At 64.8% G+C, this 56484-nt stretch carries 52 protein-coding genes and 1 tRNA gene (2 of these 53 cut by a window edge); 26 read left to right on the top strand and 27 right to left on the bottom strand.

The window, feature by feature from the left end:
- Window positions 1-877 carry the 3' portion of a serine hydrolase domain-containing protein gene (locus ACUCV0_RS03385; protein ID WP_482212005.1) on the top strand. It extends 314 nt beyond the left edge of the window, so only the last 877 of its 1191 coding nucleotides appear in the window; the start codon falls outside the window, past its left edge; its stop codon occupies window positions 875-877.
- On the opposite strand, the gene ACUCV0_RS03380 is transcribed toward ACUCV0_RS03385, so the two are convergent.
- The 6 genes from ACUCV0_RS03380 to ACUCV0_RS03355 all read right to left on the bottom strand — a co-directional run bounded on the left by ACUCV0_RS03380 (window position 868) and on the right by ACUCV0_RS03355 (window position 8086).
- Complete coding sequence (locus ACUCV0_RS03380) at window positions 868-1704, bottom strand: hypothetical protein (RefSeq protein ID WP_482212004.1); 837 nt, start codon at window positions 1702-1704, stop codon at window positions 868-870. The genes ACUCV0_RS03385 and ACUCV0_RS03380 overlap by 10 nt on opposite strands.
- Before the next feature lie 3 nt (window positions 1705-1707).
- Window positions 1708-2610, bottom strand: a complete 903-nt coding sequence (locus tag ACUCV0_RS03375) for a response regulator (protein ID WP_434776288.1) — start codon at window positions 2608-2610, stop codon at window positions 1708-1710.
- A gap of 548 nt (window positions 2611-3158) precedes the next feature.
- Window positions 3159-3767, bottom strand: coding sequence for a hypothetical protein (locus ACUCV0_RS03370; protein ID WP_482212003.1), 609 nt, complete (start codon window positions 3765-3767; stop codon window positions 3159-3161).
- Window positions 3768-4110: 343 nt separating this feature from the next.
- Window positions 4111-6750, bottom strand: a complete 2640-nt coding sequence (gene pepN, locus ACUCV0_RS03365) for an aminopeptidase N (protein ID WP_482212002.1) — start codon at window positions 6748-6750, stop codon at window positions 4111-4113.
- Window positions 6751-6762: 12 nt separating this feature from the next.
- The gene (locus ACUCV0_RS03360; protein ID WP_177344776.1) at window positions 6763-7596 is read right to left on the bottom strand and encodes a DUF2797 domain-containing protein; all 834 of its coding nucleotides are present in this window, start codon (window positions 7594-7596) and stop codon (window positions 6763-6765) included.
- A gap of 226 nt (window positions 7597-7822) precedes the next feature.
- Window positions 7823-8086, bottom strand: coding sequence for a YeaC family protein (locus tag ACUCV0_RS03355; protein ID WP_059314391.1), 264 nt, complete (start codon window positions 8084-8086; stop codon window positions 7823-7825).
- A 297-nt stretch (window positions 8087-8383) separates the two neighbouring features.
- Between ACUCV0_RS03355 and pdeM the strand changes: the two genes are divergently transcribed.
- Window positions 8384-9043: a ligase-associated DNA damage response endonuclease PdeM gene (gene pdeM, locus ACUCV0_RS03350; protein WP_482212001.1), complete on the top strand. Its 660-nt coding sequence runs from the start codon at window positions 8384-8386 to the stop codon at window positions 9041-9043.
- Window positions 9044-9061: 18 nt separating this feature from the next.
- Here pdeM and ACUCV0_RS03345 read toward each other — a convergent pair whose 3' ends face one another.
- Both ACUCV0_RS03345 and ACUCV0_RS03340 read right to left on the bottom strand, forming a co-directional pair.
- On the bottom strand, window positions 9062-9286 hold the full coding sequence (locus tag ACUCV0_RS03345; RefSeq protein ID WP_454252818.1) for a hypothetical protein: 225 nt from the start codon (window positions 9284-9286) through the stop codon (window positions 9062-9064).
- A gap of 67 nt (window positions 9287-9353) precedes the next feature.
- Window positions 9354-10235 carry a polyprenyl synthetase family protein gene (locus tag ACUCV0_RS03340; RefSeq protein WP_482212000.1) on the bottom strand — a complete coding sequence of 294 codons (882 nt, stop codon included), beginning with the start codon at window positions 10233-10235 and terminating at the stop codon, window positions 9354-9356.
- A 135-nt stretch (window positions 10236-10370) separates the two neighbouring features.
- Here ACUCV0_RS03340 and fni point away from each other — a divergent pair, with 135 nt between their 5' ends.
- The 6 genes from fni (at window position 10371) to ACUCV0_RS03310 (ending at window position 17005) form a co-directional block, all read left to right on the top strand.
- Window positions 10371-11420, top strand: coding sequence for a type 2 isopentenyl-diphosphate Delta-isomerase (fni, locus tag ACUCV0_RS03335; RefSeq protein ID WP_482211999.1), 1050 nt, complete (start codon window positions 10371-10373; stop codon window positions 11418-11420).
- Window positions 11420-12715, top strand: coding sequence for a nucleotide disphospho-sugar-binding domain-containing protein (locus tag ACUCV0_RS03330; RefSeq protein ID WP_482211998.1), 1296 nt, complete (start codon window positions 11420-11422; stop codon window positions 12713-12715). The genes fni and ACUCV0_RS03330 overlap by 1 nt, the downstream gene beginning before the upstream one ends.
- On the top strand, window positions 12705-13871 hold the full coding sequence (gene crtY, locus ACUCV0_RS03325; RefSeq protein WP_482211997.1) for a lycopene beta-cyclase CrtY: 1167 nt from the start codon (window positions 12705-12707) through the stop codon (window positions 13869-13871). The genes ACUCV0_RS03330 and crtY overlap by 11 nt, the downstream gene beginning before the upstream one ends.
- Window positions 13868-15364, top strand: a complete 1497-nt coding sequence (locus tag ACUCV0_RS03320) for a phytoene desaturase (protein WP_271654451.1) — start codon at window positions 13868-13870, stop codon at window positions 15362-15364. Before crtY ends, ACUCV0_RS03320 begins: the two co-directional genes overlap by 4 nt.
- Window positions 15365-15366: 2 nt before the next feature.
- Window positions 15367-16302 (top strand): phytoene/squalene synthase family protein, encoded by a 936-nt coding sequence (locus ACUCV0_RS03315; RefSeq protein WP_482211996.1) that lies wholly within the window; start codon window positions 15367-15369, stop codon window positions 16300-16302.
- Between the two features lie 172 nt (window positions 16303-16474).
- Window positions 16475-17005, top strand: a complete 531-nt coding sequence (locus ACUCV0_RS03310; RefSeq protein ID WP_271654449.1) for a gluconate 2-dehydrogenase subunit 3 family protein — start codon at window positions 16475-16477, stop codon at window positions 17003-17005.
- A gap of 37 nt (window positions 17006-17042) precedes the next feature.
- On the opposite strand, the gene ACUCV0_RS03305 is transcribed toward ACUCV0_RS03310, so the two are convergent.
- The 5 genes from ACUCV0_RS03305 to ACUCV0_RS03285 form a co-directional block, all read right to left on the bottom strand.
- Window positions 17043-17570: a sterol desaturase family protein gene (locus tag ACUCV0_RS03305; RefSeq protein ID WP_482211995.1), complete on the bottom strand. Its 528-nt coding sequence runs from the start codon at window positions 17568-17570 to the stop codon at window positions 17043-17045.
- 181 nt (window positions 17571-17751) lie between these two features.
- Complete coding sequence (gene yegS, locus ACUCV0_RS03300; RefSeq protein ID WP_059314383.1) at window positions 17752-18696, bottom strand: lipid kinase YegS; 945 nt, start codon at window positions 18694-18696, stop codon at window positions 17752-17754.
- Window positions 18697-18822: 126 nt separating this feature from the next.
- Window positions 18823-20019, bottom strand: coding sequence for a molybdopterin molybdotransferase MoeA (locus tag ACUCV0_RS03295; RefSeq protein ID WP_059314382.1), 1197 nt, complete (start codon window positions 20017-20019; stop codon window positions 18823-18825).
- Window positions 20016-20555, bottom strand: coding sequence for a molybdenum cofactor biosynthesis protein B (moaB, locus tag ACUCV0_RS03290; RefSeq protein ID WP_059314381.1), 540 nt, complete (start codon window positions 20553-20555; stop codon window positions 20016-20018). Before moaB ends, ACUCV0_RS03295 begins: the two co-directional genes overlap by 4 nt.
- A gap of 239 nt (window positions 20556-20794) precedes the next feature.
- Complete coding sequence (locus ACUCV0_RS03285) at window positions 20795-21286, bottom strand: hypothetical protein (RefSeq protein WP_271654448.1); 492 nt, start codon at window positions 21284-21286, stop codon at window positions 20795-20797.
- Between the two features lie 218 nt (window positions 21287-21504).
- On the opposite strand from ACUCV0_RS03285, the gene mobA reads away from it, so the two are divergent.
- From mobA to ACUCV0_RS03270, 3 genes are all read left to right on the top strand, one after another.
- On the top strand, window positions 21505-22080 hold the full coding sequence (gene mobA, locus ACUCV0_RS03280; RefSeq protein WP_482211994.1) for a molybdenum cofactor guanylyltransferase MobA: 576 nt from the start codon (window positions 21505-21507) through the stop codon (window positions 22078-22080).
- A gap of 109 nt (window positions 22081-22189) precedes the next feature.
- A complete protein-coding gene (locus ACUCV0_RS03275; RefSeq protein WP_059314378.1) occupies window positions 22190-22411 on the top strand; it encodes a YgdI/YgdR family lipoprotein in 222 nt (73 codons plus the stop codon).
- Between the two features lie 76 nt (window positions 22412-22487).
- Window positions 22488-22564, top strand: a tRNA-Pro gene (locus tag ACUCV0_RS03270).
- Between the two features lie 197 nt (window positions 22565-22761).
- Here ACUCV0_RS03270 and ACUCV0_RS03265 read toward each other — a convergent pair.
- A complete protein-coding gene (locus ACUCV0_RS03265) occupies window positions 22762-23220 on the bottom strand; it encodes a hypothetical protein (protein WP_482211993.1) in 459 nt (152 codons plus the stop codon).
- A 380-nt stretch (window positions 23221-23600) separates the two neighbouring features.
- On the opposite strand from ACUCV0_RS03265, the gene ACUCV0_RS03260 reads away from it, so the two are divergent.
- Window positions 23601-26249 carry an AAA family ATPase gene (locus ACUCV0_RS03260; RefSeq protein ID WP_482211992.1) on the top strand — a complete coding sequence of 883 codons (2649 nt, stop codon included), beginning with the start codon at window positions 23601-23603 and terminating at the stop codon, window positions 26247-26249.
- Between the two features lie 938 nt (window positions 26250-27187).
- Here the strand turns inward: ACUCV0_RS03260 and ACUCV0_RS03255 are convergent.
- The gene (locus ACUCV0_RS03255; protein WP_482211991.1) at window positions 27188-27676 is read right to left on the bottom strand and encodes a hypothetical protein; all 489 of its coding nucleotides are present in this window, start codon (window positions 27674-27676) and stop codon (window positions 27188-27190) included.
- A 216-nt stretch (window positions 27677-27892) separates the two neighbouring features.
- Window positions 27893-28279: a response regulator gene (locus tag ACUCV0_RS03250; RefSeq protein WP_059314364.1), complete on the bottom strand. Its 387-nt coding sequence runs from the start codon at window positions 28277-28279 to the stop codon at window positions 27893-27895.
- A 241-nt stretch (window positions 28280-28520) separates the two neighbouring features.
- On the opposite strand from ACUCV0_RS03250, the gene ACUCV0_RS03245 reads away from it, so the two are divergent.
- The 4 genes from ACUCV0_RS03245 (at window position 28521) to ACUCV0_RS03230 (ending at window position 34501) form a co-directional block, all read left to right on the top strand.
- Entirely contained in the window at window positions 28521-30125 is a 1605-nt protein-coding gene (locus ACUCV0_RS03245) for a hybrid sensor histidine kinase/response regulator (protein ID WP_059314363.1), read from the top strand.
- Window positions 30126-30386: 261 nt separating this feature from the next.
- Window positions 30387-31880: an ATPase domain-containing protein gene (locus ACUCV0_RS03240; protein ID WP_482211990.1), complete on the top strand. Its 1494-nt coding sequence runs from the start codon at window positions 30387-30389 to the stop codon at window positions 31878-31880.
- The gene (locus tag ACUCV0_RS03235) at window positions 31877-33979 is read left to right on the top strand and encodes an ATP-binding protein (RefSeq protein ID WP_482211989.1); all 2103 of its coding nucleotides are present in this window, start codon (window positions 31877-31879) and stop codon (window positions 33977-33979) included. The genes ACUCV0_RS03240 and ACUCV0_RS03235 overlap by 4 nt, the downstream gene beginning before the upstream one ends.
- A gap of 36 nt (window positions 33980-34015) precedes the next feature.
- On the top strand, window positions 34016-34501 hold the full coding sequence (locus tag ACUCV0_RS03230; RefSeq protein ID WP_482211988.1) for an N-acetyltransferase family protein: 486 nt from the start codon (window positions 34016-34018) through the stop codon (window positions 34499-34501).
- 484 nt (window positions 34502-34985) lie between these two features.
- Here ACUCV0_RS03230 and codA read toward each other — a convergent pair whose 3' ends face one another.
- Together codA and codB are read right to left on the bottom strand one after the other, a co-directional pair.
- Entirely contained in the window at window positions 34986-36227 is a 1242-nt protein-coding gene (codA, locus tag ACUCV0_RS03225; protein ID WP_313649796.1) for a cytosine deaminase, read from the bottom strand.
- Window positions 36228-36237: 10 nt separating this feature from the next.
- Entirely contained in the window at window positions 36238-37500 is a 1263-nt protein-coding gene (gene codB / locus ACUCV0_RS03220; protein WP_482212250.1) for a cytosine permease, read from the bottom strand.
- Window positions 37501-37698: 198 nt separating this feature from the next.
- Between codB and ACUCV0_RS03215 the strand changes: the two genes are divergently transcribed.
- The 8 genes from ACUCV0_RS03215 (at window position 37699) to ACUCV0_RS03180 (ending at window position 46693) form a co-directional block, all read left to right on the top strand.
- A complete protein-coding gene (locus ACUCV0_RS03215; protein WP_482211987.1) occupies window positions 37699-38616 on the top strand; it encodes a 3-hydroxyacyl-CoA dehydrogenase family protein in 918 nt (305 codons plus the stop codon).
- Entirely contained in the window at window positions 38613-40055 is a 1443-nt protein-coding gene (locus ACUCV0_RS03210; RefSeq protein WP_482211986.1) for a sigma-54 interaction domain-containing protein, read from the top strand. The genes ACUCV0_RS03215 and ACUCV0_RS03210 overlap by 4 nt, the downstream gene beginning before the upstream one ends.
- A 358-nt stretch (window positions 40056-40413) precedes the next feature.
- Window positions 40414-41808: a GntP family permease gene (locus tag ACUCV0_RS03205; protein ID WP_482211985.1), complete on the top strand. Its 1395-nt coding sequence runs from the start codon at window positions 40414-40416 to the stop codon at window positions 41806-41808.
- An 11-nt stretch (window positions 41809-41819) separates the two neighbouring features.
- Window positions 41820-42572: a 3-hydroxybutyrate dehydrogenase gene (locus ACUCV0_RS03200; RefSeq protein ID WP_482211984.1), complete on the top strand. Its 753-nt coding sequence runs from the start codon at window positions 41820-41822 to the stop codon at window positions 42570-42572.
- Window positions 42573-42591: 19 nt separating this feature from the next.
- Complete coding sequence (locus ACUCV0_RS03195; protein WP_482211983.1) at window positions 42592-43293, top strand: CoA transferase subunit A; 702 nt, start codon at window positions 42592-42594, stop codon at window positions 43291-43293.
- Window position 43294: 1 nt separating this feature from the next.
- Window positions 43295-43921: a CoA transferase subunit B gene (locus tag ACUCV0_RS03190; protein WP_434776266.1), complete on the top strand. Its 627-nt coding sequence runs from the start codon at window positions 43295-43297 to the stop codon at window positions 43919-43921.
- Window positions 43922-43934: 13 nt separating this feature from the next.
- Window positions 43935-45116, top strand: a complete 1182-nt coding sequence (locus ACUCV0_RS03185) for an acetyl-CoA C-acetyltransferase (protein ID WP_434776265.1) — start codon at window positions 43935-43937, stop codon at window positions 45114-45116.
- A 155-nt stretch (window positions 45117-45271) separates the two neighbouring features.
- A complete protein-coding gene (locus tag ACUCV0_RS03180; protein WP_482211982.1) occupies window positions 45272-46693 on the top strand; it encodes a short-chain fatty acid transporter in 1422 nt (473 codons plus the stop codon).
- Between the two features lie 56 nt (window positions 46694-46749).
- Here ACUCV0_RS03180 and ACUCV0_RS03175 read toward each other — a convergent pair whose 3' ends face one another.
- The 6 genes from ACUCV0_RS03175 to ACUCV0_RS03150 all read right to left on the bottom strand — a co-directional run bounded on the left by ACUCV0_RS03175 (window position 46750) and on the right by ACUCV0_RS03150 (window position 51358).
- Window positions 46750-46974 carry a hypothetical protein gene (locus ACUCV0_RS03175; protein ID WP_059314350.1) on the bottom strand — a complete coding sequence of 75 codons (225 nt, stop codon included), beginning with the start codon at window positions 46972-46974 and terminating at the stop codon, window positions 46750-46752.
- A gap of 130 nt (window positions 46975-47104) precedes the next feature.
- The gene (locus ACUCV0_RS03170; protein WP_059314349.1) at window positions 47105-47857 is read right to left on the bottom strand and encodes a TerC family protein; all 753 of its coding nucleotides are present in this window, start codon (window positions 47855-47857) and stop codon (window positions 47105-47107) included.
- A 111-nt stretch (window positions 47858-47968) separates the two neighbouring features.
- Window positions 47969-48784: a quaternary amine ABC transporter ATP-binding protein gene (locus ACUCV0_RS03165; protein ID WP_323148655.1), complete on the bottom strand. Its 816-nt coding sequence runs from the start codon at window positions 48782-48784 to the stop codon at window positions 47969-47971.
- Window positions 48781-49632 carry an ABC transporter permease gene (locus tag ACUCV0_RS03160; protein WP_482211981.1) on the bottom strand — a complete coding sequence of 284 codons (852 nt, stop codon included), beginning with the start codon at window positions 49630-49632 and terminating at the stop codon, window positions 48781-48783. The genes ACUCV0_RS03165 and ACUCV0_RS03160 overlap by 4 nt, the downstream gene beginning before the upstream one ends.
- A 1-nt stretch (window position 49633) precedes the next feature.
- A complete protein-coding gene (locus ACUCV0_RS03155) occupies window positions 49634-50593 on the bottom strand; it encodes an ABC transporter substrate-binding protein (protein WP_482211980.1) in 960 nt (319 codons plus the stop codon).
- Between the two features lie 87 nt (window positions 50594-50680).
- Entirely contained in the window at window positions 50681-51358 is a 678-nt protein-coding gene (locus ACUCV0_RS03150; protein ID WP_482211979.1) for a class I SAM-dependent methyltransferase, read from the bottom strand.
- A 158-nt stretch (window positions 51359-51516) separates the two neighbouring features.
- Here ACUCV0_RS03150 and ACUCV0_RS03145 point away from each other — a divergent pair, with 158 nt between their 5' ends.
- Window positions 51517-52353, top strand: a complete 837-nt coding sequence (locus ACUCV0_RS03145) for an MBL fold metallo-hydrolase (protein ID WP_482211978.1) — start codon at window positions 51517-51519, stop codon at window positions 52351-52353.
- 693 nt (window positions 52354-53046) lie between these two features.
- Here ACUCV0_RS03145 and ACUCV0_RS03140 read toward each other — a convergent pair.
- The 3 genes from ACUCV0_RS03140 to hpxO all read right to left on the bottom strand — a co-directional run bounded on the left by ACUCV0_RS03140 (window position 53047) and on the right by hpxO (window position 56122).
- On the bottom strand, window positions 53047-53829 hold the full coding sequence (locus ACUCV0_RS03140; protein WP_482211977.1) for a phosphate/phosphite/phosphonate ABC transporter substrate-binding protein: 783 nt from the start codon (window positions 53827-53829) through the stop codon (window positions 53047-53049).
- 46 nt (window positions 53830-53875) lie between these two features.
- Entirely contained in the window at window positions 53876-54889 is a 1014-nt protein-coding gene (locus ACUCV0_RS03135; protein WP_059314342.1) for an ABC transporter substrate-binding protein, read from the bottom strand.
- 75 nt (window positions 54890-54964) lie between these two features.
- Entirely contained in the window at window positions 54965-56122 is a 1158-nt protein-coding gene (gene hpxO, locus ACUCV0_RS03130; RefSeq protein ID WP_482211976.1) for an FAD-dependent urate hydroxylase HpxO, read from the bottom strand.
- Between the two features lie 292 nt (window positions 56123-56414).
- Here hpxO and ACUCV0_RS03125 point away from each other — a divergent pair, with 292 nt between their 5' ends.
- Window positions 56415-56484: the 5' portion of a Yip1 family protein gene (locus ACUCV0_RS03125; protein WP_007159047.1), read on the top strand. 524 nt of this gene lie beyond the right edge of the window; only the first 70 of its 594 coding nucleotides appear in the window; the start codon lies at window positions 56415-56417; its stop codon lies off the right edge, out of view.

The following is a 56484-nucleotide window of genomic DNA, read 5'->3' as shown; positions in this document are numbered from 1 at the left end:
GGCTCCCGTCAGTCGCTACCTGCCCTACTTCACCACGCGCCTGGCCGACGGCACGCCGGCCGTGCCCACCCTGGCGCAGCTGCTCAGCCATACCTCCGGGCTGCACTACGGCTTTGGCGAAGAGCGGGATGGTCCCTATCACCAAGCCGGAGTATCCGACGGCCTCGATGGCGCTACCCTGACCCTGGAAGAGAATCTAAGGCGCCTGGCGGGCGTGCCGCTGGACTTCGGCCCCGGCAGCCACTGGCGCTACTCCCTTGGCCTGGACGTGATGGGTGGTGTGATCGCCGCCGCGACAGGGCTGCCGCTGCCCGCCGTGGTCCAGCGCGAGGTATCGGCACCGCTCGCGCTGCAAAATCTGACCTTCCACGTCACCGACCCCGCGCGTCTGGCGACCGCCTATCGCAACGGCTATCCGCGCCCCGAACCCATGAGCGAGCCCTATCTGCTGCCGCTACCCAAGGGCGGCATCCTCTATTCCCCGGCGCGCGCCCTTTCGGCGAACGCCTTCGCCTCGGGCGGTGGCGGCATGCAAGGGAGCGCAGGCGACTATCTAGCCTTCCTGGAGGCACTCCGCCAGGGCAGGCTGCTGCAACCAGCCAGTCAACGGCTGTTCATGGAAGATCAGATCCCAGGGCTGCAACGCGAAGACGCCCCTGGCTGGGGGTTCAGCCTGGGCGCGGCGGTGCTGCGCAATGCCCGGCTGGCGAAGACACCGCAGACGCCTGGCACCCTGCAGTGGGGTGGCGTCTACGGCAACGCCTGGTTCATCGACCCGGCGCGCGAATTGAGCGTGGTGATCCTGACCAATACGGCGATCGCCGGCATGAGCGGGCCCTTCCCCGACGCCATCCGCGATGCCCTCTATCAGGACTGACTGACGGCTAGCCTGGCCTGTAACGCGCGCAACTGCTCCTGCAGTGCGGCATGCTCGCGCTGCAGGGCCTGGTAGTTGTCGGTGACCGCATCGGTGTCGATGAATACCTGCTCGATGAACTCCTTCTCCACCAGGGTCCGCGACAACTTCGCCCGTTCTTCTTCGAGGCTTTCACGCAGGGTTTCCAGCTCCTCCTGCAATCGTCCATCCCCCTCCGGCGTAGCGGCCGGGGCCGCCAGCTGCTGCCGCTGGCGCAGCAGCTCTTCGCCGAGCCGCTGCACCTTCGTTTTGAGCTGATCGCGCTCGCGGCGCATTTCCAGCAGGGCTCCCTGGACCCGATCGTGGTCGAGACTCAGGCGCTGCAACTTCGCCTCCGCACCGCGCATTTCGCGATTCTGCACGTGCAGGTTGCTGATCAGCTTGTGCGCTCGATCCAGCTTGGACTTGAGATCATCCAGCCTGAACTCCAGATTCTCGCGGTGGGACAGCAGGTCGTCGATATAGGGCTGGTTGGTCTTCTTCCAGTCCGGGTAGTCATCGCCCTCGACCCCGTCGAGGCGGCCCACCAGGTCCAGGCTGTCGCTCATGGCCTGGCCCAGGGGTTCGACATCCGCTTGCCGCGCATCGTCAATCAGGCTGGCCGCGGTCTCGGCCTGGCTACCGAGTGTCAGGGACTCACCGGGCTCGGCGGCCTCCTCGTCCTCGGCCACCGCTACGGGGGGTGGAAAGAGCCGTTGCCAGAGCAGCGTCATGACCAGGGCGATGAGCAATACGTTGGACAGGGTGACCAGCAGGAAACCCCATTCGACGAAGCGCGAGTCGTCCATTCCCTAGCTCAGCAGGAAGGCGATGAAACCGTCGCCGAGTTCGGGAAAGGACAGGCTGAAATCGGCTCGACCGTTGTTTTGGCGCCATAGGCTGTAGAGCTTCTCGAAAGGCTTCTGCACCAGGTGGCTGGTACTGAGCACCAGCGGTGCGCCACCCTTGCCGGCGGAGATCATGCCGTTGAGGTCCGCCAGAAAGGCGGTAGCGTTCTCGTAGATCTCCCGACTCAGGGTCCCGCTGGCGATGGCGGCATGGATGGCGGCGGGAGCAAGGCCCGCGAGGGACCCGCCGAGAATACAGGCCGCATTGAGATCCAGCAGACACACCGCTTCCAGCGCCTTGCTCTGCGGATGGCCATAGATGCCGATCACATAGGGCAAGGCCAGGCGGTCGACCGGAATCGGGGCCATGGGCTCGATCTGGCAAACGATGGACGACCGGCCGAGCAATTGGCGAATACTTTGTGGATCAGGCTTGAAGCGGGTCGGCATCGGCAGGCTCTCGCGACCGGAGGATCCGATGGCCTGTTCGGCACTGGCGCCATCCTGGAGCACCGTGAGCACCGCCTGCTGCAAGGTGTCCTGGGTAAAGGGCTTGGTGACGACGAAGGCCGCGCCATTGCGGTAGGCCTCCTGGATGTTGCGCGCCGAGGACTCGGTGGTGACAAAGCCCACATGGATATCGGCCCCCACCCGCTGGCGGATCGCCTGGAGCAATTCTAGGCCACTCATGCCGGGCATGTGCCAGTCGGTGAGCACCAGATTCGGCGTCCAGTTCTTCAGCAGGACCAGAGCCTCACTACCGGTGGACGCGACCCGCAACTCGATATCCTTGTAGCCCGTACTGACCAGAATGCGCTTGATGATGGTCTGGACCGCTCGACTGTCGTCTACTACGAGGAACTTCATGCTTCATCCCTGAGTTGTGGGCACCCGGCTATCCCTTCTTGGACATACGCCTCGGCTGCAGACTTGAATCACGCGCCCGATCTCATTTGGCCAGTAACAGCCGAACGGCGGGATTCCTGCGATAGCTTGGCATCGGCGCAGGAAAGGCGATCCCCAATGACGGGAAATGGCAATTCCAGCATCGCGCAATACAGCCTTAGAAGCTCTATCTCGCGGGTTTCAACCTTATTATCCGCTTCGACCAGACAGAGCAACCCCTCCAGGACCAGGGTGCGTGCCGCTACGCTGAGCGGGCCTGCTTACGCACCAGCATCACCGCCTGCAACGTCTCACGCTCATGACGTAGAGAGCCTTTACCGCCTCTACCAGATTGGGATCAGGTCGTGGCGGCGCGTCAGCTGGACATCGATCTGGATAAAGGCGCTGCGGCAGGCGTTACGCACCGTGGACAGGGCGCTGTAGAGACAAGCCATGAAGACCGCCGCTCAGCGCGACGGATGCGCTGATTGGGAAGATGGCTGGTGAAGCACCGCCCGGGAAATCACCGGTCAAGGTGCGGATGGCGCGCCCGCGTCGGTCGGATTGCGTGGAGGCGCGTCCGCCTTGCGGCTGTGCTTTACCTCGGCCATCAGGGCATCCCGCTCCTGGCGAATCTGGGCGAGGGTGGTCTGGGTCCGGATCAGCTCCTCTTGCAGGCGCTGGGCCTGGGCCTCGGAGGCGCGCAGCTCGCGATTCTGCGCCCGCAGGCCGGTCACCACCTTGTGCGCGCGGGTGAGCCTCATGACCATGTTGTCCACCTTGAGCTCCAGGGCTTCGCGGTGCGACAGCAATTCCTCGACATAGGGGTCGTCGCTCTTCTTCCACTCGGGATAGTTGGCGTCGTAGACCTCTTCCGGACCTTCGTCGAAGAGATCGACGTTACGGTTCGCAACCGGGGCGGTGCTGGCAGGCAGCTGTGGTGGCGGGGTGTCGGCAGGCAGGTTTTCTACCGCCTCGGGAACAGGCGGCGGCTGTTCCTCGCTGGCGGCCTCGCTCTTGGCCGCGGCGTCGCCGGCAACGTAGCGCTGCCACAGGAGAAACACTACCAGAGCGATCAGCAGGATGTTGCACAGGGTTATGAGGACGAAGCCCCAATCCATCAGCTGTGCATGATTCATCTACCGCTTCCCTCTCTGACGGTGGGTGGGCCTGGTGGCCCATCGAGACCTATCACCTGCCCTGTCGGCGGCTACACCTCGTCCTGCAGCTGATTTGAATACAGCCGTCAGCCGAAAACATCTCTATCAGCCAGGCGGCGCCTGCGCGGGGACGAGGTGCACGCGTCCGCCTGGTGGATCGGGGGACAGACGATCTCTGGACTCTAGCCGCAAGGAAGATGACGGGCAAAAAAAAGCCCGACGGCTGGGCGTCGGGCTTTGGGGCGGCGAGCAGGTTGGGCGTCGCGTCGCTCAGCCCACCCTATGGATTTCGCAGCCCGAGCGGGCGCGCTGCCGAACCGATCTACGCCAGGCTCTTGCTCACCACCTCATAGACATCGCTGGACAGCTCGCCGCTGGCCAGGATGCGCTCCAGTTCGGCGCGCATCAGGGCCTGACGCGCGGGACCGTACTTCTTCCAGCGGGTCAGGGGCGTGAGCAGGCGCGAGGCGATCTGCGGATTGAGCCGGTTGAGGGTGATGATCTGATCGGCCAGGAAGCGGTAGCCGCTGCCATCCTCGGCGTGGAAGTTGACCAGGTTGGCGTTGGCGAAGGCCCCGATCAGCGCCCGCACCTTGTTGGGGTTCTTCAGGGTGAAAACCGGGTTCTCCATCAGCGCCTGGACGCGGGCCAGGCCGCCCGGCAGCGGACTGGAAGCCTGGACGCTGAGCCAGGTGTCCATGACCAGCGGATCAGCCTTGAACTCCTCGTGGAAGCGCGCCAGCACCTCCGCCTTCTCCTGCTCGAAGCCGGAATTGACCAGGGCACTCAGCGCGGCCAGGCGCTCGGTCATGTTGTCGGCGTGCTCGAACTGCTCCAGGGCGGCATCGCGGGCTTCAGGCTCTTCCAGCAGCATCAGATAGCCCAGGGCGGCGTTCTGCAGGCTACGACGCGCGATGTGGTCGGCGCTGGCCTGGTAGGGCGTGGCGCGCGATTCCTCACGAGCGCTGCGGTAGCGCTGCCAGAGCACCTTGCGCAGGGCCTCGGCGATGGCACGGCGGGCCTGGCGACGAGCGCCGTGGATGGCCCCCGGATCGGCCTGCTCGGACAGCTCCACCAGGTAGGCCTCGGACGGCAGCGACAGCATCTCGGCGACCATGGCCGGATCGAGGGACTCGTCCGCCGCCACGGTGCGCAGGGCCTCCACCAGACGGGTGTCCAGCGGCTGGCCGGCGATCATCTCCTGCAGCACCTGCACCGCCAGTTGCTGGCCAGCATCCCAGCGATTGAAGCCGTCGCTGTCATGCTGCATGAGGAAGGTCAGCTGCTCGCGGCTGTAGGGGAAGCTGAGCTTGACCGGCGCGGAGAAGCCACGCAGCAGCGAAGGCAGCGGCTGCTCGGGCACGTCGACGAAGGTGAAGGTCTGCTCGGCCTGGGTGACCGACAACACCCGGTCGGTGCCCTGGGCGGCGGCTTCGCCTTCCAGGCGCAGGGGCAGCTCGCGACCCTGACCATCCAGCAGGCCCAGCTGGACCGGGATGACGAAGGGCTCCTTGGTCGGCTGGCCCGGAGTGGGCGGACAGCTCTGGCGGAAAGTCAGGCGATAGGTCTTGGCCGCCGCATCGTACTGCTCGCTGACCGCCAGGCGCGGCGTGCCGGACTGGCTGTACCAGCGCTTGAACTGGCTGAAGTCGGCGCCATTGGCGTCTTCCAGCGCCTTGACGAAATCATCGCAGGTCACCGCCTGGCCATCGTGACGCTCGAAGTAGAGATCGGTGCCCTTGCGGAAGCCATCGGGGCCCAACAGGGTGTGCAGCATCCGCACCACCTCGGCGCCCTTCTCGTACACCGTCAGGGTGTAGAAGTTGGAGATCTCGATGAAGTGATCCGGACGCACCGGGTGGGCCATGGGACCGGCGTCCTCGGCGAACTGGTTGGTGCGCAGGAAGGCCACGTCCTCGATGCGCTTGACCGTCGGCGAATTCATGTCGGAGCTGAAGCCGGCATCACGGAACACGGTGAAGCCTTCCTTGAGCGACAGCTGGAACCAGTCGCGGCAGGTCACACGGTTGCCCGACCAGTTATGGAAGTACTCGTGGGCGACGATGGCCTCGACGCGCTGGTGAGCGGCGTCGGTGGCGGTGCGCGGGCTGGCCAGCACGGCGCTGGAGTTGAAGATGTTGAGCCCCTTGTTTTCCATGGCGCCCATGTTGAAGTCGTTCACCGCCACGATCATGAAGATGTCCAGATCGTATTCGCGGCCATAGGCCTCTTCGTCCCAGCGCATGGATTTCTTCAGGCTGTCCATGGCGTGCTGCAGCTTGCCGATGTTTTCCGGCTCGACATAGATACGCAGGGCCACGTCGCGGCCGCTGCCGGTGCGGTAGCTGTCTTCCACGCACCAGAGGTCACCGGCCACGAGGGCGAACAGATAGGCCGGCTTGGGGAAAGGATCTTCCCAGGTGGCCCAGTGCCGACCACCCTCGGTGTCACCGCTGGCCACGGGGTTGCCATTGGAGAGCAGGATCGGGTACTTGGCCTTGTCGGCCTCCACCGTGGTGGTGAAGACGCTCATCACGTCCGGGCGATCCAGGTAGTAGGTGATCTTGCGGAAGCCCTCGGCCTCGCACTGGGTGCAGAACATCTTGCCGGAGACGTACAGCCCTTCCAGGGCGGTGTTGCTTTCCGGATGGATGCGCACCGAGGTCTTGAGCACGAAGGCCTCGCCCTGCGGCTGCAGGGTCAGGCTGCCCGCCTCGACCTGGTAATCGCCTGCGGCCAAGGCCTGATCGTCCAGCGCGACCGCCAGCAATTCCAGCTCCTCGCCGTGCAGCACCAGCGGCGGCAAGCCGGCGCCACGCGCCGGATTACGCTGCAGGCGCAGCTCGGCGTGCACCAGGGTCTGGTCGTCGTGCAGCTCGAAGCGCAGGCGGGTTTCCTCGATGAGGTACTCGGGCGCCTGGTAGTCCTTGAGGTAGATGGTCTGGGGCTGGTCGGTGCGCATGGGTTTACATCCTTACTCGGAAACGGACACGGCCAGCTGATAGGCCGTGTACTTGCGAATGTTGATCACGCCGGTGTCGAACATCAGGTATTGACCCTTGATGCCCAGCAGCGTGCCTTCCACCACAGGCGTCTTTTCCAGGTCATGACTGACCACCTTGGTGGGATAGACCGTGACCGGATAATGGATCTCGATGGGCGCCATGTCGACCACCGGCTGGATCGCCTGCAGGCCGAAACGGCCCTGGAGATCGTCCAGGCCCTGGGCGCAGGCATCGAAGATGCGCTCGCGTACCGCCACCAGGTCTTCCGGCGCGGCGACGCCCTTGAGCATGGCGCGCCAGTTGGTGCGGTCGCCCACCTGGCTACGCAACACGTCCTCCACCAGGCCGGATTGCTGCCGGGTGGCGACCCTCAGGATCGGCAGCGCCTGGTAGGCGCCCTGGTCGATCCAGCGGGTGGGCAGCTGGGTGGCGCGGGTGATGCCTACCTTGAGGCCCGAGGAATTGGCCAGATAGACCACGTGGGGCACCATGCAGTGGGCTTCGCCCCACTCCGGCTGGCGGCAGGTACCGTGCTCGTAGTGGCACTTTTCCGGACTGACGATGCAGCTGTCGCACTGGGCCAGAGCAGTGAAGCAGGGATAGCAGTAGCCCTGGCTGAAGCTCTTGCGGGTCTTGCGACCGCAATGGGTGCAATGGATGGCGCCCAGGTATTCGAGGCGCACGCGGCGGCCGATCAGCGGGTTGACCGGCACCTCGCGCTCATCGAGGCGGAAGGCATAGTTGACGGGGTCGGCCAGGGTCACGGCCATCTTGCGCAGGGCGCCACGGCCCAGTTCGGTCATCACGGTGGTGCTTCTCGGTTTCTAAGAGCCCGCTCAACGTCTCGCGAGCTAGCGACAAACAAGGCGAAAAGGCCTGAGGAAGCGGAGTTTACGAATGGTAAATGAGCATTCCGAAGGCCTTTTCAACGCCGTTTGGCCGACGCGCAGCAGACGTTGGGCGGGCTCTGATAAAGACGCGAAGTGCCTCTTCTGGCGAAGGGCACCTCGTCGGGTAGGGCGTGGCCGATCAGTGAATGGCGTCGGACTTGAACAGGATGTTCTCGATGGGCACCGACTTGGAGGCGCATTCCTGGGGGCCCATGTAACCGGTCCGCTGGTCTTCGGGCAGGTGCTTGGCCTCGTAGGCGATCACTGCCTGCAGACAGAGCTCGACCTGGTCACGACTGAGTTTGCGGCCGTCGGGCCACTTGCCGATCTCCACGGCCAGCTTCAGGCCGTCGTAGATATCGGGGGTGATGTTTTCCAGCATCTGGGCGAAGGATGTCGACATGGGTCGCTCCGGACTCTAGTGAACCGCCAGTTTACCGGCCTGCCCGCCGCGGTGCACCTGGCCTGGCTCAATGGCGGTCATAGGCCCTACCGTGCGAACGGATCGCGGCCATGGGCCGCTCCTACAACTGGCCTGAGTGGTAATGGCCGCGATGATCCCGAGCTCCCTCTTTACCTGCAGGCGTGGTCGCATCGGCGGATCGCCATCGCTACGGGCTGGCTGTGCTGCCCAGCATGCGACACGCTGAACCCTGGCACATGACCGCTATCAGAGCAGGGAGCTTTTTCTGGAGACGTCATGCCTGCCTATCACCCCCTCATCCTCGCCGGAGTCGAACTCTGGCTGCTCGCGGAAAAGGCGATCTATTGGCCAGCGCGCCAGGCGCTGCTGGTAGCGGACATCCACTTCGGCAAGGCCGCCGCCTTTCGGGCGCTGGGTCAGCCTGTGCCCCATGGCACCACGGCGGGCAACATCGCCCGGCTGGATGCCCTGCTGGCGCGCTACGACTGTCGCGAGATCATCTTCCTGGGCGACTTCCTGCATGCTCCGGAATCCCGCGCGCCCCTGACCCTGGACACCCTGGCGCGCTGGCGCGAGCGCCAGGCCGCGCTGCGCCTGCTGCTGATCCGCGGCAACCATGACCGACGTGCCGGGGATCCCCCGGGGAATCTGGGCATCGAGGTGGTGGGTGAGCCATTGGAGCTGGAGGGTCTGTCGCTGCAGCACGAACCCGATCCTCATCCGTACCTGCCTGTATTGGCCGGGCACATCCATCCGGCGTTTCGGCTGCACGGCCGGGGGCGGCAGGCACTGCGTCTGCCCTGCTTCTGTCTGGAAAATGATGAGGTGCTTATCCTGCCGGCCTTTGGTGACTTTACCGGTGGACACCTGCTGGCGCCCGACCCAGCGCGGCGGATCTTCGTGGTGGGTGATGGCGGTATCTGGCCCTTGCGCTAGAGCCAGATACCTTGGGAATCAGCCTTCTTCGGTGATCCCGGTGATGGTGATGCCATGGCGCTCCAGCAGGGCTACCGTGGGTTCGTCGTAATCCCGCGGTACTTCGCTGTCGTCGTACTCTTCCAGGGCATCGTCACGCACGATCTGGGCGACGCGTTCCATGTCCGGCTTCTGATCGGCTTCGGTGGAAACCACCGAGGTGTTGCCGTCACTGTTGCTGTAGGCAATCTTCCACTTCGACATCTTCACGCTCCTCTCACAGGAAAAAGGCTATCCAGGGTTTAGAGGGCCAGATCCGGGAGAATTCGCCCTAACGCGGACGAAAGACGATATCGAGTAGCCCGGCCAGGGCACCGTCGGCGCAATCTGCCTGGGCGAGCGCTTCGCGTGCCTGCCTGAGATGGCTCTGCAGCTGGCGCTGGGCATGATCGCGACCCAGCAGGCTGACCAGGGTGGATTTGTCACCATCCTTGTCAGCGTCCTTGCCCAGGCCCTTGCCATCATCGAGGTCGTCGAGCAACTGGAAGGCCAGACCCAGCTGGCAGGCAAAGACCTGAAACGCCTCGCGCTGCTGCGGGGAAGTGACCAGGGTCGCGCTGGCCATGCCCATGGCGGCGGAAAACAGCGCGCCGGTCTTGAGCTGGTTGGTGAGGGCGATGGCATCGGCCGGGCGGGCCTGCCGTCCGCCATGCAGATCGTGGTACTGGCCACAGACCAGACCAGCCGTGCCAACGGCATCCGCCAACTGGCAGACCATCTGGGTGCGGGTCTCCGCCGGCACCGCTGCCAGGCCGGCGACCAGGCGCAGGGCATGGCTGAGCAGGGCCACTGCCGCCAGCATGGCGACGTCTTCACCGAACTGTACATGCAGGGTCGGCCGGCCACGGCGCAGCCGGGCATCGTCCATGCAGGGCATGTCGTCGAGGAACAGCGAGGCCGCGTGGACCATCTCCACCGCACAGCCCAGGTCGAGCACGGCCTCGTCGGGCTGGCCCAGGTCGTCGGCCGCCAGGACCATCAGCAGCGGACGCAACCGCTTGCCGGGCGCCATGACGCCACTACGGATGGCCTCGGCGACCGGATCATCACCGGCCGGCAACAGTACTGCCAGACGCTCGTCGATACGGGTACGCTGCCCTTGGAGCGTAGCGGCAAAATTGTCTGTCGCGTTCGGCACTAATACGGTCGCCATGAGTCGAGATACTCCATATGTGGAACCGACGAACGGTCGCACCTCGGTGGATTCGGTCTTCGCAAAGCGAACCCGTCGTCCCCTACCAGACCACAACGACCGACGAAAGGTCATTCAGGGCGGACTCTAGAAGACATGGTGGATTGGGAACTGGCAAGCCGCAAGAACGATCATCTGGACATCGTGCTGGATCCCCACAAGGCCCGCAGCGCCGTCACCACGGGCTTGGAGGCCTTTCGCTTCACCCATGACGCCCTGCCCGAACTGAATCTCGACGACGTCGACCTGGCCACGCGCCTGTTCGACCGTCCGCTGGCAGCGCCCCTGCTCATCAGCTCCATGACCGGCGGTCCAGAGCGGGCGGCGCTGATCAATCGGCATCTGGCCGAAGCGGCCCAGGCCCTGGGTATCGCCCTGGCCGTCGGCTCCCAGCGCATCGCCCTGCAGCAAGGGGGCGACCAGGGCCTGACCGGTGAATTGCGCCGCCTGGCGCCGGACGTACCGCTGCTGGCCAATTTCGGCGCCGCGCAGCTGGTGGCCGGCTATGGCCTCACCGAGGCGCGCCGTGCGGTGGAGATGATCGAGGCAGACGCCTTGATCGTGCATCTCAATCCGCTGCAGGAAGCCGTACAGGCCGGTGGTGATCGCACCTGGCGGGGCATTCTCGCCGCCCTGGAAAACCTGGTTACACATCTGGCCGTACCGGTCGTCGTCAAGGAAGTGGGCGCCGGGCTCTCCGGTCGCGTTGCTCGGCAGCTGATCGACGTGGGCGTAGCCGTGCTGGACGTAGCGGGCGCGGGCGGGACCAGCTGGGCTGCCGTGGAAGCCGAGCGCGCCCGTGACGCGCAGCAGCGTGCCATCGCCCGAGCCTTCGCCGACTGGGGCATCCCCACCGCCGAAAGCCTGCGTCAGGTACGCACCGCCTGCCCGCAAGCGACGGTGATCGCCTCGGGCGGCATCCGCGACGGCATCGACGTGGCCAAGGCCATTCGCCTCGGCGCAGACCTCGCGGGCCAGGCGGCGGCCGCCCTCCCCGGTGCCACCGAGTCGACCGAGGCGGTGATCGCGCATTTCCAGGTGGTAATCGAGCAGCTGCGCATCGCCTGCTTCTGCACCGGTTCGGCCGATCTGGCGCAGTTGCGCCAGGCCGAGCTGCTGGACGCCACCTCGGCCCGGTGCCCATAGTGGCCGATACCGGACCGGACGCCGCCATGCATGTCGCCCTGATCTCGCCGCCGCTGCCGAGCCACCTGTCCACCCATCTGGTGCTGGGCGAGGCGCTGGTCGCGCTTGGCCATCGGGTCACCCTGTTGCACCAGGTGGAGGTCGGCGACCGGCCGCTTCCGGCCGGGATCGACTTCCAGGCCATAGGCGCGACCAGCCATCCGCGTGGCAGCCTGGGCCCCTTGCTCGCCCGTACCGCCAGCAGCAAGCCCTGGTCGGTGTTCGGGGTGATCGCCGACATGGCACGCAACACCGAACTGTTCTGCCGCGAAGGCGCGACCGCCCTGCGTGACCTGGGCGTCGACTGTCTCATCGCCGACCAGATGGAGCCGGCCGGCGGCCTGCTCGGGGACCATCTCGGGCTGCCCTACGCCTCGCTGGCCTGCGCCGTGCCGATGAATCGCGAACCTCATCTGCCGCTGCCCACCCTGCCCTTCGCCTATCCTGGCAGCGAGCGGGAGCGGCAGATCGTCCAGGGCGCCACCCAGGTGTTCGACCTGATCATGCGTGGTCAGGGCAAGGTGATCCAGCGCCAGGCCCAGGCTTTCGGTCTTGGCGAGCGGCGTACCCTGGATGACTGCTTCTCGCCCTATCTGCAGCTGAGCCAGTGCCTGCCGGGCTTCGACTTTCCCCGCCGTGCGCCGCCGCCCCACTTCCACGAGGTGGGTCCGCTGCGTCCGCCAACGGCCCGCGAGCAACGCCTGGCGCTGGAGATCGATCCGCGCCGCCCCTTCGTCTTCGCCTCCTTCGGCACGCTGCAGGGCGGACGGCTACCGCTGTTCCGCCGCGTCGCCCAGGCCTGTCGCCAGCTGGACGTTCAGGTGCTGATCGCCCACTGCGGGCGGCTGGATGGCACCGCCGAGCGCCGCCTGCTGGACGATGGCGCCACCTGGGTCACCGACTTCGCGCCCCAGGAAGCCGCCATTGCCCGCGCCGATGCCGTCATTACCCATGGCGGTTTCAATACCGTGCTGGACGCCCTGGCGGCCGGCAAACCCATGCTGGCCCTGCCCATGGTCTTCGATCAGCCGGGCATCGCCCGGCGCCTGGAACGGGTCGGCGCCGGCCTTTGCCTGGCGCCGCGGCTGGCCAGCAAGGCGCGCCTCGCCCAGACCCTTGGCGCGGTCCTGGCCGATCCCAGCTATCGCCGGGCGGCCGAACGCTTCGTGCCCATCGCGGCGACAGCCGGGGGTGCCACCGCCGCCGCACGGTTGGTGGATGGGCTGGCCCAGGGAGGACTGCATCATGCGTCCTGACCTGCTGATCGTCGGGGGTGGCCTGGCCGGGGGACTGCTCGCCCTGCGCCTGGCCGAGACCCGCCCTGAGCTGGACTGGCGCCTGGTGGAGGCCGGCCCGCGACTGGGTGGCAATCACACCTGGTCCTTCCACGAGCCAGATCTCACCGCGCCCCAGCATGCCTGGATCGCGCCCCTGGTCGCTCACCGCTGGCCGGGCTACGAGGTGCGCTTCCCCGAGCGGCAGCGGCAGCTCGGTAGCGGCTATGCCAGCATCAGCGCCAAGCGCTTCCATGAGGTGCTGAGCGCGCGCCTGCCAGCCGAGCGCCTGTTGCTGGGCCGCGAGGTGTTGCGGCTGCAGGACGACGGCGTGGTCTTCGCCGATGGCTACACCCTGGCCGCCGGCGCAGTGATCGACGCCCGGGGGCCGCGACCCGATCCGGCGCTCTGGCTCGGCTATCAGAAATTTCTCGGCCAGGAGGTGCGTCTTACCCACCCCCACGGCCTTGCCGAACCCATCGTGATGGACGCCACCGTCGATCAGCTGGACGGCTATCGCTTCGTCTACAGTCTGCCGCTGGCCCCGGATCGCCTGCTGATCGAAGACACCTACTACGCCGACGGCGAAAGCCTTCCCGTCGAACGTCTGCGCCAGCACCTGGCCGACTACGCCCGCCAGCAGGAATGGGAAATCGCCGAGGTGCTGCGCGAGGAACAGGGCGTGCTGCCCATCACCCTGGGCGGTGATCTCGATCGCTATTGGAACAACGTCACCGCAGGAGCGCCGATTGGCCTGGCTGCGGGGCTGTTCCATCCCACCACCGGCTACTCGCTGCCCGAAGCGGTGCGCCTGGCGGAGCACCTGGCCGCCCAGCCCTTCACCTCCAGTGCGTCGCTGCGCGATATCCTGCGGGACTATGCCCGGGGCCGCTGGCAGGGCCAGGGCTTTTTCCGCCTGCTCAACCGCATGCTCTTTCTCGCTGGCCGCCCCGAACACCGGGTGCGTGTCATGCAAAGGTTCTACGGCCTCGGCGAACCGCTGATCCAGCGGTTCTACGCCGGCCGCCTTACCGCCTTCGATCGCCTGCGCATCCTTTCCGGCAAACCGCCGGTACCGCTGAAACCGGCACTGGATGCTGCGCTGGCGCGTCCCCCTCAGTCCAAGGAAGCACCATGACCCAAGGTAACGTGCCCAAGCGGGCCATCGTCATCGGCGCCGGCTTTGGCGGTATCGCCCTGGCGATCCGCCTGCAGTCGGCCGGCATCGCCACCACCCTCATCGAGGGTCGCGACAAGCCCGGTGGCCGTGCCTACGTCTATGAGGACGCGGGCTTCACCTTCGATGCCGGCCCCACCGTCATCACCGATCCCTCGGCGCTCGAGGAGCTGTTCGCCCTCAGTGGTCGGCGGATGAGCGACTATGTGGAGCTCCTCCCGGTCAGCCCCTTCTACCAGCTGTGCTGGGAAGACGGCACCCGTTTCGACTACGTCAACGACCAAGCCCGGCTGGACGAACAGATCCGCGCCCTGGAACCGGACGACGTGGCCGGCTACCAGCGCTTTCTCGCCTATTCCCAGGCGGTATTCGAGGAAGGCTATATCCGCCTGGGCGCCAAGCCCTTCCTCAAGGTGAGCGACATGCTCGCCGCCGGACCCAAGCTGCTCCAGCTCAGTGCCTGGCGCAGCGTCTACGCCCAGGTGTCGCGTTTCGTGAAGAGCGAAAAACTGCGCCAGGCGCTGTCGTTCCATACCCTGCTGGTGGGCGGCAATCCCTTCGCCACCTCCTCGATCTATGCGCTGATCCACGCGCTGGAGCGCAAGTGGGGCGTCTGGTTCGCCAAGGGCGGTACCCATCAACTGGTCCTGGGTCTGCTGAAGCTCTTTACCGATCTCGGCGGCGAAGTACGGCTGAACGCGCCGGTGGAACGCATCCTCACCGAAGGCAATCGCGCCACCGGCGTCTGCCTGGCCGATGGCAGCCAGATCGAGGCCGACCTGGTGGCTTCCAACGCCGACGTGGTGCATACCTATCGCAAGCTGCTCGGTCACCACACCCATGGCGTGGTCGAGAGCAACCGCCTCAAGCGCAAGAGACACAGCATGTCGCTGTTCGTCATCCACTTCGGCCTGAGCCGGCCGCCGGTGGGCCTCGAACACCACATGGTCTGCTTCGGCCAGCGCTATCGCGGCCTCATCGACGAGCTGTTCAAGGGCCCCGGCGTACCGGACGACTTCTCGCTCTATTTGCACTCGCCCTGCGTCACCGACCCCTCGCTGGCGCCACCCGGCCAGAGTGCCCACTACGTGCTGGCGCCGGTACCACACCTGGGCAATGCCGACGTCGACTGGAGCGTGGAAGGCCCGCGCCTGCGCGACAAGATCCTCGCCTACCTGGAAGAGCGCTACATGCCGGGGCTGCGTGAGCACCTGGTCACCTCGCGCATCTTCACCCCCGCCGATTTCCACCAGGAGCTGAACGCCTACCACGGCTCGGCCTTCTCCCTGGAGCCCATCCTCACCCAGAGCGCCTGGTTCCGGCCGCACAATCGCGATAGTGTCATTCCCAACCTCTATCTGGTCGGCGCGGGGACCCATCCCGGTGCCGGCGTTCCGGGCGTGGTGGGCTCAGCCAAGGCCACCGCCAGCGTCATCCTCGAGGAGCACGGTTAGCCATGACTGCCACCCATGACGTCGTCGATCACGCCGAACAGAGCATTGCCGTCGGCTCCAAGAGCTTTTCCGCCGCCGCCAAGCTGTTCGCGCCAGAGACCCGCGAGAGCGCGGTGCTGCTGTATGCCTGGTGCCGCCATTGCGACGATGTCATTGACGGCCAGGAGCTGGGCCATGGCCAGGTCGAGGGCGACCGCCTGGGTGGCCAAGAGCGTCTGGCCGAGCTGGAACGGCTGACCCGCGCGGCCTACGGCGATGAGTCGCTGCGGGATCCGGCTTTCGCTGCCTTCCAACGGGTGGTCAAGCGCCACGGCATTCCCCTGGCGCTGCCGCTGGACCACCTGGCCGGCTTTCGCATGGATGTCGAGGAACGCGTCTATGTGGAGCTGGAAGACACCCTGGAGTACTGCTACCACGTCGCTGGCGTGGTGGGCGTGATGATGGCGCGGATCATGGGCGCCGAAGACGAGGAGACCCTGGATCGCGCCTGCGACCTGGGCATGGCCTTCCAGCTCACCAACATCGCCCGCGACATCGTCGAGGATGCCCGTATCGGGCGTATCTACCTGCCGCGCCTATGGCTCGACGAGCTGGGCGTCCCCGCTGCCGAACTGGCCGAACCCCAGCATCGCGATGCCGTGGCGCAACTGGCCGAGCGTCTGGTGCGCCTGGCCGAGCCCTACTACGACTCGGCGCGCCAGGGCATTGCCGCCCTGCCCCTGCGCTCGGCCTGGGCCATTGCCACCGCGCGGGGCGTCTATCGCGAGATCGGCGTGCAGGTGCTGCAACTGGGCGCCCACGCCTGGGATCAGCGCGTCAGCACCAGCACCGCCGACAAGCTGCGCCTGGTCTGCCGCGGCGCTGCCCGCGCCATGCTCTCGCGGCACCAGCGCAACGAGGCGCGCCCGGCCACGCTCTGGACCCGCCCGCGCCGCTGACGCCCGCCATAGAGCGGCGGTCACATTTGCGTGCATCTCGGGGATGACCAACGGCAAACTTTTATGCGATAAACGGGTCGGATTAAAGCGACCCCTCGCGGGCCGCGGATGGATGGATGCCTGAGCCAGAGCGCTGCATCCGGTAGTCAGCCTACGAGTATGGGATTTGCACATGCACAAGACGGAAACGGCTGTTTCACACGATCGCTTCGCTGCCTCCTCGTCACTACTTGCCCTTGGCCTTTCCGCTAACGCGCAGTCCGGTTACAAGCCCGAATTCTTCACCGCCACCCAGTGGCGTACCCTGGTCGCGCTCTGCGCGCATCTGCGGGCCGACAGCGAACAGGCCGATACCCGCCTGCCCGAATTCATCGACCGCCACATGCTCACGCCCTATGCCCATGGCGATAGACCCAACATCATCGATCCCTTCGACGATCAGGCACAGGTGCAACAGGGCGCCAATCTGCGCGACCTGCTGCGTGATGGCCTGACCGTGGTGGATGCCTACTGCACCGAGCGTCTCGGCGCGGGTTTCGCTGACCTGGCCGCGGGTGAACAGGCTCAGGTGGTCACCGCCGCCGAGGCTGGGACCCTGAACCCGCCCGCCAAGGAATTCATCGATCTGCTGCGCAACGAAAGCGAGCGCAGCCAGTATGCGCACTCGCTGTTTGCCGCCTACGACACCCCCGCCGTCGCCTGATACCCCACTGCGCCTCCCTCGGAGGCGCAGCCCTCTCCTACTCCACGCCCTCTTCAGCCTGATCCCGCGCCTTGCGTTCGCGCGAGGAATTCAGCGCGCCACCGTGTATCTCGCGCAGCTGCTGCTTGAGTTTCTGCGTAGTCGGTGCCAGCAGGAAGCCGAAGGACACGCAGCCCTCTCGACCATCCACCGCATGGTGCATGCGATGCGCCTGATAGAGGCGCTTCAGGTAGCCATTGCGCGGGACGTAGCGAAATGGCCAGCGCTGATGCACCAGGCCATCGTGGGCGATGAAGTACAGCAGGCCGTAGAGCGTCATGCCGGCGCCGATCCATTGCAGGCGCCAGTAGCCGGCATTGCCGAGAGCGATCAGCAGGATGGCGAGGCCGGCGAAGACGATGGCATAGAGGTCGTTCTTCTCGAACCAACCCGTGCGCGGGCGATGGTGGGATTCATGCCAGCCCCACCCCCAGCCGTGCATGATGTACTTGTGCGACCACCAGGCGAAGGCTTCCATACCCGCCACGGTCGCCAGCACGATTCCCGCATTGATCAGTAATTCCAACGTTACCTCCGCAGCCACCTGCTTGGAAGCTGCTCACAATCTGCTGCGCGTCGGCCAAACCGTGTTGAAAATGCCCTGGAGGGCCAGCCCCGTCGGAATGCTCATTTACCATTCGTAAACTCCGCTTCCTCAGGCATTTTCGCCTTGTTTGTCTCTAGCTCGCGAGCTCGTGAACACCTTCTTAGGACGTCGCTGCCGGTTCGGCTAGCGTGCCGGCAGTCTCGCCCAGCAGGGGCGAATCCACCGGTAGACAGACCTGCAGGATACCCGGACGCACCTCGAATCTCACCCGGTCGCGCTTGACCGGTTCGCCGTCGAGGTTCATGTCCAGGCCTTCGGCGGCCTCCAGCTCCACCCAGGGCAGGCGCGCACGCACGAACATCTCCTCGGTGCTGAACCCCTTGCTGAGGAACTCGCCAAGGGTGCCGAGCACGTCCTGGGAGGCCGGCAGGATGCCGATATCGAGCAGGCCATCGTTGACCACGGCCGTGGGACAGAGCACATGACCACCGCCCGCCTGGCGGCCGTTGCCGATGCCAAGGGCGAGGAACTCGCCTTCCCACTCGAACCCCGGACCACGGAAATGGCCGTGGGCCGAATGCACCTCGGCGAAGCGGGTCAGGCCGGTGAGCAGATAGGCCGCCCCGCCGAGCAGGCGTTTGAGTTCGCCCGGAGTATTGGCGGTGACCTGGGAGCCGAAGCCGCCAGTGGCCATGTTGAGGAACAGCTGACCATCGGCTGCCACCAGGTCGATGGCGCTGGTCGGGCCATCGAGCAGCGCCAGGGCGGCCGCGGGCTCTACCGGCACGCCGGCGGCGCGGGCGAAATCATTGGCGGTGCCCAGCGGCAGCAGACCGAGGCGCGCCTGGCTGTGGTTCTGCGCCATGGCTTCGGCCACCGCGCGCAGGGTGCCGTCACCGCCCGCCGCCACCAGGGTGCCGTAGCCCTCGCGGGTCGCCTGCTCGACGAAGCGCGCGGCGTCGTCTTCTTCCCAGGTCACTCGCACATCGATGCGATGGCCGGCGGCGCGCCGTTCGAGGATCGCCTCCCGGACCTCCTCGTTGCCGGTTTCCTTGCCATTGAGAATGACCAGGGCTGCGTCAGCCAGGGTGCCTGTCGTCGTCATGTCTGTCGTCCAAGGTTGGCTCTGCGCGGCGAGATGCCGCGTCAGGTGCCGGGCAGTGCCCGGCGAGCGAATCTGGAGACTAGGACTGTGGCCCAACGGCCACGTTCAGTCGCGACCTCCGGCTTGCTACGCCTTGAGCAATTCGGCCAGCGGGATGAAGCGCACCGGATCGCCCTCGGCGAAGGTACGGTCCTCGCGGAGCTCTACCAGACCATGGGCCCAGGCCGCGGTTTGCAGCACGTTGGAGCCCTGGTTGCGGTGAGGTACCGCCCGGCCATTCTCCAGCCGCGCGCGCTGGTATTCGCGACGCGCACCCGCCCGTGGCCAGTCGAAACCAGCCGGCACCTCGACACTCAAGGGCGCCACGTCGATCTTGCCGGCCCGGCGCAGCAGATAGGGCCGCGCCAGCAGACCGAAGGTCACCAGCGTCGAGGCCGGATTGCCCGGCAGCCCGATCAGGGGGATACCCCGGAAGCGTCCGCAGGTCAGTGGCTTGCCTGGTTTGAGCGCCAGCTTCCACAGCGTCAGCTCGCCCTCTTCGCGCAGGGCCTGGCCGAGATAATCGGCCTCACCGACGGAGACGCCACCAGTGGAGAGGATCAGGTCGGCCTGCAGCGAGCCCAGGCGCTTGCGGGTCTCGGCGAGGTCATCCGGCAGGATGCCCTGGTCCGACACCTCGCACCCCAGCCGCCGTAGCCAGCTGATCAGCAAGGCGCGATTGCTGTTGTAGATCTGCCCCGGCCCGAGTGGCTGGCCAGGCGCGACGAGTTCGTCACCGGTGGACAGCACCGCGACCTTGAGCCGTCGATGGACTTCGAGCTGGGCACGCCCCAGCGAGGCGGCGACGCCCAGCTCCACCGGGCCCAGGACGGTCCCGGCCGACAGCACCTCGTCACCCACCTTGACCTCGTTGCCGCGGCGGCGGATGTTGCGGCCCGGCCGCAGCATCTCGACGAAGCGCACCCGACCGTCGTCGAGGACCTCGGCGTTTTCCTGCATTTCCACGCAGTCGGCACCGGCGGGCACCGGCGCGCCGGTAAAGATCCGTGCGCAGGTTCCCGGCTCCAGGGGCGCAGGCGCCTGGCCGGCGAAGATGCGCTGGGAAACCCGTAGCGGCTCGCCCTGCCAGTCATCCAGCCGCAGGGCATAGCCGTCCATGGCGCTGTTGTCCCACGGCGGCAGATCCAGATCGGCGATCAGCGGGGCGGCCAGGATACGGCTGTCAGCGTCTCCCAGGGCCACGCGCTCCTGGGGCAAGGGGCCGTCTTCGGCCGCCATGGCCAGCAGACGGGCCAGGGCTTCTTCCAGCGACAGCAGGCTCATCCGCGCGGCCCGCAGGGTTCGGCCTGCTTGAGATGCGGCACGAAGTTGCAGGGTCGATGGCGGTTGTCCAGCTGCTCGGCGAGGATGCCGTCCCAGGCAGTGCGGCAGGCATTGGTCGAGCCCGGCAGGCAGCAGACCAGGGTGCCGTTGGCGAGACCCGCCAGGGCGCGGGACTGCACGGTGGAGGTGCCGATGTCGGCCACGGAGATCTGGCGGAACAGCTCGCCGAAGCCATCCACCTGCTTGTCCAGCAGGCAGGCCACGGCTTCCGGGGTGCTGTCGCGACCGGTAAAACCGGTGCCGCCAGTGATGAGCACCACCTGCACCTGGTCTTCGGCGATCCATTGGGCGACCTGGGCGCGGATCTTGTAGAGGTCATCCTTGAGCAGCACGCGGGCGGCGAGGAAATGCCCGGCGGACTCCAGGCGGTCGACGAACAGCTGACCAGAGGTGTCGTTGTCGAAGGTCCGGGTGTCACTGACCGTCAGCACGGCAATGTTCAGCGGTACGAAAACCGCCTCGGCTTTGTGGCTCATCTGCTTGGGTTTCCGAAGTATGCGAGGGAAGAAGGCGTGCAGCGAGAGACCGCTGGACGGGCAGCGGGTTTCCCGGGGGTGGTGAGCGGCGGGCTGGCGACCGCCAGAGGGCGACCGCGCCCACAGAAAGAGGCACTGTCGGCCACGGTCAACGGAAAGGTCCGGGAGGGCTGCATCACCACAGCCTAGAGGAAAAGCCGACGCCCCTTCAACCAGAAGGGTGCGTCTCTGGCCCTGGCCTAGCGCTTGCGCTGCTCGCCTTCGGCGTGGGTGTCCCACTTGATGGGGCGCGGATCGGCGATGTCGTTGGTGTCCTGGCTGAAGCGGCCGTATTGCGGCGCGATGTCCGGATCCTCTTCCCAGGTCGCCTGCTGCTTGAAGGTGCCGGCCTTGCGATCGAACTTGAGGAAGTGCCGGGCCGTCTTGCCGCCCCAGTCCGCGGACGGCAGCGAGATGAAATCCACCTGGTACTGGTCATCGGTCAGCTTGCCGTGCACCACGTAGACGCCGTAGTGCTCCTCGCCCGGGGAGATGATCTTGTAGACGCCGTTGTCGTAGTAATAGAGGGTGGCGTCGGGATAGGGCTTCTTCTCGTAGAGCTTTTCGTAGAACAGCTTTTGCCGGATGGTCGGCTGGCCAAAGGTGACCTTGACCGAGGGCGGTTCACCACCGCCGGCGCCGAAGGCGGGCAGCGCCGCCATGGCCAGGACGGATAACAGCATCGTCTTCATCGTTTCCAAACTCCTTTTGGGCGGGAACTCCCGCCCGCTGTGCGAATGGGATAAAAGGTGTCTAGCACGCCACTTTCCAACGGGCGCGCCCGAGTCTAGCCCAGCGCCCGAACCAGGCCAACCCGCGTTCTTGACGGGGCCGCTGGCGAAACTCGGCTAGGATGGTCGCCCGATTTCCCTTCCGGCCAGCGCGCCAACGCCCACCCGAGGTCCCCTGCATGTCACTCCTGCCCGCCTCCATCCTCATCCTTGCCGGCGGCCGTGGGCAGCGCATGGGTGGACGCGACAAGGGCCTGGTGGAATGGCAGGGCCAGCCGCTGGTGGCCCATGTTCAGGCCGCGGTGCGCTCGCTCACCGACGATCTGGTGATCTCCTGCAATCGCAATGCAGCGTGCTATGCCCAGTGGGCGGACCAGGTGGTGGCCGATGAAGAGCCCGACTTTCCGGGCCCCCTGGCCGGCATCCTCGCTGGCCTCGCCGTGGCGCGCCACGACTGGGTGCTGCTGCTGCCCTGCGATGCGCCGCGTCTCGATGCCCCCCTTGCCCACCAGCTGCTGGCGGCAGCGCAGGCGACCCAGGGGCCGGTCATGGCGCGCCAGGACGGCTATTGGCAGCCCCTGTTCACCGCCCTCCCCCGACACCTGCTGCCCGCGCTGCGCCAGGCCTGGGCTCAGGGCGAGCGCAGCCCGCGTGGGGCGCTGCTGTCCCTCGGCCTGACCGGCGTGGAGTTTGCCGAGGACGATGCCCGCCTCGCCAACTTCAACGATCCCACGGCGCTGCAACAGCCGGGGTGAACGCAGGGAACCGCGGCGCCAGCGCAGGTGACCGGACGGTTCTGGGACGAACTCGGCCCCAGACGCGCGGTCCTAAGCCCGCTTGGTTGCCAAGAAAGGAGACTGTCCCATGAACAAGCACCTGCTCCCCGCCGCCCTGCTGGTCGTTGCCAGCGCCCTGCTCGCCGGCTGCTCCACGCCCAGCGTCATCACCCTCAACGATGGCCGCGAGATCCAGGCCACCGATACGCCGAAGTATGACGACGACTCGGGCTTCTATACCTTCAAGCAGCTCGACGGCAAGCCGACCCGCATCAACAAGGACCAGGTTCGCACCATCAAGGAGCTCTGATTCCTGCCCGGCGCGATTTTTTTACCTAACCCCTTGTGCTTGCATGAGTTTTAGGTAGAATGCGCGCCATCCATTACGGAGCGTAGCGCAGCTTGGTAGCGCGTCTCGTTCGGGACGAGAAGGTCGCTGGTTCGAATCCAGTCGCTCCGACCAATTTGATCCGCAAGGATCACCCCAAGGCCCGCCTAGTGCGGGCTTTGTCGTTTCTGGCATTTGGCTTTTCGCTTTGGCCACCCTGGCCCCTCCTGCAGCGAGGCCAGCAGCACGCCTACCTTTTTCTGGTCAGCGACAGACCGCGCGGAGCGGCCTTTGTGTGCCTTGCACTCCAGCTGTAGAGCAACGCCTGGCCGCTACACCGCGTGGAACCGCGCCAGCTTGACCGTCTCAGCGTCAAAGGCTGCTGGGTGGCGATTCACGATCCCTTCGAAAGCGCCTCGGGGCGTGCCGAATATCTGCCAATCGCTACGCCCTGAAGCGTCGCCAGAATGGGAGACGCGGCGTTGCACCATCCCCACCAAGCCACCGGCCCGTATGCCTTTGATGACATCGTGCGGCAGCTGCCCAGCGCGCCGGAGCGTGGCAACACCTGCGGCCAGGACATCCAGTATCTCCTCCTCGACGACAGAGAAAGGGCCACTGCCAAGCCTGGCTTTCTTGATCAGATAACGACGGGCAAGGGTGAGCCCGTGCCGATCCAGTTCAGCCCGGACTTTCTCATTCATGAGGCCCTGGGCAGTGAGACTACTCTCAAGCGCGATGAGGTATTCCCAGTCAAGCACGTGGGAAATCTGAGCGACGATACGATCCATGGCAGCAATCCCCTGCAAGCCGGTCCTTGGTGGCGATCTGATAGCAACCGAGCAGGATCGTTCCCAACCGACTGTTCCTTGCCGCTGGAGTCCTCCTTACCCCGCGCGCGCCGTTGTCCCCCTGCCACACCTGCGGGCTAAATGTGTCGGTTTTTCTGCATCCCTGCAGTTGAGCTAAAGCTACGCCACGTGTGGCCGACAGCCCTACTGGGCCCTTTTAAAAAAGCCTGCGAATCCCTGCAGCAGGCTGCGTTTCTGCCGCGACCAGCAAAAATTTCTGATCGTGGAAGGCTCCGACTTTTTTCGAGTCGAGGCAGCAAGGTAGCCACTGGAAATGCACGGGCGAATCTAGTATCAAACTTTTAAACAAGGAGAGTTATATGAGTTCTTTTAAAGGCATCATTGCTTGGGCGCAAGACCTGGAAGCATGGGAAGCCGATTTGATAAGACGCCTACTAATCGACAACACTTTGGCAGTTGGGTTAAGCGAAGTATCAACTAACCTAGCAGCCCACTTTAAAATTCACGAACCTAACAGCTCTATATGCATCAAGCCTTTGATGGCAGAGGAGCAAGCTAGACCAATTCAAGAATCTTCTAATGAAAAATTTTCAATTTGCTCGATCCATTCAGTTTCTAATATAAACGCCATTAACAGCACTTCTATATTAGATTTTGGTCACGACGGAATTACGATTATCTATGGCGAAAATGGCTCTGGGAAATCAGGATATTCAAGAATCTTGAAAAATGCTTGCCATGCCAAGCATGAAGAGCGGGAAATCCTGAGAAACATATACAACAAATCCATCTCAGCTCAATCAGCGACAATAGGCATAAAAATCGGTGATATAAAATCTGAATGGATATGGCAGCCAAACAATCAACACCCCCTGCTAAAAAGTATAAATGTTTATGATGTGGATTGTGGAAAAGAACTACTAGATAAAAACAATCAGGTGTCTTTCAAGCCGGAGGGAGCTGAAGCATTTGACAATGCGACTGAGATCTTAGACTTAGTAAGAGCTGAAATAAATAAGCTGATGAAGGATGCTACTCCTCCGACAATTCAAAATCTTGAATACCATCCTGACCGTAAGCTTGAGATCGACAACATTGGACAAGCACTGAGCGATGAAAATGTTGTAACCCTGACTAGCTTTACCGCAGAGGAAGATGAAGAGCTCAACAAAGTAAAGCTATCCATTCAGAATTACGAAAACGGCACAACAATTAGCGACATAGAAAAAATAAACACAATAATTTCCAGCCGTCTACCCAGAGCCATACAGCGAGCGAAGCTAGCACTTGGTATTTTCACGTCGGAAAAATCAGAACTAATATCATCACTTGCTGAAAATTTAGCTACGACAAATAAAGCTTATGAATTAGCCCTTAGCGCGTATAGCACAACAGACCCTCTATCGGGCATACACTCACCGGAGTGGAAGCGACTATTTGAGGCGGCCAGAGAATTTTCTGAAAAGCTGGCCTACCCTGGAGAAGCCTACCCGAAGGGGTCCAGTCAAACATCCTGCGTACTTTGCATGCAAGAACTTACCGCCGAAGCCCAAGAAAGGCTCTTGAGGTTTGATAGATACATAGCAGATAAAACTCAAAAAGACTTTGAACAAGCTTCACGCCTTTATCAAGATGCATTATCAGGAATTAAGGCATGCAATATTCCGGAACAAGACACTTACGAACCACTTGTCGCCGACCTCATCTGGGCAGTAGGTTCAGACGGAGGGCTAGGAAATGTATTCATTACACTACACCATCGTAAAAGCTATTTTGCCCCCTCTACACAGGATAAATTCGTCGCCTACAACACTGACCCTATAGATATTGACTTACTAGAGACCACACTTAAAGCCGAGCTTCAGAGAAGGATTCAGACTCTAACCGAATCATTAAAGCCAGAGCAATATCAAGCAAATATTGCAAAGAAAAAACGGCTGGAACTGAATCAAGAAATAAATAAAAAGCAGGTAGCATTTGTCGACTATCGGAACGCGCTGCTCCACAACCGAAAAGTTACCGCAGCAGCTGCCTCCATCACAACGACGAAGCAAAGGTTTTCTACAAAATCAAGAAGCATAATATCTCAATACGTCACGCCTGAGTTTGTAAATAACTTCCAGAACGAATTAACCGCACTGGGGATGGATACGAAGATAGAGATATCGCCAATTGTGAGAACAGGCGACACTTCCCACGCTTTTTCTTTAATGTCGAAGAAACCAGGAAAGGTTCTTAGCGAGGGTGAGCAAAAAGTCATATCTATTGCCGCCTTTTTAGCGGAGCTAAAGACATTCAAAAATAAATCACCGATAATCCTAGATGACCCAGTAACATCACTGGATCATGTTTATCGCGAGCGAATTGCATCACGACTTGTCAAAGAATGCATATCTAGACAGGTCATCATCTTTACACATGACTTATCGCTGATAATGGAAATTGAAGGAAAGCTGACCGAATCTGCGCTAAAGGGTGAAACACCATCTAAAACCATTGTCACAATTAGAAGAAATGGAACTGATTCGGGCCTTTGCGTTAACAAGGCACCGTGGAGGGGAATGAGTACCTCTAGCAGGATGCAACATCTTATTGAACTACTAGCAAAATTCAAAAATCAGCACAATTCAGATATTGAGAGTTACAATCAGAAGGCAGCTTATTTGTACTGCCTTCTGCGCGAAGCTTGGGAATCCTCAATTGAGCAGGATCTTTTTGGCGATGTGGTTACTCGCGGCAGAAATAGCATTCAGACTTTGAGACTACCCGAAATTTTTATTGATGATGACGACATCAAGACAATTGAACTCGCAATGTCTAGATGTAGCACATGGATGTTCGGCCATGATAAATCGCGAAATTTAGCGGAAAATCGCCCATCGCCGGAAGAAATCACAGGCGATATTGATGAACTTAGAGCATTTTCCAAAGCACTTGTAAAACGCCGTGAGTCTACAAAAGATCGCAGAAAGAAAAGCCTACAGCCCGCAGCAACGGATAAAGGCTGAACATTACAAAACTTAGCGCTGGATGCTCCGCTGACCTACGGATTGCATCCAGCCATTCTGCGAGACAGTTACAACTTAGAGAACCCGCCGCGCTTATAACCTAATTGCTTGGTGTCTCTGAAAATCCTGTCGCCTAACCCTGGCTCAGCGTGTGTCTCGAACCACCAAGACTTCCCGAGCGAAAGCACTGAGGTTGGGTTTGAGGTTACCGAGCGTGTATGCCAGCATTTACATCGACATGAAAAAGCCTTATTTGGAGCCACCTTCAGGCGGATTGACTGACGTAGTCGCTCGACCAGTTTGATCAGCAAGGATCATCCCCAAGACCCGCCCAATATGGGCTTTGTCGTTTCTGGCATTTGCTTTAGCGCGCCGACAGGCTCACTACCCCTCCCCCCAACGCACCGTTTTAACACCAGCCTCACCACGAACAGCAGACCACGCCCGGCGCACGCTCAAGCGATCAGCTGACGGCGTTCGTGCTCAGCACGCTCCCGCCGTGCGGGTGGGCTCGTTAGGGTCTAGGTCAGACCAGGGGCAACACGACGTGGAGGCGATCAGGTCGAAGGTACAGGCATCAAGGATCGACCTTGAGCATGAACTAGAGCAGGAAGGATAGGTAGAGGATGCCGGCCGTTGGATTGAGGACATTGCTAATACCACCAGCCACTTACCCAGGTCGAAGGCAACGGCAGCACGTCACAGCAGGCAGCTAGCGTTATCCCAAAGTCACACGCTAAGCCAGGCGCGGCCATCGGTGGCAGCGGTGCGCAGGAACAACGCCGTATCGAGGCTGGGGATGATGGTGAGCAGGTATGCGGCGACGAGCCTAGCGCGGCCCGTTGCGGCAGTGGCGCGAAAGGGTCACGCGGGCCAGCGCCTGGCGATCGACCTGCTCGCACACCAGGAGATGGCCGCCCGCAGGCGGCCTGAGGGGCTCAACCGGCGGCGCGGAAGGCGGGTTCGTTCTCGGCCATGTAGCGGGCGGCGGCGCGACGGGCTTCCAGTTCGAAGGCCTGGGGATAGCGGTCGACAATGCGCTCCAGGGTGCCGCGGGGAATGCCGTCGGCTTCGAAGTCGGTGCGGCACTGCAGGGCACCGGCGTGGCAGACGTTGCGTTCGACGGCCTCGATCAGACCGCCCGCGCGCAGACTCTTGACGATGTTGTGGGGCATGCGACGGGTGCGGCGCAGAGCGGCGGTGGCGGTGGCCAGCACCTGGAGGATCTCGTCTTCGACCGGGGTGAAGGGGCCGTTACCGAGCTTGCCCTTCTGCAGGAGGTAGCGGCGCGACAGCAGCTGACCCTGGCGTTCGAGGGCGTTGCTGGCGGTGAAATCCAGGCGACCGCGACTTTCCAGGCTGCGCTCCAGCGCAATGAGAAATTCCCAATCGGAGATCTGAGAAATCTGGGTGATGACTGCGTCCATGAAGCGCTCCTTGCCAGTCGAAAATAGATGGCACATTGATAGCGTTCGGGGCATTTGGTTCCCGGATGGGACCGCTAGCCGACGGATGTCATGTCATTTCGCCATGCCCGGTACTGGATGGCCGACGAGAGGTAGGCGAAGCGGCCGCAGAACCAGGCGTCGAGCCCGGTCATGGATCTCGGGGTGGCCGAGAAAGAGTGTCTTCGCCTCTCAGGACTAGCGGCGCGGCAGCAGGTTCTCGACCAGTTGACAGAGATCATCCACGCCCCAGGGTTTGGGCAGGAAGGCGGCGCGACGCGGCAGGATGGCGAGGTCCTGGTCGATGTAGCCGGAGATGATGATGAAGGGCACCGTGGGCCAGCTGGCCGCGGCCAACTGCGCAAAGGCCAGCCCATCCAGCATCCCTGGCACGTTCACGTCGGCGATGACCAGCTTGGTATCGCTGCCGCGGGTATCCATGTGCGCCAGGGCGTCATCGCTGGAAGCCACAGCCACGACGTTCAGGCCTTGTTCGGTGAGGATTTCGGTCAGCAGCTCGCGCTGCCTCGGATCATCCTCCAGGACAAGAATTTGTCTTTGTATATCAAGGCTTCTTGGCTTCATGGCAGGTCAGACATCGTCCGGGTGAGAGGTTCTCCACAAACTTCCTTAACGGTCGCCTGAAGCGAGTGAGCGGTACGCTGGCAAATGGCCGCCAAAGCCGCGCCCTGCTTGGGTTTCAGCTCGGCTGACGACCGCGCCAGACGGCCTCAAGCGCGACGCCGATGAAGTTTTTGCGCCGCTTGGCTGTCTGAGGGCTTGACGCCCTTTCTGCCTCTCCAAGGACCCCGCCCCCGTGAGCCAAATGCCCCCATCCCGCAAGGCGCGGGTCGACAACTCCGCGACGAGTGATGTTTCGCACGAGGGCAAGAACATCTTCTTCGCCGCGGTGGAAACCACGCGGATGCCGATGCTGATCACCGATCCCAACCAGCCGGACAATCCGATCATCTTCGCCAACAACGCCTTCACCGACATGACCGGCTACCTGGTGGAAGAACTGCTTGGGCGCAATTGCCGCTTCCTGCAGGGCCCGGAAACCGATCGTTCGGTGGTCAACTCCCTTCGCGAGGCGGTGGAACAGGAACGCGAGATCTCGGTGGAGATCATCAACTACCGCAAGGACGGCTCGACCTTCTGGAACGCGCTGTTCGTTTCGCCGGTGTACAACGACGCGGGCGAGCTGACCTATTTCTTCGCCTCCCAGCTGGATGTCAGTCGCCGCCGCGATGCCGAGGATGCCCTGCGCCAGGCGCAGAAGATGGAGGCGCTAGGCCAGCTCACCGGCGGCATCGCCCATGACTTCAACAATCTGCTGCAGGTGATGATGGGCTACATCGACATCATCCACCGCACCGCGGAGAAGCCCAGCTTCGATCAGGAACGCATCGTGCGCAGCGCGACCCACGCCAAGTCGGCGGCCGAGCGCGCCAGTACCCTCACCCAGCAGCTGCTGGCCTTTTCGCGCAAGCAGAAGCTCGAAGGCCGGGTGCTCAACCTGAACAACCTGGTTCGTGGCGCCCATGAGCTGGCCGAGCGCACCCTGGGCGATGTGGAAATCCGCACCCAGTTGGATCCCGAGCTGTGGAATTGCCGGATCGACCCGACCCAGGCCGAGGTGGCGCTGCTCAACATCCTGATCAACGCCCGGGACGCCCTGCTGGATTGCCCGCAGCCGAGCGTGGGCATAGAGACGCGCAACATCGAGGTGCGCGAGCTGGCCAATATGTCGTACGACGGGCTCATGCCCGGCCGTTACGTCAGCCTGGCGATCACCGACAACGGTCATGGCATGCCGGCCAGCATCCGCGACCGGGTGATGGACCCGTTCTTCACCACCAAGGAAGAAGGCAAGGGCTCGGGGCTTGGGCTATCGATGGTCTATGGCTTCGCCAAGCAGTCCGGTGGCACGGTGCGCATCTATTCGGAAGAGGACGTCGGCACCACGCTGCGCCTCTACTTCCCGGTGGATGACAGCCATGTCACCCATCAGCAGACGGAGCAGCGCTCGGAGCGGCGCAGTGGCACGGAGCGCATCCTGGTGGTGGAAGATCGCCCGGACGTCGCCGAGCTGGCCAAGCTGGTGCTGGAAGACTACGGCTACACGGCGCAGATCGCCTTCAATGCCAGTGAAGCCCTGCGCGTGCTGCGGGAGAACGAGCAGCCTTTCGATCTGGTGTTCACCGACCTGATCATGCCCGGTGGCATGAACGGGGTCATGCTGGCGCGCGAGGTGAAACGCCTGCAACCGCAGATCAAGGTGCTGCTCACCACCGGCTACGCCGAGAACTCCCTGGAGCGTACCGACATCGGCGGGTCGGAGTTCGATGTCATCTCCAAGCCCTATATCCCCAATGACCTGGCGCGCAAGGTCCGTCGGGTGCTGGATGGACCAAACGGCATCGCCTGAACCCTGCGATGAGCCGTTAGGACACCGGGAAGCACCGGCGGCGCGTTGGCGACCACCGGCAGAGTGGTGTGTGACAGGCGACGATATTAGACTGACGATTAATTGGGCGCAGACCGCGCCCTCGACCTCCAGCGCCGCCGCCTGCCGGCGTAGTTCCATCGGTTCCTCACGCCATCGCGCGCCCCGAGTCTGCTCAGGGACCGCCTGCGCGGCAGAGTTACCGCCCTCTTTCGTTTCCGTCGCCGCGAGGTCCAGTCATCCATGAGTTCCCCTAGCCGGTCAATTATCGCGACAGGCAATCCCGGCCTGGACAGGGTCTTGCGCGGCGGTTTGCCGAAAGATCGGCTCTATCTGCTCGAAGGCACCCCGGGGTCGGGCAAGACCACTCTGGGTCTGCAGTTTCTCTTCGAAGGCGTGCGCCGAGGCGAGTCGGTGCTGTACATCACGCTGTCGGAGACCGGTGAAGAGCTGCAGAGCGTGGCCGAGTCCCATGGCTGGAGCCTGGACGGCGTGGATCTGTTCGAGCTGTCGGCCGCCGATGCGGTACTGGGCGGCGCGCAGGAGCAGACCATCCTGCATCCCTGGGAGTCCGAGCTGGGTGACACCATCGGGCTGATCCAGGCTCGCGTGGACGAGCTCAAACCGAGCCGGCTAGTGTTCGACAGTCTCTCGGAGATGCGCCTGCTGGCGCAGGACCCACTGCGCTATCGGCGCCAGGTGCTGGCGCTCAAGCAGTTCTTCGCCGGGCGTGGCCTCACCGTCCTGCTGGTGGACGATCTGACCACCAGCGGCGGCGAACGCGACAACCACCTGCACAGCCTCTGCCACGGGGTGTTGACCCTGGAGCGCCTGACCCTGGACTTCGGCGCCGCGCGCCGACGCCTGCAGGTCCAGAAACTGCGCGGCGTGGACTTCATTGCCGGCTATCACGATTTCACCATCCGCCGCGGTGGCCTGGAGGTCTATCCGCGCATGATCGCGGCGGGGCGCTACCAGGAGTTCGCCGGCGAGCCGGTGCCCAGCAATATCGACGACATGGACGCCCTGTTGCACGGCGGTCCCTTGCGCGGCACCAGCACCCTGATCACCGGCCCGGCCGGTACGGGCAAGACCACCCTCGCCCTGCAGTTCGTGATGGCGGCCTGCGCGCGGGGCGAGAGGTGCGCCGTCTATGAGTTCGACGAGCGCATCGGCACCCTGCTCAAGCGCGCGGACAGCATGGGCATGCCGCTGCTGCGCTATATCGAGGAGGGTCTGCTGGTGGTCCACCAGATCGATCCCGCCGAGCTGTCTCCCGGCGAGTTCGCCTGGCGCGTGCGGCGGGATGTCGAGGAAGACGACTGCCGGATGCTGGTGCTGGACAGTCTCAACGGCTACCTGGCGGCCATGCCGCAGGAACAGCAGCTGATCCTGCAGATGCACGAACTGCTCTCGTACCTGAGTCAATCCGGGGTGGTGACCTTTCTCATCAATCCCCAGCACGGGCTGGTCGGCTCGATGACCTCCAGCCTCGACATCTCCTATATCGCCGACACCGTGGTGCTGATCCGCTTCTTCGAAGCACAGGGGCGCCTGCGCAAGGCCATTTCCATCCTCAAGCACCGCGGTGGCGGTCATGAGGACGCGATTCGGGAATTGCGCATCGACACCAAGGGCATTCGGGTCGGCAAGCCCCTGGTGGACTTCCGTGGCGTGCTGACCGGTACGCCGGAGTATTTCGGTGCCAAACAGCCCCTGATGGAAGAGCGCGATTGACGAAGACAGCGGCGCCGTCCTGCGAACTCATCATCTGCGCGCCCTTGCGAGGTGACGCAGCCAGCCTGCAGCGGCTCTTCACCCAGGGCTATCACACGCGCTATCTGTCCACCCTGGACGAGGTGGCGGCAGCGCTCGGCGACGACATCGGGATCATCGTCTTCACCGAGGAGGCCCTGCGCCAGGACATGACCTCCCTGGCAGGGGTACTGGAGCGGCAGCCGACCTGGTCGGACATTCCGCTGGTGCTGCTGGCGTCGGACTCCAAGCGTTCGGGACGGGGCAATGATCTTCTGCGCCGTCAGCTGCCCGCGGCGGCGACCAATCTGGTGATCCTGGAGCGGCCCCTGAGCGGTGCTTCCCTGCTGAGCAGCGTCGCGGCCGCCTGGCGCTCACGCCTGCGCCAGTTCGAGATGCGCGATCGCCTCACCGAACTCGCCCAGGAACGTGAGCGCATGCAGACGCTGCTGGAGAACCTGCCGGTCGGCGTGGCCTTCATGGACAGCGAAGGCCGCACCCTGGTCAGCAACCCCTTCTATGAGCAGCATGTGTCCGGCCAGCAGATCCCGTCTCGGCAGCCTGAGGAGGCGCTGCGCTGGGCCGCCCTGGACACCGCCGGGCGGCTGCTGCAGCCCGATCAATTCCCCGGGGCGCGGGCCCTGCGGGGCGAGCGGGTGAAGGGGCAGGATTTCTATCACACCAACGATGCGGGCGAGGAATCCTGGCTGCGAGTGAGCGCGGTGCCCTTGCACGACGAGGCTCAGCGGATCATCGGCGCGACCACGGTGATCGCCGACATCAGCGAGGAAAAGCGCGCGGAACTGGCCTTGCGGCGCTTCAACGAAGAACTGGAATCCCAGGTGGCGGAACGAACCCGCACCCTCGCCCACACCCTGAGCGAGTTGCAACGGGAAACCACCGAGCGCAGCCGCGCCGAAGAGCAGCTGCGGCAGTCGTTGAAGATGGAAGCGGTCGGCCAGCTCACTGGCGGTATCGCCCATGACTTCAACAACATGCTGACCGGGGTACTGGGCGCGCTCGATCTGATGCGGATCAAGGGCAAGAACCAGCTGCAAGGCCTGGAGCGGTACATGGAGGCCGCTCAGCACTCGGCGCATCGGGCGGCGTCGCTCACCCAGCGGCTGCTGGCGTTCTCGCGCCGGCAATCGCTGGAATCCCGACCCATGTGCGCCAACGAACTGATCCTGGCGTTGCAGGAACTGCTGCAACGCACGGTGAGCGAGCAGATCTCGGTGACGCTGGCCCTTGCCGATGACCTGCCCTGGATCCTGGCCGACGCCAATCAGCTGGAGAACGCCCTGCTCAACCTGGTGATCAACGCCCGCGATGCCATGCCGGACGGCGGGGTCATCAACCTGGCGACCTCCCTGGTCACCGTTACCGCACAGGGGACCGAGGACGATGCCCTGGTGCCGGGAGACTATGTCCGCATCGAGGTCCTGGATACCGGGACCGGCATCCCGGAGCGGCTGCTGGGCAAGGTGCTCGAACCCTTCTTCACCACCAAGCCGCAGGGCCAGGGCACGGGGCTGGGCCTGTCGATGGTGTATGGCTTCGCCCGGCAGAGTAATGGCCGCCTGACCATCGCCAGCAACGAGCGCGGCACCCGGGTCTGCGTCTACCTGCCGACGGCGGAGCAGAACGCCGAGCCGAAGCGATCCACGCCGGCGGAATTCACCCAGGGCGCCGGCGAGACCATCCTGCTGGTGGAAGACGACGACGCCGTGCGCCTGGTCAACCAGGAGGCGCTGGAAGCCCTGGGCTATCGGGTCTGGAGCGCGGCCGAAGGCAAGACCGCGCTGCGCCTGCTGGAGCAGATCCCCGAATTGAACCTGCTGGTGACCGATGTCGGCCTACCGGGTCTGAATGGCCGCCAGCTGGCGGAGGTGATCCAGCAGCTCAGACCACGGCTGCCGGTGCTGTTCCTGACCGGCTATGCCGAGGGCGCGCTCAGTAGGACGGCCTTTCTGGGTGGTAACATGGAACTCATGACCAAGCCCTTCACCCTGGACCAGCTGGCCGCGCAGGTCGCCGCCATGCTGTCCCGGGCAGCCCACCGGGCGACGGCTACCTCCTGAGGTCGTCGTCGCCCCGCGACCTAGCCAAGGACTCCCATGACGCTCCAGATCCGCCCCGCCCGCCGCGAAGACGCCGCCCGTATCCATGCCCTGATCGTCGAACTGGCCGACTACGAAAAGGCCGTCCACGAGGTGCTGGCCAACCCGGCGCGGATCGAGGCCACCCTCTTCGCTCCCGACACCCCGACTCGCGCCCTGGTCGCCGAGCACGAGGGCGTGGTGGTGGGCTACGCGGTGTATTTCTACAGCTATTCCACCTGGCTGGGCCGCAACGGCATCTACCTGGAAGACCTCTATGTGAGCCCGATCGCCCGCGGCACCGGCCTGGGCAAGGGCCTGCTGCGCGAGCTGGCCCGCGAGGCCGTGGCCAATGATTGCGGTCGCCTGGAATGGAGCGTGCTGGACTGGAACACCCCGGCCATCGACTTCTACGAAAGCCTCGGCGCCAAGGCCCAGGGCGAGTGGGTGCGCTATCGCCTGGACGGCGCGGCGCTACGGGATTTCGCGGAAAGCGGGCGGTAGGTTTTCGTGGGTTGGGTTGAGCGCCAGCGAAGCCCAACAGCGCCAAGGTTGGTCGAGCCTATGGCGATCCGCCGATTTGGGTGATGGTATTGGGTATCGCGGCCATGGGCCGCTCCTACAGGAGTCAGCACGTAGGAGCGGCCCATGGCCGCGATCAGCCGATCACTCATGGAGCTTCGTAGGTTGGGTTGAGCGCTAGCGAAGCCCAACAGCGCCAACGTTGGGCTTCGACGATGGAGCCGTCTCAGCCCAACCTACCGTGGTCGCAGCCGCGCCTACCTAGACCCAGTGCCGTAGCGTGGAAAACGGCGCAGCCTTTTCCACTGAGACTGCGGCTTGGGGTGCACCCTCACCCCAGCCCTCTCCCAGAGGGAGAGGGAGTTGTCCGAGTGAGATTCAGATCTTTGCCAGTCCTAAAAATTCACAAGCGACCGGCAAGCCTGTCCGCATCGGCGGACCACCCGACCGCCCTGACCAACACCTATTACCGATCCGCAAGCTCCACCTGCGCCGGTCGGCGCTGCATCAGCACCTTGCCGTTACGGATGGAGTACAACGGCAGACCCTGGCTGCGGACCATCTCGTAGTCGCTGTCGGCGGAGAGCACCAGCAGGTTGGCGGGCCGCCCCTCCTCCAGGCCATAACGGTCGCCCAGGCAAAGCGCCTTGGCACTGTTCACCGTGACCAGATCCAGCGCCGACTGCAGGTTGCGATAGCCGAGCATATGGCAGATGTGCAGCCCCGCTTCGAGCACTCGCAGGATGTTGCCGTTGCCTAGCGGATACCAGGGATCGACGATGGAGTCCTGGGCGAAGCAGACATTGAGGCCGGCTTCCAGCAACTCGTTGACCCGAGTCACGCCGCGGCGCTTGGGGAAGCTGTCGAAGCGGCCCTGCAGGTGGATGCTCTCGGTCGGGCAGGAGATGAAGTTGATGCCGGCATGGGTCAGCAGGCGGAACAGCTTGGCGCAGTAGGCGTTGTCATAGGAGCCCATGGCGGTGGTGTGGCTCGCGGTGACCCGCGAACCCATGCCGCGGCTGCGTGCCTCTTCGGCCAGCACCTCGAGAAAGCGCGAATGCGGATCGTCGGTCTCGTCGCAATGGACGTCCACCAGGCAGCCGGTGCGCTCGGCCAGGTCCATGAGGAATTTCACCGAGCTTACGCCCTGGTCGCGGGTGTATTCGAAGTGCGGAATGCCACCGACCACATCGGCGCCCAGGCGGATGGACTCCTCCATCAGCTCGCGCCCATTCTTGAAGGACTCGATGCCCTCCTGGGGAAAGGCGACGATCTGCAGGTCGATCAGGTGCCCGGTTTCCTCGCGCACCTCCAGCATGGCCTTGAGCGCCGCCAGGGACGGATCGGTGACATCCACATGGGTGCGCACGTGCTGGATGCCGTGGGCCGCCAGGGCACGGATCGTACGCTTGGCGCGGGTCTTGGTGTCTTCCTGGGTGATGGTGGCCTTGCGCTCGCCCCAGCATTCGATGCCTTCGAACAGGGTGCCGCTCATGTTCCAGCGCGGCTCGCCAGCGGTCAGGGTGGCATCGAGGTGGATGTGCGGCTCGACGAAGGGCGGCACCACCAGGTTGCCAGCGGCGTCGAGGTCGTCCGGCCCTACCGCGGGGGGCATCAGCTGCTCGGCGATGGCGGCGATGCGTCCGCCTTCGAGGCGGATGTCGTGGAGGCCTTCGCGGTCACGCAGGCGGGCGTTGAGGATGCGCATGGTGGATCTCCTAGAGCGAAGCGGGGGCGGCGGTACGACGACCGCGACTCAGGCCATTGAACACGCCATAGCCGAGCGCCGCCACCCCGATGCCCACCAGCGGTGCGACCCAGGGAGAGCCGAAGGCGGCGATGGTGCCCAGCCCATAGGCGGCCAGGCCCGGCCAGTTGTAGTGCGGCAGGCGGGCCTCGGCGAGCAGTGGATAGCGGCCGCGGTGGCGCAGCCAGAAGTCGGCGACGATCACCCCGCCGATGGGCGGGATCACGGTGCCGAGCAGGACCAGATAGGGCACCAGCAGGTCGTACATGCCCAGTACCGCCAGGGCGGTGCCGATCAGGGCGCCGGCCAGGGTCACCGTCTTGCGGCGGCTGGTGCGCACCAGATTGCAGCCGGCCACGGCGAAGTTGTAGATGGTGTTGTCCTGGGTGCTCCAGATATTGAGCAGCAGCATGGCCAGGGCGGCGGTTGCGAAGCCCTGCAGCATCAGCACCTCCACCACGTCGGGCTGCTGATAGACGATGGCACCATAGGCGCCGATCAGCACCATCAGGCCGTTACCGACAAAGAAGCCGATCAGACTGGCCAGCACCGCTACCCGGGTGGAACGGGCGAAGCGCGTCCAGTTGGTGGCCTGGGTGGCGCCGCTGACGAAGGTGCCGAACACCAGGGTGATGGCGGTAGAGAGGTCCAGGCGGGCACTGGGCTGGATCGCCAGCAGGCCGGCTAGCCCTCCGGCCTTGGCGGTAGTCACGCTCATCGACAGGATCAGCAGGAGGGCCATGGCCGGCACGGCGATCCAGGAGAGGATCTCCAGGCCCCGATAGCCAATGTAGGCGGTGGCGCAGAAGCCCAGGCCGAACACCGCCATCAGCGCCAGCACCGCGCCCTGCTCCAGGCCGAAGTACTTGCCCAGCACCACCGCGGCGGTAGCCGTGCCCCAGGCGTACCAGCCGATCTGGGTGAAGCCGAGGATGAGGTCGCACAGCTTGCTGCCGCGCTCACCGAAGGCGAAGCGCCCCATCAGCACCGAGTTGAGGCCGCTGCGACAGGCGATATGGCCGAGGGCCGCGGCATAGAGACCCAGCAGCAGATTGCCGAGGGCGATCACCAGCAGCAGGTCGGCGAAACCGAAGGCCACCCCCAGCTTGCCGCCGGCGAACATGGTGGCGGTGAAGAAGGTGAAGCCCAACAGTACCATGGCTAGGGAGGCCAGGCCCTTGCGGGCATGAGGCGGGACTTCGCTCAGGGGATAGTCATTGCCGGCGTTGCTTATAAGGGACTCCTCGGGATGGACGTGCCTGTCCTGTAGCAGTGCCCATGCCAGACCTTGCCAAGGGGCGTGACAGAGCCCAGGGTCCCGCAACGAATCCATTACCAGGGCCCGCCTTTGGTGCAAGGCGACCCCCCGTGCCTTGGCCGGGAGCGGTCAAGTGTGAGACGGTTGCCGCGGCCGTCTTACAAGGAAAAGATCATGACCACGCCACGCCTCGCCGTCCTGGGTTCCGGTCTCATGGGCATCGGTATCGCCGTGCACCTCGCTCGCCACGGTCATGCCGTGCGCCTGCAGGACGTCGACCCCAGCCGACTCGCCGAGGTCGCGGCCACCGCGCGCACCCTGCTCGCCGAGCTGGAAGAAGCGGATATCGCGGTGGACACCGAGGCAGTCATAGGCCGCCTCACGACGACGACCGAGCTTGCCGATCTCGCCGACTGCGACCTGCTGTTCGAAGCCGTACCCGAGCGCCTGGAGCTCAAGCATCGTCTCTATGCCCAGCTCGAAGCCGTGCTGCGCCCCGACGCCCTGATCGCCAGCAACACCAGCGGCCTGCCACCGGACGAGCTGGCCGCGCACCTGCGTTATCCCGAGCGTCTGCTGATCGCGCACTTCTGGAATCCGCCACACTTCATTCCCTTGGTGGAGCTGGTACCCGGCACAGCCACCCTGCCCGCGCACCTGGAGTCCGTTCGCCAGCTGCTCGAAGCCGCCGACCTGGAAGCCGTGGTGCTGCAGCGCGCCATTCCCGGCTTCGTCGGCAATCGCCTGCAATTTGCCCTGTTGCGCGAAGCCCTGCACATCGTGCAGAGCGGCGCGGCGGATGCCGAGACGGTGGATCGGGTGATGCGCGCCTCCCTGGGTCGGCGCTATGCCATGGTCGGCCCCCTCGAGGCGGCGGACATGGGTGGCCTGGACACCTTCCGCGACATCGCCAGCCACCTCTGGCCGACCCTGGCGCGGGACGAGGCCCCACTGCAGCTGCTGGAAGACCAGGTGGCCGCCGGCCGCACCGGGGTGCGCAGTGGCGCGGGCTTCTATGACTGGGACGCGGCGCGCCGTGAGCGCATCGTCCAACGGCGGCTGCACCAGCTGCGCCATGCGCTGAAGCCATGAGCCGTACCCCGCCGGGTCTGCCCGGGCTGGAAGACTATGCCGGCATTCGCCAGCGGGCAATCCGCTCGTTGTTCGAGATCATCGAGCAGACCAGCAATGGCACGGTGATCGTCGACCGCGAGGCGCGCATCGTCTGGATCAACCAGAGATACGCCCAGCACTTCGGCCTGCCGGATGCCGCCGCCGCCATCGGCCAGCCGGTGGAGCAGATCATTCCCCACAGCCTGCTGCGCGAGGTGGCGCGCAACGGTCAGCCGATCCTGCTGGACATGCTGGAGACCCGCAGCGGCCCCCTGGTGGTGATGCGGCTGCCGATCCATACCGATGACGGCGAACTGATCGGCGCCATCGGCTTCGCCCTGTTCGACCAGTTGCAGCAGCTGGCGCCCTTGGTGACCCGCTACCTGCGCATCCAGGAAGAGCTGGCCACCACCCGCCGTTCGCTGCAGCACGCGCGTACCGCCAAGTACGGCTTCGGCCATTTCGTTGGTAGCGGACCGGCCAGCCTGGAGGTCAAGCGTCGCGCCCGCCGCGCCGCGGCCAGTGAAGCGGCGGTGCTGTTGCTGGGCGAGACCGGCACCGGCAAGGAGCTGCTGGCCCACGCCATCCACGGCGCCTCGCCACGCGCTGGGCGACCCTTCGTCAGCATCAATGCCGCCGCCATTCCGGAAAGCCTGCTGGAAGCGGAATTCTTCGGCACCGCCCCGGGCGCCTTTACCGGCGCCGAGCGTCGGGCACGTCCAGGCAAATTGCAGATCGCCCAGGGCGGCACCCTCTTTCTCGACGAGATCGGCGACATGCCCCTGGCGTTGCAGGCCAAGCTGCTAAGGGTGCTGCAGGAAAAGGAGTACGAGCCGCTGGGCTCCAACGAGGTACTGGCCTGCGACGTGCGAATGATCGCTGCTACCTCGCGTGACCTGGAGGCGGCCGTGGCTGAAGGACGCTTTCGCGCCGATCTCTATTATCGTCTCAACGTGCTGCCGATCCGCATCCCGCCGCTGCGTGAGCGACTGGACGACCTGGCGGTGCTGGCCGAGGCCATCCTCGACAGCCTGCCCCAGGTTGGCGGACAGTCGACGCCCGACCTCACCGCCGATGGCCTGGCGCTGCTGCAGCGCCAACCCTGGCCCGGCAACGTGCGCGAGTTGCGCAATGTGCTGGAACGCGCGGTGCTGCTAGGCGACGACAGCCAGCTGGATGCGAGGGCCCTGGCCGCGGCGCTGGATGGGGCCCCCGCACCTGTCACAGCAGGTCGATCCCTCCCTGGCCCAAGCGGCGAAACCTATGCCGAAGCCCGCCAGCGCTTCGATCGCGAGCTGTTGCAGGACACTCTTGCCGCCTGCGGCGGCAAGGTGGATGAAGCCGCTCGGCGCCTAGGGTTAGGGCGGTCTACGCTGTACAAGAAGCTGATGGCGCTGGGACTGACGTCTCTTAATTGAGACACCTCTATAAACAGAGACACGCTGTAGGAGCGGCCCATGGTCGCGATGGGCGGACTATCGCAGCCATGGGCCGCTCCTACAGGGTCCAGACCTAGCTTGGTTTAAGACAGCTTTATCGTCGAAGCCCAACATTCCCAACCGTGGTCGAATGTTGGGCTTCGCTCCGCTCAACCCAACCTACAGGGTCCAGCTTTTGAGAAAAACTTTTGGCGATTGTCTATTGCTCAGATAAAAGATCATATAAAACAAAGACTTAATAAATTGGCACGGTTCTAGCTCCTGCGTTCAGGCGATCTCGGTATCGCCCTATAACAACAAGAATCGCTTCGCCTCAGGCGAAGCTCTAGGAGAAGCCATGAGTGTCCTGATCGCACTCGCCGCCCTGGCGCTGCTGATGTTCGCCGCCTACCGGGGTTTCAGTGTCATCCTCTTCGCCCCTCTCGCCGCCCTCGGCGCCGTGTTGCTCACCGATCCGTCCGCCGTGGCGCCCGCCTTCACCGGGGTGTTCATGGACAAGATGGTGGGCTTTCTCAAGCTCTACTTCCCGGTGTTCATGCTCGGTGCCCTGTTCGGCAAGCTGATCGAGCTGTCGGGTTTCTCCCGCGCCATCGTCGCCGCGGCCATCCGCCTGCTCGGTCGCGAACGAGCCATCCCGGTGATCGTCGCGGTCTGCGCCCTGCTCACCTATGGCGGCGTCTCGCTGTTCGTGGTGGTCTTCGCGGTCTATCCCTTCGCCGCCGAGATGTTTCGCCAGAGCGACATCCCCAAGCGGCTGATCCCCGCCACCGTCGCCCTGGGCGCCTTTTCCTTCACCATGGACGCCCTGCCCGGCACGCCGCAGATCCAGAACATCATTCCCACCAGCTTCTTCCAGACCACCGCCTGGGCCGCGCCCTGGCTGGGCTTGGCTGGATCGCTGTTCGTCATCGCCGTGGGCCTGGCCTACCTTGGCAGCGCCCGCCGCAAGGCCCGCACTAGCGGCGAAGGCTATGCCAGCGTGCCGCTGCGCAACGAGCCGGAGACCTCCGCCGACCTGCCGCTGCCCAACCCCTGGCTGGCCCTGGCGCCGCTGGTGCTGGTGGGCGTGCTCAACTTCTTGCTGACCCGCTGGATTCCCGACTGGTACGGCGCCACCCATAACCTGGCGCTGCCGGGCATGGCCAAGCCAGTGACCCAGGAGGTGGCCAAGCTGACCGGCATCTGGGCGGTGGAAGGCGCGCTGCTGGCGGGCATCCTGCTGGTGCTGGCGACGGGCTTCGGCGCCATCCGCGGCCGGCTGGCCGAGGGCAGCAAGACCGCCGTCTCCGGCGCCCTGCTGGCCGGGATGAACACGGCGTCGGAATACGGCTTCGGCGCGGTGATCGCCGCCCTGCCCGGCTTCGTGCTCTTCGCCCAGGGCCTCAAGGCCATCCCCGATCCGTTGATCAACGAGGCGGTGAGCGTGACCCTGCTGGCCGGCATCACCGGTTCCGCCTCGGGCGGCATGAGCATCGCCCTGGCGGCCATGAGCGACACCTTCATCGCCGCCGCCAATGGCGCGGGCATCCCGCTGGAAGTCCTGCACCGGGTCGCGGCCATGGCCAGTGGCGGCATGGACACCCTGCCGCATAACGGCGCGGTCATCACCCTGCTGGCGGTCACCGGCCTGACCCATCGCGAAGCCTATGGCGGCGTGTTCAAGATCACCCTGATCAAGACCGTGGCGGTGTTCTGCGTCATCGCCCTCTACTACCTGACCGGCCTCGTCTAAGGAGACAGCTCATGGACCTTACCGGCAAGACCGCCCTGGTCACCGGCTCCACCAGCGGCATTGGCCTGGGCATCGCCCAACGCCTGGCCGCCGCGGGCGCCACACTCATTCTCAACGGCTTCGGCGATCCTGCGCCCGCGCAAGCCAGCATCGGCGGCCGTACCGGCTTCCACGCCGCCGACCTGTCCAAACCGGACGAGATAGCAGACCTCTTCACCTACACCAGCCGCGACTTCGGCGGCGTGGATATCCTGGTCAACAACGCCGGCATCCAGCACGTGGCACCGGTGGAAGATTTTCCGGTGGAGCGCTGGGACGCGGTGATCGCCCTCAATCTCTCGGCGGTGTTCCACACCACCCGCCTGGCGCTGCCAACCATGCGCGAGCGAAACTGGGGACGCATCGTCAACATCTCCTCGGTGCACGGCCTGGTGGCTTCCACCGGCAAGGCCGCCTATGTGGCCGCCAAGCACGGGGTGGTGGGCCTGACCAAGGTCACCGCCCTGGAGACAGCCCGCACCGGTATCACCTGCAACGCGCTCTGTCCGGGTTTCGTGCTCACCCCGCTAATCCAGCAGCAGCTGGACAGCCGGGGCAGCGACCCGGACCAGGCCCGTCGCGACCTGCTCAGCGAGAAGCAGCCCTCGCAGGAATTCGTCACCACCGACCAGCTGGGCAAGCTGGCGCTGTTCCTGTGCAGCGACGCCGCCGCCCAGGTGCGCGGCGCCGCCTGGACCATGGACGGCGGCTGGACCGCCCAATAACGACAAGAGGACCTCTGCCATGAACAAGCTCTATCCCAACGCCGCGGCCGCCCTCGACGGGCTGGTCAGCGACGGCATCACCCTGACCGTGGGCGGCTTCGGCCTCTGCGGCATTCCCGAGGCGCTGATCGCCGCGCTACGCGATACCGGTGCCCGCGAGCTGACCGCCATCAGCAACAATGCCGGGGTGGATGGCTTCGGCCTTGGCCAACTGCTGGAGACCCGGCAGATCCGCAAGATGATTTCCTCCTACGTGGGCGAGAACAAGGAGTTCGAGCGCCAGTATCTGGCCGGCGAACTGGAGCTGGAATTCACGCCCCAGGGCACCCTGGCCGAGAAGTTGCGCGCCGGTGGCGCGGGCATCCCGGCGTTCTACACCCGCACCGGCTACGGCACCCTGGTGGCCGAGGGCAAGGAGGTCCGCGACTTCAATGGCCAGCCGCATGTCATGGAACTGGCGCTGACCGCCGACGTGGCCCTGGTCAAGGCGCTGCGTGCCGACAAGGCCGGCAATTTGGTATTCAACAAGACCGCGCGCAACTTCAATCCGCTGTGCGCCATGGCCGGGCGCGTCTGCATCGCCGAGGTGGAAGAGCTGGTGGAAGTCGGCGAGCTGGACCCCGACCAGATCCACCTGCCCGGCATCTTCGTGCAGCGCCTGGTGGTCAACGCAAGCCCCGAGAAACGCATCGAGAAACGCACCCTGAGCGAGGAGAAGTAAGATGGCCTGGACCCGCGAACAGATGGCGCAACGCGCCGCCCGGGAGCTGCAGGACGGCTTCTACGTCAACCTCGGCATCGGCTTGCCGACCCTCGTCGCCAACTACATCCCCGCCGGCATGGACGTCTGGCTGCAGTCGGAGAACGGCCTGCTCGGCATCGGCCCCTTCCCCACCGCCGAGACGGTCGATCCGGACCTGATCAACGCCGGCAAGCAGACCGTCACCGCCCTGCCCGGCAGCAGCTATTTCGACAGCGCCACCAGCTTCGGCATGATCCGCGGCGGCCATGTGAACCTGGCCATCCTGGGCGCCATGCAGGTGTCGGAAAAAGGCGATCTGGCCAACTGGATGATCCCCGGCAAGATGGTCAAGGGCATGGGCGGCGCCATGGACCTGGTGGCTGGCGTGCAGCGCGTGGTGGTGCTGATGGAACACACCGCCAAGGGTGCCCACAAGATCCTGCCGGCCTGCGATCTGCCGCTGACCGGCGTCGGCGTGGTCGACCTGATCATCACCGACCTGGCCGTACTGGAGGTGATCGAAGGCGGCCTCAGGCTGGTGGAGCTGGCCGAAGGCGTGAGCCTTGATGAACTGCGCGCCGCCACCGGCGCCCCCATCCAGGCTTGAGGAGACCCCCATCATGCAAGACGTCGTCATCGTCGCCGCTACCCGCACCGCAGTCGGCAGTTTTCAGGGTTCCCTGGCCAATGTGCCCGCGGTGGAATTGGGCGCCCAGGTGATCCGCGCTCTACTGGAGCAGACCGGCGTAGACCCAGCCCAGGTGGACGAGGTGATCCTCGGCCAGGTGCTCACCGCCGGTGCGGGCCAGAATCCGGCGCGCCAGGCGGCGGTCAAGGCCGGCCTGCCCCACGAGGTGCCGGCCCTGACCCTGAACAAGGTTTGCGGCTCCGGCCTCAAGGCGGTGCAACTGGCCGTCCAGGCGATCCGCTGCGGCGACGCCGAGATCGTCGTCGCCGGCGGCATGGAGAACATGAGCCTGGCGCCCTATGTGCTGCCCAAGGTACGCACCGGCTTGCGGCTGGGCCATGCCGAGCTGGTCGACACCATGCTCAGCGATGGCCTGTGGGATGCCTTCAACGACTACCACATGGGCCAGACCGCCGAGAATCTGGTGCAGCAGTACCAGATCAGCCGCGAGGCCCAGGACGCCTTTGCCGCCCGCTCCCAACAGCGCGCGGCGGCAGCGGTGGAATCCGGGCGTTTCCAGGAGGAGATCACGCCGATTTCCATTCCCCAGCGCAGGGGCGAGCCGCTGCTGTTCGCCACCGACGAGGGTATCCGCGCAGACACCACCGCCGAGGGGCTGGCGCGCCTCCGGCCGGCTTTCACCAAGGACGGCAGCGTCACTGCGGGCAACGCCTCCAGCCTGAACGACGGTGCCGCTGCGGTACTGGTGATGAGTGCGGCCAAGGCCACTGCCCTGGGGCTCACGCCGCTCGCCCATATCGCCGCCTATGCCAGCGCCGGGGTAGACCCGGCGATCATGGGCATCGGCCCAGTCTCGGCAACCCGCAAGACGCTGGAAAAAGCCGGCTGGCAGCTGGCCGACGTCGATTTGATCGAAGCCAACGAAGCCTTCGCCGCCCAGGCCCTGGCCGTAGGTCAGGAGCTGGGCTGGGATGACGAGAAGGTCAACGTCAACGGCGGCGCCATCGCCCTGGGCCACCCCATCGGCGCCTCGGGTTGCCGGGTGCTGGTGACCCTGCTCCACGAACTGCGTCGCCGTGACGGGCGTCGAGGCTTGGCGACCCTGTGCATCGGGGGCGGCCAGGGGGTGGCATTGGCGGTGGAGCGGCGGTAGTGGATTGATCGCGGCCATGGGCCGCTCCTACAGGTCGAAAGTTCCTGTAGGAGCGGCCCATGGCCGCGATATGACCTCAACGCGTGGAAAAGGCTGCGCCGTTTTCCACCCTACGCCTGATGTCCCTGTCCAAAACAACAACAAAAGGATCCACCATGAGCTCAACCCCTTCCCGCGACTCGCGCAGCGCGCGGTTCGCCCTGGCCTGTTCCAATTGGGCCGAACGCTGGTTTCCCGACTCCTGGGTGTTCGCCGTGCTCGCCGTGGCCGTGGTGGCCCTGGCCGCCCTTGGCATGGGTGCGCCGGCAGCCAAGACCGCCAAGGCCTTTGGCGATGGCTTCTGGAGCCTGATCCCCTTCACCATGCAGATGGCCTTCGTGGTCATCGGCGGCTATGTGGTCGCCAGCTCCGGGCCGGCGGCGCGGCTGATCGAGCGGCTGGCGCGGGTGCCCCGGACCGGGCGTGGTGCGGTGTGCTGGGTGGCCCTGGTCGCCATGCTCGCCTCCCTGCTCAACTGGGGCCTGAGCCTGGTGTTCGGCGGCCTGCTGGTGCGCGCCTTGGCGCGACGTGAAGAACTCAAGATGGACTATCGTGCCGCCGGTGCCGCCGCCTACCTCGGCCTGGGCGCGGTCTGGGCCTTGGGGCTGTCGTCTTCGGCGGCGCAGCTGCAGGCCAACCCGGCCAGTCTGCCCCCGTCGATCCTGGCCATTACCGGGGTGATCCCCTTCAGCCAGACGCTGTTCCTCTGGCAATCCGGGGCCCTGCTGTTGGTGCTGCTGGTGGTCTCGGCGGTGATCGCCTATGTCACCGCACCGGGTCCGGACAGCGCGCGCGATGCCCGCGCCTGTGGCGTCGATGTCACCCCGGCGCCCAAGGCCGCCGACAAGCCGACCCGTCCGGGCGAATGGCTCGAATACAGTCCGATCCTGATTGTGCTGCTGGTCTTGCTGGCCGCCGGCTGGCTGGTACAGGAATTCGCCAGCAAGCCGGCCATCGAGGCCATCTCCGGGCTGAACACCTACAACCTGCTGTTCATCAGCGTGGGGGCCCTGCTGCACTGGCGGCCGCGGCATTTCCTCGACGCCGTGGCCCGAGCCGTGCCAGCCACCACTGGGGTGCTGATTCAGTTTCCGCTGTATGGCTCCATCGCCGCCATCCTGACCAAGGTCAACGGCGCCGATGGCCAGACCCTGGCGCACCATATCGCTGCGTTCTTCACCCAGATCGCCACCCACGACACCTACGCCCTGCTGATGGGGGTCTATTCGGCGCTGCTAGGGTTCTTCATCCCCTCGGGCGGGGGCAAGTGGATCATCGAGGCGCCCTATGTGATGCAGGTGGCCAACGACCTGCAGTATCACCTGGGCTGGGCCGTGCAGATCTACAACGCCGCCGAGGCACTGCCGAATCTGATCAATCCCTTCTACATGCTGCCGCTGCTGGGCGTGCTGGGGCTGAAGGCGCGCGACCTGGTCGGCTTTTCCTTCGTGCAGCTGCTGGTCCATGCACCCTTGGTGCTGGTGCTGCTGTGGCTGTTGGGGGGAACGTTGGCATATCTGCCGCCGGTACACCCGTAGCTCGGGTGGGGCGCAGAAGATAAAGCGGGAGGGATAAAGCGGAAGCCGGCTGAATCTCAGCCGGCGATGGCCAGACGGGTACTGTCGATGATGGCCTGCAGGCGGCTTGGGGTGCTGTATTCGTCGCGGTAGATCCGGCGGGTATGCTTGGCCACGCCATGCTCGTTGACGACGATGAAGGAAAAACCACGCTTGCTAGGAGCGTCGATGACGCAGCTCATCGGCGCGAAAGCGGCGCTGAGGGCATGCATGGCGTTCTGGGCTTGGGCTTGTATGTTCATGACTTCAGTTGTAAACCTCACGTGTGACGCTGCTATGACAAGGGGCTAGAACGATAGTGCCTAGGTTCTCGAGTTATAGTTAGCAATAGACGTGCCGGAATGTAACAAAGCCTTCCGGCACGCCTTTTTCTCATTTGCCAGCTGGCTGCTGGCGACGCTTGGCCCGCCGCGACAGCATGTTCAGACCCTCGATCAGCGCCGAGAAGGCCATGGCTGCATAGATGTAGCCCTTGGGTACATGGGCGCCGAAGCCTTCGGCGATCAGGGTCATGCCGATCATGATCAGGAAACCCAGCGCCAGCATCACGACAGTCGGGTTCCTGTCGATGAACTTGGCCAGGGGGTCGGCCGCCAGCAACATGACGGTCACCGCCACCACCACCGCGATCACCATCACCGGCAGGTGCTCGGTCATGCCCACGGCGGTGATGATGCTGTCCACCGAGAACACCAGGTCCAGCAAGAGGATCTGCACGATGGCGGAGCCGAACGCCAGGGTCGCCGTCTCGCCGCCCTTGGTCAGGGCGCTGTCGGGCTCGGGGTCGACGTTGTGATGGATCTCCTTGGTCGCCTTCCACAACAGGAACAGGCCACCGGCGATGAGGATCAGGTCCTTCCAGGAAAAGCTCTTGCCGAAGACCTCGATGATCGGCTCGGTGAGCTGGACGATCCAGGCCACGGTACCGAGCAGACCCAGACGCAGGACCAGCGCCAGACTGATGCCGATGCGACGGCCCTTCTGCTGTTGGTGGACAGGCAGCTTGTTGGTCAGGATGGAGATGAAGATCAGGTTGTCGATGCCGAGCACCACCTCCATCACGATCAGGGTGGCCAGCGCGGCCCAGACGGTAGGGTCAGCGGCGAGTTGTAGCAGATAGTCCATTGCGGCGCGGTTCCAGTGGGAAGAGAAAGGCCTGACAGGGTCAGGCCGCAGGTCTCACCATCAGAGCGTCACGCCTGTGAAATGCTCGTGAAGGCCTCTGCCACAATTGTTTCAAACTGTCGCAGCGGTGCGCCGCTGGACGAAGCGGGCCACGTAGTCGTCGGCCGGCTGGCCGAGGATGTCTGCGGGAGTACCCACCTGCACCAGGCGACCGTCGCGCAGGATGGCGATGCGATTGCCCAGGCGCAGTGCCTCGTCCAGGTCATGGGTGATGAAGACGATGGTCTTGTGCAGCCGCTGTTGCAGTTCCAGCAGTTGTTCCTGCATCTCGGCACGGATCAGCGGATCGAGGGCGGAAAAGGCCTCGTCCATCAGGATGATCTCGGTATCCGTGGCCAGGGCACGAGCCAGGCCGACCCGCTGGCGCATGCCACCGGAGAGCTGATGCGGCCACTTGCCCTCGTAGCCGGCCAGGCCGACCACCTCCAGCCAGTGCATTGCCCGTTCCCGGCACACCGCCTTGGGCTCGCCGCGGACCTTGAGGCCGTAGGCGACGTTGTCCAGCACCCGCCGGTGCGGCAAGAGACCGAAGCTCTGGAACACCATGCTGATGCGCTGACGCCGCAACTCGCGCAGCGCCGGCAGCGGCAGTTGCAGGATGTCCTGGCCATCGATGAGGATGCGCCCGCTGCTCGGGTCGATCAGCCGGTTGAAGTGACGCACCAGGGTCGACTTGCCGGACCCGGACAGCCCCATGATGACGAAGATCTCGCCCTCGGCGATTTCCAGGGACAGGTCGTCCACGCCCACCACGCAACCGGTGCGCGCAAGGATCTCGGCCTTGTCGTGCCCCTCGCGGAGCAAGGCCAGGGCCGCCTGTTCGCGCTTGCCGAAGATCTTGGAGACCCGTTCGACGACGATTTTCATCGCTCCACCTCGTGGCGCTGACGACCGTAGGCCTGGGTGATGCGGTCGATCACCACGGCCAGGATGACGATGGCCAGGCCCGCCTGCAGGCCCTTGCCCACGTCCAGCGTCTGGATGCCCACCAGCACCTCCTCACCGAGGCCGCGGGCGCCGATCATGGAGGCGATCACCACCATGGACAGCGCCATCATGGTGGTCTGGTTGATGCCGGCCATGATGCTCGGCAGCGCCAGCGGCAACTGCACGCCGAACAGCTGCTGCCAGCGACTGGCGCCAAAGGCGTTGACCGCTTCCATGACCTCGCGATCGACCTGGCGGATACCCAGATCGGTGAGGCGGATCAGGGGTGGTGCGGCATAGATCACCGTGGCGAAGATCGCCGGCACCTTGCCCAGGCCGAACAGCATCAGCACCGGGATCAGGTACACGAAGCTGGGCATGGTCTGCATGATGTCCAGCAGCGGCATCAGCACCAGGCGCAGGCGAGCGCTACGGGCGCAGAGGATGCCCAGGGGTATGCCGATGATCACCGCGATGGCGGTGGCCACCAGCACCAGCGCCAGGGTCTGCATCAGCTTGTCCCAGAGCCCCAGGGCACCGACCAGGAACAGCAGGCCGGTGATCAGCAGGGTTGGCAGCACCCGCCGGGTGGCATGGGCGGCCAGGGCCGCGACGATCAGCAACAGCGCCCACCAGGGGGTGCTGCGCAGCAGGCCTTCGAGCCAGACGATGGCCTGCAGCAGGGTGTCGGAGACGGTGCGGAAGACATCGCCGTAGCGGGTCACCAGCCAGTCGACGCCGCGATTGACGGCGTCGGCGCAGGAAAAGGTCAGGCCTTCGGGAAACATCCTAGAGCGCCGCCTGGATCTTGCTGCGCGCTGCCGCGTCGGTCACCCAGGCCTGCCAGAGTTCGGGATGGGCCTTGAGCAGCGCCTTGGCGGCGGCAGGCGCGTCCTGCTTGGCTTCGGCCTGTTCGGCCAGGGTGCGGTTGAGCAGGTCGATGGGCACATTGACGCGGCTCAGCACGGCGACCAGTTCAGGAGCGCCGTCGTGGAAGGGTTTGGAGAGTCCGGCCTGCACCTGGATGTGCTTCTCCTCGCCGTCGCGCGGCTTGAGCTGCACCATATCGACCCGGCCCAGCAACGGCGTCGGCGACCAGTAGTAGGTGAGGATCGGCTGCTTGCGGCGGGTGGCCGAGACAATGGCGGCGTCCAGCGCCGGTCCGGTACCGGGGCGGAAGTTGGTGTACTTGTCGCTCAGGCCGTAGCTCTGCAGCATCTGGGTGTTTTCCAGCTCGCAGGTCCAGCCGGCCGGGCAATTGTAGAAGCGCCCCTTGCCAGGCTCTTCCGGATCGCGGAACAGCTCGGCGTACTGCCCCAGGTCGGCGATGCTCTTCAAGTTGGGCGCCTTGGCATCCTTGCCTTCCACCAGGTAGCGCGGTACGTACCAGCCCTCGGTGGCGCCTTCGATGGGGGCGCCTACGCCAACCACCTTGCCGGCTGCGGCGGCCTTGTTCCAGACCTCGCTACGGCCGATCCACTCCTCGGCGAATACCTGAATGTCGTTGTTGCCCAGCGCCTGCTCCAGGGTGATGGAGTTGCCGGGGATGCTGTCCACCTTGCAGTCATAGCCGTGCTGCAGGACGAAGCCCATCAATTCGGTGAGCAGCATGCCGCTTTCCCAGTTCACCCCGGCGAACTTCACCGGCTTGCTGGCGCACCAGCTGTCGGCCTGGGCAGTGCCGGCGGCCAGCAGGCCAAGGGAGAGGCCGGCGGCCAGGAGGGAACGGCGGGGAAAGGCTGTGGGCATGAGAGGCTCCGTCTGCACTGGGAGGGCCAGGACGGCAGAGCCGTTCCGCTGGCGATCCTACCTTGGTCAGCGCCGAAGGCTCAGGGTTCAGCCGAAGGCTCTGGCACTGCCTGCGTGGGGCTCACGGGCGCTGAACAGCGCCACCCGACCCACTTGGCGCAGCTCGACCTGGACGAAATGCCGACGCAACTCACGCTCGAGATCCGCCAGGGTATCGCCCGCGTTGCCGAAGATGCCCTTGCGGTTGTACAGGGTCATCAGCCGTTGGCCGAAGCCGTTGTGGCCCGCGGCGTCGCCCAGGATGGTGGCGCCGAATACCACGCCACCGGGTGCCAGTACTGGTGCGAGCTGGGCGAACGCCCGCCCCTTCTGCGCCAGGCTGCCCGGCACGCAGTGCAGCAGATAGAACAGGGCGATGGAATCGAAGGGGCCAACCGCAGCGTCCAGCGGCTCCAGCACATCGTGGCGCAGGGTCCGGGCCGGCCGCCCTAGACGCGCGCGGGCGGCGGTGAGACTGGCGGGATTGAGATCCAGCAGGGTGACCTCGGTGTCGGCCGGCAGATCCGCCTTGGCCAGGTAGTAGCCGGTGCCCACGCCCACCTCAAGATGACGTCGACCGACGTGCTGGCGGAAGAACGGCAGCAGGACCTCGCCGGTGGGACAGCCCCAGGCGTACCGATTGGAAATCCCCAGTACCCAGGCGTCGTAGAGGCGCAGGGTAAGAGGCGAATAGACGGCGGCGCCCGCCTGGCTGTCGCTACCCAAGAGTCGTGCTCCGGTCGATTGATCGTCGCCACCCTAGGCCTGCCGGCCCTTGCTGGCAAGCATCAGCGCCAGCAGGGTCGCCTGAGCGGACGGCCGTTGCGCTCGAACTTTGTCCGCCCTCGCCTCTTCTACCGGAGAACATTCTCACGGAGCCCACCATGCGTATCCATCACCTCAACTGTGGCTGCATGTGCCCCCTGGGTGGGGCACTGTACGACGGTTTCAGCCGTGGCCTCGCCGCGCACCTCGCCTGCCATTGCCTGCTGGTGGAGACGGACCAGTCCGGTCTAGTGCTGGTGGATACCGGTTTCGGTGAAGCCGACCTCAAGGAGCGCGGTCGGCGGCTGAGTCCCTTCTTCCGGCTGATGAATCGCATCCAGTACGACCCCGAGCTCAGCGCCCTGGCGCAGATTCGCCGCCTGGGTTTTCGTCCGGGCGATGTTCGCCATATCGTGCTGACCCACCTGGACTTCGATCACGCGGGCGGCCTGGATGACTTTCCCCAGGCCCAGGTCCATGTGCTCCAGCGTGAGTGGGACGCCCAGCGCCAGCGCCACGGCTTCATCGGCCGCCGTCGCTACAGCCCGGCGCAGTGGGAAGGGATCCGCCACTGGAATTTCCATGAACCCCAGGGCGAGCAGTGGAACGGCTTCGCCAGCGTGCGTGACCTGCCTGGGCTGCCGCCGGAGATCCTGATGATCCCGCTGCCCGGTCATACCCCGGGCCATGCCGGCATCGCCATCCAGCATGAGGGCGGCTGGCTGCTGCACGCCGGTGACGCCTACTTCTACCGCGACGAGATGGGCCGCCCCGAGCGTCACTGCACGCCGGGCCTGAGGTTCTACCAGCGCCTGATGGAAGACGACCGCGCCAGCCGCCTGGACAACCAGGCCCGCCTGCGCGAACTCTCCCTGCGCCAGGATCTGGGGCTGACACTGTTCTGCAGCCATGACCTGATGGAGTTTCGGCGGTTACAGGAGCGAGTGCCGGCGTAGGTTGGTTGAGGGCAGCGAAGCCCAAAGGGCGGAGTCGTCATGTTGGGCTTCGACGGTGGAGCTGCCTCAGCCCAACCTACGATGCTCATCGCGGCCATGGGCCGCTCCTACAAAGGCATGATGTCCCGTAGGAGCGGCCCATGGCCGCAATGGGGCGGAACGCCGCAGCAACGGTGCCAGGCCTGGCCCCTTCATGTTTGGGCTTCGACGATAGAGCCGTCTCAACCCAGCCTACGATGCTCATCGCGGTCATGGGTCGCTCCTACAAAGGCATGCTGTCCTGTAGGAGCGGCCCATGGCCGCGATGGGTCGGAACGAGGCAGCAACGGCGCCAGGCCTGGCCCTTCATGTTTGGGCTTCGACGATGGAGCCGTCTCAACCAACCTACGACGCTCATCGCGGCCATGGGCCGCTCCTACAGAGTCATGCTGTCCCGTAGGAGCGGCCCATGGCCGCGATGGGTCGGAACGCGGCAGCAACGGTGTCAGGCCTGGCCCCTTCATGTTTGGGCTTCGATGATGGAGCCGTCTCAACCCAACCTATGATGCTCATCGCGGCCATGGGCCGCTCCTACAGAGTCATGATGTCCCGTAGGAGCAGCCCATGGCCGCGATGGGTCGGAACGCAGCGCCAACGGCGCCAGGCCTGGCCCTTCATGTTTGGGCTTCGATGATGGCGCTATCTCATCCCCACCTACGCAATCACCGGATAGCCCTGCTCCACCGCCTCGCGGCGCCAGTCCAGCAGGGGCAGATAGGTCGCTTCGTCTACTGCGGTGAATCCCTCGATGGCGAGGCGTTCGGCCAGCTCGGGATCGGCGGCCAGGCTGTCGCTTAGTGCCTCACGCAAAGCCTGAACCTCCGCATCGGAGCGACTGGCCGCGGTGATAAAGGGCAGCGCCGGACTCCGGCGGGTACGCTGCAGCGGGCGCAGACCGGTCACTCGCTCGGGTTCAGCGCGCTGCAGGTAGCCATAGGTCACGGCGTCCACCGCGGCCACATCGGCGTGCCCCTGCTGCAACAGCGCCAGGCTGTTGGCATGGCTCTCGCTGACGATCACTTCGCCAAAGAAGCGCCCGCGCTCGGCCAGGGGGGCCACGGCCTGGCGCAGGAGATTCATGCCGGTGTTGGAATCCAGGCTGTTGAGCGCCACGCGCTTACCGCGCAGGTCCGCGAGGCTGCTCGCTTCGAGGGTTTCGGGTACCAGGATGAAGGCGCAATGCTCGGCACCTTCGCAGCCATCGAAGCGGTAACGCGGCGCAGCCACCAGGCGGACCTGGCCGCGCAGTCGGGTGACCCAGGGATAGCCGCAGGTCTGGGCCAGCAGCAGCTCGGGATGGCTCCAGAGCGCAGGCAGCTCTTCGGGCGCAGGTTCGAGCGTCGTCCCCAGGCGTAGTGCCACAGCCTCGGCGAGCTGGCGATAGGCATCGCGCACCTCGGCGGGCTCGACGTACATGGTAAGGGCGGCAACGGTCATGGGCGGCTCCAGCACGGAAAACCGCCATTATCCTCTATCACTGCACTTAGAGCGCCGCCTTCACCCGCTCGGCGTTTTCCGCCGGCAGCCAGGATGTCCAGACCTCCGGATGCTCCTTGAGGAAACGCTTGGCCACCACCTGGGCGTCTTCACGCTTCTCCGCCATGCCCGCGAGGATGCCGTTGAACTGGTCGAGAGGGAATTCGACCTTCTCGAACAGCGCCACCAGGGCTGGCGCCTTGTCATGCAGGTCGCGGGAGACGCCGATGGTGATCTTGGCCGGCAGCGAGCGCGATGGCAGCGGATCGGGATTCTTGGGATCCGACAGCGTCGCCCAGGCTTTCTCGCTGAAGGGCGGTTCTTCCAGCTGAACCAGCTTGTAGCGGCCCATCAAGGGGGTCGGCGACCAATAGTAGAAGAGCACCGGCTCACCCCGGCGCATGGCGGTGGCGATGGCGGCATCCAGCGCAGGGCCGGTGCCGGTGCGGAAGTTGGTGTAGCTGTCGGTGAGCTTGTAGGCCTTGAGCTTCTGGCTGTTGACGATCTCGCAGGTCCAGCCGGTCGGGCAGTTAAGGAAGCGGCCCTTGCCCGGCTCTTCCGGATCGCGGAACAGCTCTTTATAGCGGGGCAGATCGGCCACGCTCTTCAGGTCCGGCGCCTTGGCCTTGATACCGCGAGCGGGATCGCCCTTGACCAGGTATTCCGGCACCCACCAGCCTTCGGTGGCACCCTTGACCGTCTCGCCCACGGCAAAGACCTTGCCGGCCTTTTCCGCCGCGCGCCAGGCCGGGCTGCGCCCAGCCCACTGCTCGCCGGTGACCTGGATGTCGTTTTGTGCCAGGGCGTTTTCCAGCGTCACGGTGTTGCCCGGCACGCTGTCGGTCTGGCAACCGTAGCCCTTCTCCACCAGCAGGCGCAGGACCTCGGTGGTGAACATGCCGCTTTCCCAGTTGGGCCCGGCGAATTTCACCGTTTGCGGATAGGGGCAGCCGCCATCGGCGGCGAAGGCCAGCGGAGCGATGGCGAAGCTGGCGAGGGTCAGGGCGAGACGCAGACGCATGGGCTAACTCTCCGACGAGGACGTGGGCTTTTCGACCCCCGGCACTGCCAATCGTCACCGTGGGCCAGGGCTAATTCACAGCGGGCCGCCATCGGCGGTCTTGCGCAGGCCGGCGATCACCGTCTCCCCGGTTTCGCGGGCCAATTCAGCGTACCAGGCCTGGGTAGCCAGGGGCTCGTGGCCATGGGTGATCTCGCAGCGCTTGCGTGCTCGCTCGACGATCCCGGCGACCCGCTCCAGGCGCGCCTGCTCATAGGCCTGGAGTGCCACGCGCGGATCGGCGTCTGCCTCCAGGCACCGCGCCAGCACCCAGGCGTCTTCCATGGCCTGGCAACCGCCCTGCCCCAGATCCGGCGCCATGGCATGGGCGGAATCGCCCAGCAAGGCCACCCGCCCCCGTACCAGCGTCGGCAGCGGACGTGTATCGTGGATTTCCACACGAGCCACGCCCTGGGGATCCAGGCGCTCGATGAGGCGCTGCACCGGCGGTGCCCAGCCGGCGAAGTGCGCGGCCAGCTCCGCGCGGTACAGATCGCGCTCGTTGGGCGTGCCCTTGGGCAGGGGCACATCGAAGAAGAAATAGAATTCGCCGCCGCCCATGGGCATCAGCGAGACGCGCTGGTGATCCCCGACGAATTGCGCCCATTCGTGCTCGTCCGCCAGCTCCGGCGCGATGGCGACCCGGCCATTCCAGTTCACGTAGCCACAGTATTCCCGGGTGATCGCCTGCCCCACCACCCGATCCCGCAAGCGCGAGTGGGTGCCATCGGCGGCGATCAGCAGATCGGCTCGCTCGCGACGACCGTCGCTGAGCTGCACGGTCACGCCGTCCGCGTCCTGTGCGAAATCCTCGCAAGCGACGCCCAGGGTCACCCGTTCGGTCCCCACGGCGTCCAGTAACAGTCGCTGCAGGTGGGCGCGGGCGATGGGACGCGCCGGGCGGTCGACCGCCTTATAGAGAGGCAGCAGGCTGAAGCGGGTGAGCAACCGCCCCTCGCGATCGTGATAGCTCATGGTCTGCATATCGCCGCTCACCGCCGCGATAGCCGGTCCGAGGCCGAGGCGTTCGAGCACCTTGACGCCGTTTGGCCAGATGGAGAGAGCCGCGCCGATGGGGGCCAGGCCCTGCGCCCGCTCGAACAGGCGGACCCGATGCCCGGCCTGACCGAGCGCCAGGGCGGCAGTGAGGCCGCCCATGCCGGCACCGGCGATGATGATGTCGAGAGATGGCATGACGGGCCTCGCATGGCGGTAACAGATGCCTTGAGCAAGCAATATCCTGTCCAGGTGGTCAGGTATCGAACGTAGGGCACCAACGAGCGATACCACACGAAAAAATGCACCGGACTGGTGCCCCATGACCATTGGTCGCTTCGTTTCCAGGCAGACTGCCCTTCGTCGGCTCGCATGACGCATTGCAGAGCTCTTCTATACTCCAAAGGTAGTCGCCAGTTGCGTGAGACACAGCGTTCGCCATCCCATAGAGGCCCGCTTGCGGCGACCACAGCGGGTGAGGAGCAGAATCATGATCAATCATGTCTGGGGCCTGCTGGCCCATCCCGATCGCGAGTGGCAACAGATTCGTCGCGAAGGGG

It is taken from the genome of Pseudomonas sp. VMV1, assembly GCF_056790235.1.
The sequence above is the reverse complement of the archived record's forward strand: the minus strand, read 5'-3'. Positions and strand labels throughout refer to the sequence as shown.

Excerpts from the sequence above, each read along its gene's own strand:
- ACUCV0_RS03380 (WP_482212004.1), bottom strand. The coding sequence starts at position 1,704 with ATGGACGACTCGCGCTTCGTCGAATGGGGTTTCCTGCTGGTCACCCTG.
- ACUCV0_RS03375 (WP_434776288.1), bottom strand. The coding sequence starts at position 2,610 with ATGAAGTTCCTCGTAGTAGACGACAGTCGAGCGGTCCAGACCATCATC.
- ACUCV0_RS03370 (WP_482212003.1), bottom strand. The coding sequence starts at position 3,767 with ATGAATCATGCACAGCTGATGGATTGGGGCTTCGTCCTCATAACCCTG.
- pepN (WP_482212002.1), bottom strand. The coding sequence starts at position 6,750 with ATGCGCACCGACCAGCCCCAGACCATCTACCTCAAGGACTACCAGGCG.
- ACUCV0_RS03360 (WP_177344776.1), bottom strand. The coding sequence starts at position 7,596 with ATGACCGAACTGGGCCGTGGCGCCCTGCGCAAGATGGCCGTGACCCTG.
- ACUCV0_RS03355 (WP_059314391.1), bottom strand. The coding sequence starts at position 8,086 with ATGTCGACATCCTTCGCCCAGATGCTGGAAAACATCACCCCCGATATC.
- pdeM (WP_482212001.1), top strand. The coding sequence starts at position 8,384 with ATGCCTGCCTATCACCCCCTCATCCTCGCCGGAGTCGAACTCTGGCTG.
- ACUCV0_RS03345 (WP_454252818.1), bottom strand. The coding sequence starts at position 9,286 with ATGTCGAAGTGGAAGATTGCCTACAGCAACAGTGACGGCAACACCTCG.
- ACUCV0_RS03340 (WP_482212000.1), bottom strand. The coding sequence starts at position 10,235 with ATGGCGACCGTATTAGTGCCGAACGCGACAGACAATTTTGCCGCTACG.
- fni (WP_482211999.1), top strand. The coding sequence starts at position 10,371 with ATGGTGGATTGGGAACTGGCAAGCCGCAAGAACGATCATCTGGACATC.
- crtY (WP_482211997.1), top strand. The coding sequence starts at position 12,705 with ATGCGTCCTGACCTGCTGATCGTCGGGGGTGGCCTGGCCGGGGGACTG.
- ACUCV0_RS03320 (WP_271654451.1), top strand. The coding sequence starts at position 13,868 with ATGACCCAAGGTAACGTGCCCAAGCGGGCCATCGTCATCGGCGCCGGC.
- ACUCV0_RS03315 (WP_482211996.1), top strand. The coding sequence starts at position 15,367 with ATGACTGCCACCCATGACGTCGTCGATCACGCCGAACAGAGCATTGCC.
- ACUCV0_RS03310 (WP_271654449.1), top strand. The coding sequence starts at position 16,475 with ATGCACAAGACGGAAACGGCTGTTTCACACGATCGCTTCGCTGCCTCC.
- yegS (WP_059314383.1), bottom strand. The coding sequence starts at position 18,696 with ATGACGACGACAGGCACCCTGGCTGACGCAGCCCTGGTCATTCTCAAT.
- ACUCV0_RS03295 (WP_059314382.1), bottom strand. The coding sequence starts at position 20,019 with ATGAGCCTGCTGTCGCTGGAAGAAGCCCTGGCCCGTCTGCTGGCCATG.
- moaB (WP_059314381.1), bottom strand. The coding sequence starts at position 20,555 with ATGAGCCACAAAGCCGAGGCGGTTTTCGTACCGCTGAACATTGCCGTG.
- ACUCV0_RS03285 (WP_271654448.1), bottom strand. The coding sequence starts at position 21,286 with ATGAAGACGATGCTGTTATCCGTCCTGGCCATGGCGGCGCTGCCCGCC.
- mobA (WP_482211994.1), top strand. The coding sequence starts at position 21,505 with ATGTCACTCCTGCCCGCCTCCATCCTCATCCTTGCCGGCGGCCGTGGG.
- ACUCV0_RS03275 (WP_059314378.1), top strand. The coding sequence starts at position 22,190 with ATGAACAAGCACCTGCTCCCCGCCGCCCTGCTGGTCGTTGCCAGCGCC.
- ACUCV0_RS03265 (WP_482211993.1), bottom strand. The coding sequence starts at position 23,220 with ATGGATCGTATCGTCGCTCAGATTTCCCACGTGCTTGACTGGGAATAC.
- ACUCV0_RS03260 (WP_482211992.1), top strand. The coding sequence starts at position 23,601 with ATGAGTTCTTTTAAAGGCATCATTGCTTGGGCGCAAGACCTGGAAGCA.
- ACUCV0_RS03255 (WP_482211991.1), bottom strand. The coding sequence starts at position 27,676 with ATGGACGCAGTCATCACCCAGATTTCTCAGATCTCCGATTGGGAATTT.
- ACUCV0_RS03250 (WP_059314364.1), bottom strand. The coding sequence starts at position 28,279 with ATGAAGCCAAGAAGCCTTGATATACAAAGACAAATTCTTGTCCTGGAG.
- ACUCV0_RS03245 (WP_059314363.1), top strand. The coding sequence starts at position 28,521 with ATGCCCCCATCCCGCAAGGCGCGGGTCGACAACTCCGCGACGAGTGAT.
- ACUCV0_RS03240 (WP_482211990.1), top strand. The coding sequence starts at position 30,387 with ATGAGTTCCCCTAGCCGGTCAATTATCGCGACAGGCAATCCCGGCCTG.
- ACUCV0_RS03230 (WP_482211988.1), top strand. The coding sequence starts at position 34,016 with ATGACGCTCCAGATCCGCCCCGCCCGCCGCGAAGACGCCGCCCGTATC.
- codA (WP_313649796.1), bottom strand. The coding sequence starts at position 36,227 with ATGCGCATCCTCAACGCCCGCCTGCGTGACCGCGAAGGCCTCCACGAC.
- ACUCV0_RS03215 (WP_482211987.1), top strand. The coding sequence starts at position 37,699 with ATGACCACGCCACGCCTCGCCGTCCTGGGTTCCGGTCTCATGGGCATC.
- ACUCV0_RS03210 (WP_482211986.1), top strand. The coding sequence starts at position 38,613 with ATGAGCCGTACCCCGCCGGGTCTGCCCGGGCTGGAAGACTATGCCGGC.
- ACUCV0_RS03205 (WP_482211985.1), top strand. The coding sequence starts at position 40,414 with ATGAGTGTCCTGATCGCACTCGCCGCCCTGGCGCTGCTGATGTTCGCC.
- ACUCV0_RS03200 (WP_482211984.1), top strand. The coding sequence starts at position 41,820 with ATGGACCTTACCGGCAAGACCGCCCTGGTCACCGGCTCCACCAGCGGC.
- ACUCV0_RS03195 (WP_482211983.1), top strand. The coding sequence starts at position 42,592 with ATGAACAAGCTCTATCCCAACGCCGCGGCCGCCCTCGACGGGCTGGTC.
- ACUCV0_RS03190 (WP_434776266.1), top strand. The coding sequence starts at position 43,295 with ATGGCCTGGACCCGCGAACAGATGGCGCAACGCGCCGCCCGGGAGCTG.
- ACUCV0_RS03185 (WP_434776265.1), top strand. The coding sequence starts at position 43,935 with ATGCAAGACGTCGTCATCGTCGCCGCTACCCGCACCGCAGTCGGCAGT.
- ACUCV0_RS03180 (WP_482211982.1), top strand. The coding sequence starts at position 45,272 with ATGAGCTCAACCCCTTCCCGCGACTCGCGCAGCGCGCGGTTCGCCCTG.
- ACUCV0_RS03175 (WP_059314350.1), bottom strand. The coding sequence starts at position 46,974 with ATGAACATACAAGCCCAAGCCCAGAACGCCATGCATGCCCTCAGCGCC.
- ACUCV0_RS03170 (WP_059314349.1), bottom strand. The coding sequence starts at position 47,857 with ATGGACTATCTGCTACAACTCGCCGCTGACCCTACCGTCTGGGCCGCG.
- ACUCV0_RS03165 (WP_323148655.1), bottom strand. The coding sequence starts at position 48,784 with ATGAAAATCGTCGTCGAACGGGTCTCCAAGATCTTCGGCAAGCGCGAA.
- ACUCV0_RS03160 (WP_482211981.1), bottom strand. The coding sequence starts at position 49,632 with ATGTTTCCCGAAGGCCTGACCTTTTCCTGCGCCGACGCCGTCAATCGC.
- ACUCV0_RS03155 (WP_482211980.1), bottom strand. The coding sequence starts at position 50,593 with ATGCCCACAGCCTTTCCCCGCCGTTCCCTCCTGGCCGCCGGCCTCTCC.
- ACUCV0_RS03145 (WP_482211978.1), top strand. The coding sequence starts at position 51,517 with ATGCGTATCCATCACCTCAACTGTGGCTGCATGTGCCCCCTGGGTGGG.
- ACUCV0_RS03140 (WP_482211977.1), bottom strand. The coding sequence starts at position 53,829 with ATGACCGTTGCCGCCCTTACCATGTACGTCGAGCCCGCCGAGGTGCGC.
- ACUCV0_RS03135 (WP_059314342.1), bottom strand. The coding sequence starts at position 54,889 with ATGCGTCTGCGTCTCGCCCTGACCCTCGCCAGCTTCGCCATCGCTCCG.
- hpxO (WP_482211976.1), bottom strand. The coding sequence starts at position 56,122 with ATGCCATCTCTCGACATCATCATCGCCGGTGCCGGCATGGGCGGCCTC.